The organism is Bradyrhizobium sp. JHI2711 (assembly GCF_056156565.1).
Genome location: NZ_JBPZPT010000007.1, coordinates 1 through 57,671 on the forward strand (window position 1 = coordinate 1; position 57,671 = coordinate 57,671).

Sequence of the window (57,671 nt, forward strand, 5' to 3'; positions counted from 1 at the left end):
TCGGCGCCCCCCCCCCCCCCCCCCCCCCAAAGAACGGCGCAGGGCATCTGATAGAGTCTGCCAAACGAGCCTTATATCCAGTGCGAACAAGTCATCACTACGAACCAATTCGGGCGTTCTGCAGGCCGGTGCGCTCGGAATACTGCTACGAAGACAGGCGGCGCTCGCCGGGAGGTGTCATGAAGATCGCCGTTGCCAAGGAAATCGATCCGTCGGAGCCGCGTGTCGCCGCTTCGCCTGATACGGTGAAGAAGTTTAGGGCGCTGGGCGCCGAAATCGCCGTGGAGGCGGGCGCCGGCATCAAGTCGGGCCTGCCGGATTCCGAATTCACCGCGGCCGGCGCCACCGTCAGCACTGACGCGCTCAAGGACGCCGATATCATCATCAAGGTGAAGCGTCCCGAGGCGTCCGAGCTGGCGCAGTACAAGCGCGGCGCGCTCGTCATCGCCATCATGGACCCTTACGGCAACGAGGCCGCGCTGAAGACGATAGCCGATGCCGGCGTCTCCGCCTTCGCGATGGAACTGATGCCGCGCATCACCCGCGCGCAGGTGATGGACGTGCTGTCCTCGCAGGCCAACCTCGCCGGTTACCGCGCCGTGATCGAGGGCGCCGAGGCGTTCGGCCGCGCCTTTCCGATGATGATGACCGCGGCCGGCACCGTGCCCGCTGCCAAGGTGTTCGTGATGGGCGTCGGCGTTGCGGGCCTCCAGGCGATCGCGACCGCGCGCCGCCTCGGCGCGGTGGTCACCGCGACCGACGTCCGGCCCGCGACGAAGGAGCAGGTGGAATCGCTCGGTGCGAAATTCCTCGCCGTCGAGGACGAGGAGTTCAAGAACGCGCAGACCGCTGGTGGTTACGCCAAGGAAATGTCTAGGGAGTACCAGGCCAAGCAGGCCGCGCTCACCGCCGAACACATCAAGAAGCAGGACATCGTGATCACCACCGCGCTGATCCCGGGCCGGCCGGCGCCGAAGCTCGTCAGCGCCGACATGGTCAAGTCGATGAAGCCGGGGTCGGTACTGGTCGATCTCGCCGTCGAGCGCGGCGGCAATGTCGAGGGTGCCAAGGCCGGTGAGGTCGTCGACCTCGATGGCATCAAGATCGTCGGCTACACCAACGTCGCCGGCCGCGTCGCGGCCTCGGCCTCCAGCCTCTATGCCCGCAACCTGTTCTCCTTCATCGAGACCATGGTCGACAAGAAAGAGAAGAAGCTCGCCGTGAACTGGGACGATGAGCTGGTCAAGGCCACGGCGCTGACGAAAGACGGCGCCGTCATCCACCCGAACTTCCAGCCCAAATCATCTTAAATCGGGTTTAAGGAGAGCCGCCATGGAGCATGCTGCACAGGTCGTCGACCCCTTCATCTTCCGGCTGTCGATCTTCGTTCTCGCCGTCTTCGTCGGCTATTTCGTGGTGTGGTCGGTGACGCCGGCGCTGCACACGCCGCTGATGAGCGTGACCAACGCGATCTCCTCGGTGATCGTGGTCGGCGCGCTGCTTGCCGGCGGCGTCGCGAATGTCTCGAGCGGCTCGGGCTGGGCCCGTGCCTTCGGCTTTGTCGCGCTGATCTTTGCCTGCATCAACATCTTCGGCGGCTTCCTTGTCACCCAGCGCATGCTGGCGATGTACAAGAAGAAGTCGAAGTAAGCGGCCACCTCGGGCTGATGGGATCAATGGGGACCTGAGATGAGCGCCAACCTCTCTGCATTTCTGTATCTCGTGGCGGGAGTGCTGTTCATCCTGTCGCTGCGCGGGTTGTCGAGCCCGGCTTCATCGCGCCAGGGCAATTTGTTCGGCATGATCGGCATGGCGATCGCGGTCGCCACCACGCTTGCCAACCATCCGCCGGCCGACGGGCTCGCCTGGGTGCTGGTGATCGTCGGCATCGCGATCGGCGCCGCGATCGGCGCGGTGATCGCCCGGCGCGTGCCGATGACGTCGATGCCGGAGCTGGTTGCCGCCTTCCACTCGCTGGTCGGCATGGCCGCGGTGCTGGTCGCCGCCGGCGCGTTCTACGCGCCCGAGGCTTTCGACATCGGTACGCCCGGCAATATCCACACCCAGAGCCTGGTCGAAATGTCGCTCGGCGTCGCCATCGGCGCGCTGACCTTCACCGGCTCGGTGATCGCATTCCTCAAGCTCTCGGCGCGCATGAGCGGCGCTCCGATCATCCTGCCGGCCCGCCACGTGATCAACGTCGCCCTCGCGGTGGCGCTGGTCGCCTGCATCGTCGGCCTCGTCGTCACCGGCAGCCTGGTGTTCTTCTGGCTCAACGTCATCCTGGCGCTTCTGCTCGGCGTGCTCATGATCATCCCGATCGGCGGCGCCGACATGCCGGTCGTGATCTCGATGCTGAACTCCTATTCGGGTTGGGCGGCCGCGGGCATCGGCTTCACGCTCGGCAATTCCGCGCTGATCATCACCGGCGCGCTGGTCGGCTCCTCGGGCGCGATCCTGTCCTACATCATGTGCCATGCGATGAACCGGTCCTTCATCTCGGTCATCCTCGGCGGCTTTGGCGGTGAGACCGCTGCGGCCGGCGGCGGTACGGGCGAGCAGAAGCCCGCCAAGCTCGGCTCGGCCGACGATGCCGCCTTCATCATGAAGAACGCCTCCAAGGTCATCATCGTGCCCGGCTACGGCATGGCGGTGGCGCAGGCCCAGCACGCGCTGCGCGAGATGGCCGACATCCTGAAGAAGGAAGGCGTCGAGGTGAAATACGCCATTCACCCGGTCGCGGGCCGCATGCCCGGCCACATGAACGTGCTGCTGGCCGAAGCCAACGTGCCCTATGACGAGGTGTTCGAGCTCGAGGACATCAACTCCGAGTTCGCGCAGGCCGACATCGCCTTCGTGATCGGCGCCAACGACGTGACCAATCCGGCGGCCGAAGAGGACAAGTCCTCGCCGATCTACGGCATGCCGGTGCTGCAGGTCTGGAAGGCCGGAACGGTGATGTTCATCAAGCGCTCGCTGGCTTCGGGTTACGCGGGCATCGACAACCCGTTGTTCTACCGCGACAACACCATGATGCTGCTCGGCGACGCCAAGAAGGTTACCGAGAACATCGTCAAGGCGATGTGAACGCCACGAGCTAAACATGGTTCAGAGCCTCTCTACTCTTGATCAAGATCAGCGCGGCCGCGCCATAGATTTGAACAACTGGCTCGCCTGATGGCCATGAGGCAATTTCATCTTGCTTGCTCGATTCGCTGTAATGCAAGCTTTCGGAGACATTGAGATGCCGCCGCCGCCCCTTTGGATCCCAGACTCGCAAGATACTCCAGACATTTCGCCTGCGACCACTTGGTTGCTGGCGATCGTGGCCGCCCTCGTCAATCTCGCTTTCGTGGCATTGGTCCTCTATTCGGCGTGAGCGCAAGCTGCGCTCTTGCGGTAACGGCGACCATCTCCACGTCCCGAAATCGCATCACCTGTTCAGGGCCCAAAGCGTCCCGACGCATGAGCGTTCAATTTTTCATATCCAGCTTGAGGAGCTAGCGTGACTGCATATCGTGGGCCAGTGTTTGAGATGGCCGTAAAGCAATTCGAGGTGATCGCGAATTACCTGAGCATACCGGATGATGCGAGACCGCGCCTGTTGTTGCCGAAGCGATCTGTCACAGTATCGTGTCCAATTCACCGGGATGATGGCACCACCGCGGTGTTCGAGGGCTACCGGGTACAGCATCATTTGACGCTTGGCCCGACAAAAGGGGGCACCAGGTTCGCGCCCACAGTCGACCTCGGCGAAGTTGCAGCGCTCGCCATTTGGATGAGCTGGAAATGTGCCCTGGTCGGATTGCCGTATGGCGGGGCCAAGGGCGGCATCAATGTCGACCCCTCGACCTTGTCGAAGCGCGAGCTTGAGGCGCTTTCGCGCCGTTATATGCAGGAAATGATCCCCTTCGTTGGGCCACACACCGATGTTATGGCTCCTGACCTCGGTACGAACGAGCAGATCATGGCCTGGTTCATGGATACTTATTCGATGTACCAGGGCCAAACCGTCACCGAGATCGTGACGGGCAAGCCCGTCAGCGCTGGTGGAACGCTCGGCCGTCGTGAAGCGACAGGCCGGGGTGTGGCTCATCTGGTCAGGCGCGCTGCAGACGAGCTCAAAATCCGTCTCAATGGCTCAACGGCGGTTGTTCAAGGATTTGGAAACGTCGGTTCGATCGCCGCGCTTGAGCTGCATAACATGGGAGTGAAAGTGATCGCGGTCAGCGATCACACCGGCGCGCTCTACCGCCCTCGTGGGCTCGACATACCACAACTGGTCCGGCACGCAGCCTCGCAAGGAAGCCTTGATGGCTACTCCAATGAGCTCGCTCTGGATCCTGCAGAGATCCTGACCGTGCCGTGCGACGTGCTTGTTCCGGCTGCCGTCGAACGGGTCATCGACGCTGGAATGGCCGCTAAACTGCGCTGCCGGATCCTTGCCGAAGGCGCCAACGGACCGACCACGCCGGAAGCTGACCGAATTCTGGAAGGACGCCAGGACGAGGTGTTCGTCATTCCCGATATTCTCTGCAATTCGGGAGGTGTTGTCGTCAGTTACTTTGAATGGGTGCAGGACCTTCAGCGATTGTTCTGGGAGGAGGAGGAAGTCATGCGCCGGGAGTATCAACTCCTGGATCGTGCTTTCGAGCGTGTCCTGGCGCGAAGCAAAGGCGAAAATCTGTTCAATCGCACCGCGGCCATGGCAATAGGCGTCGAGCGTGTTCGCGGTGCCAAGGAAACACGCGGCCTGTTCCCGTAAAAACCTAGTTCTTCCCTCGCGTGGAGCCGCCGTAGGCCCCCTATGCTGCCGCTAACGAGCCACTTGAATGATGAGCCCCAACTGACCTGTGCGCTCGTCCTGATGGTCTCCTTGGCGAGCACAAATGCACCCAATCCACTGGCAGATCGGTCTGTCTGCCAGTTCGCCCTAGACTTAGCTGGGCCGTCGCCGACAAACGGCAGCGGCATGTTTAGCGTTGAGTGATAGTCTCACGTCTTACAGTTTTTCATCGGCCGCAGGATTGGCAAGCCATGCGCCATTTAAGGAAAGAAAGCATTGTTCTCAGCTCTCACACTTCGCGCGCTCTCGTTCAAACGCACCCCATTGTGGCGCTTGCTCAAGCTGCAGATTCCGGCCAGCCGAACATTCAGTGCCTCCTTGCGATTAAAGATCGGCCTGCTTGGCATCATCGCGGTCATTGCGACCGGCGCGATCTGCCTGGTCGGGTTGAACCACGCGGCGCAGGTCCAGGGTGATGCGGACGAGGCCGCTCGCGTTCGTGACCGGTTTGCGGCGCTCTCCCAGAGCTTTCTGGAATCGCAACATGTGACGACCGAATTCCTGCGTCGGCGCGACGAGGCAATGATTGAGCGCCATGCCGAGCTGCTCAAGCACGAAATGGCGATGCTCGGCGACATCGAAGGCATTGCGGCGCGATTGCCTGAGGGCGATCCTCTCAAGAGCTCTTCCGGACTGCGGAGCGGGATCGACCTCTACGCCGCTCGCTTTCAGAACATCGTCTCGGCCGAGCGCGCGCTTGGTTTTAACGCCGAGGAGGGGCTCCAGGGCGGGCTGCGCACGGCCGAGCTTCAGCTGGAAGGGCGGCTTGCCGAGCTCGACCAGCCAAGGTTGACCGTTCTCATGGAGAGGATGCGCGGGTATGAAAAGGATTTCATGCTGCACGGCGAAGAAAAATACGGCCAGGATTTTGACAAGTCTGGCGCCGAATTCGCCGGGCTGCTGGCCACCTCAGATCTCTCACCGGGTATTCGCCCCGAACTTGAGAGGCTTCTCAAGTCCTATCAAGCCGCATTTTCTGCCTTCATGTTGGTCCAGCAGTCGCTGAACGAGGAGATGGAGGATATTGCCAAGGTTTATGGCAGCCATCGACCGGCATTGGCACAGGCAATTGCAGAAGCCGATCGCCGAAGCGCCGCGGCTGGCTTGCGCGCGGCAAATGCCCGCGATCTCCTGTTTTGGCTGGTGGTTGGGGCGATGGGCCTGGTCGCGACGTTTGCGCTGCTGTTCGGCCGTCGCATTGGCGGTGCCATTTCACGTATGACGGTGGCGATGCGTCAGCTTGGTGCCGGTCAGTTCGAGATTGTTCTGCCGGGTCTTGATCGTAAAGATGAGATCGGGGACATGGGACGGGCGGTCGAGGACTTCAAGCAGGGCATGCGCCTGAAGGCTGAGCGCGACCTTGCCGAACAGTTGGAACGCGACCGCCTGCAGGGCGAGCGAAGCCGCGCGGAGCTAGAGCGGCTTGCTGATGCGTTCGAGGCGGCCGTCGGTAACGTCATTCAGACGGTGGCTAACGCCTCCCGCCAGCTTGAAAGTGCGGCTCTTGGCCTCACTCAGTCGGCCAAGCACACGACCGGCGTTTCGAGCCACGTCTCGGCAGCATCCGACAGCGCCTCTTCCAATATCCAGCTCATTGCTGCCGCGACGGAACAGATGATGACCTCTGCCTCCGAAATTGGGCGGCAGGTGCAGGAATCCTCGAAGATTGCGCTGGAGGCGGTCCGCCAGGCGGCGCAGACTGACAGGCAGATCTCCGAGCTCACTGATGCGGCCGAACGGATCGGCGACGTCGTTCGGCTCATTGCGCAAGTGGCACGCCAGACCAACTTGCTTGCGCTCAACGCCACGATTGAAGCCGCACGTGCGGGCGAATACGGCACCGGCTTTGCGGTGGTCGCGCAGGAAGTCAAGGCTTTGGCGGATCAGACTTCTGATGCCACCTCGCAGATTGCTGCGCAAATCGGCGCGATGCAGTCGGTCGCCCGCAAATCGGTGATTGAAATCGTTTCCATTAGCGCAACGATCGACCGCATCTCGCAGATTTCGGGTGCTGTGTCGGAGTCTGTTGAACAGCAGCTGTTGGCAACGCGCGAGATTGCGCACAACATCCAGCAGACCGCCGCGCGAACCTCGGAGGTTGCGAGCGGAATGAGCCAGGTCGCCCATGGCGCCGCAACCACGGATACAGCGGCAGGCGGCGTCCTGCAGTCGGCGCAGGCGCTGTCCAAGAGCAGTTCTGAGTTGACCGCTGAATTGAGCCGCTTCATTGCATCCTTGCGACGAGCGTGAGCGGCCCAAGCGGTCGAGCAGCCAAAATGTCCCTTGTGCAGGAACACTCAATGCAACCCGATGACCGGCGAGATGAAATGGCGCGAAAGAGCGGACTTGAGGAGATCGGTCCTACGAAATGCGCCGCTCGGACAATTCTGATGCCGTCCATGGGACGACGCATTGTGTCGGAGGGGCTCGGCACGGCGTTCCTTCTCGCTGCCGTGGTCGGGTCCGGTATCATGGCGCAGCGGCTCGCCGGCGGCAACGTCGCGCTCGCGCTTCTCTGCAACACCATCTCCACTGGTGCGATCCTGGTCGTCCTGATCCTGGTCTTCGGGCCGCTGTCGGGAGCGCACTTCAATCCCGCGCTGAGTCTGGCCTTGACCTTGCGAGGCGAACTGACGTGGCGAGCCCTGTGGGCCTATATTCTCGCGCAGATTGCCGGTTCGCTCACGGGGGTCTTTGCGGCACATTTGATGTTCGATATTCCGCTCTGGCAAGTCTCGCTCACACAACGAACCGGAGCAGGACAGTGGATCGCAGAAGCCGCCGCAACGTTCGGTTTGCTCGTCACGATCTTCGGCTGCGCGAGCCGAACTCCCGCTGTGGTTCCTTACGCCGTTGGCTTGTACGTAACGTCCGCCTACTGGTTCACCGCATCCACTTCGTTCGCCAATCCCGCGGTGACGATCGCACGATCGCTGTCCGACACCTTTGCCGGTATCGCTCCGAGTAGCGTTGTTCCCTTCATCATCGCGCAACTGATTGGGGCCCTTGCGGCCACAACGCTCGCTGCATGGTTATTTAGGAACACCGCCTGAAAGGGCGATGAGATTAGGAAGAAATCGTCATTGCGCTTTAGGTAATTGTTTGAGCATGATCTTTTCGCAAAACACTGCACACGCAGAATGAAGCGAAAGGGTCCGGCGCAGCTGACGTGATCGACAATCTCATTGACGTCAGTCGGCACGTCAATTCTGTCTTCTTGAACTTGCGCTCTGGCTGCTCCTCACACTTACCAACAGGTCGATCGTGCAGCCAATGAATGACGGGGAGGTCGTCGCCGCCCAGATGAGCACGCCACAGCCGCGGCGCCGGCAAGTTCCTGCATTTGGGAAGAAAACCGGAAGATCTTGAGCGCCGTTTGAAAGACGGCGCCCCGATGCCATGAAGCGTTGGTCGTTATGCGGGATGGTCACGCCAAGAAGGGTTGGCGCGATGCTGATTGCGTCACGTAAAGTGCTGAGCGGGGTATCGCCCAAGGCCGGCGTCTTGCAGTTCAGCTTAGGTTCAAAGGGAGAGTCAAGCTGCGGCGCGCTCGACGCAACTTGACCGATGTCACCAACCCGCTCGAAGTACGCCGATATTCTGGTGGTGAGCGTCGGGTCGGCGATAATCAAGGCAACCTATTCGACAATGACCGACTTAGACCTAGCGAGATTGCGTGGCTGGTCAACATCTGTGCCCATCAGCAACCCAGTATGATACGCCAAGAGCTGCATCGGAATGTCATAAACTATCGGAGTAAAGCTTGCCCCCATGTCAGGCAATACGATGGTCGCGAGCGAGTTCACAGAGGCCGCCTCGGCTCCCTTTGGATCGGTTATTAGGATGATGTTGCCACCTCTTGCTGCAACTTCCTGCATGTTTGAGACCGTCTTTTGGAACAGCGAGTCGGAAGGGGCGATCACCACGACAGGCACACCATCGCTTATCAACGCAAGCGGACCGTGTTTAAGCTCGCCCGCAGCATAGCCGTCGGCGTGGATATAGGCGATTTCTTTCAGCTTCAGCGCTCCTTCCAGCGCCAGCGGAAAGGAGCTGCCGCGACCGAGACATAGCACGCCACGCGACTTGGCGACCTCCCGCGCGAGCTTCTCGATTTGCGGTTCGGTTGCAAGTGCAGCTGTCATCAGGCGAGGAACTTCGAGCAACTCCTGTACGAGCGTGGCCTCGGTGGCCCGGGATAATTCACCACGCGCTCTCCCGTTGGCGATCGCAAGAGCCGCGAGCACGATCAACTGGCACGAGAAGGCTTTGGTCGAGGGGACGCCCATTTCGGGGCCGGCCAGCGTCTGCAGCACGGTCTCGCTCTCTCGCGCAATTGTCGAGCTCGGCACGTTGACTACGGAGAGCGTGCGCAGTCCCTGAGATTTGGCAAAACGCAGCGCAGCCAGCGTATCAGCCGTCTCGCCGGATTGCGAAATGAGGATGGCGAGATCGCGCTCGCGCAAGGGCGGTTCCCGGTAGCGTAATTCGGAAGCGACATCGACCTCGACGGGGATGCGGGCCAGCCGCTCGAACCAGTATTTGCCGATGTGGCCGGCATGGCGTGCGGTGCCGCAGCCGGTGATCAATATTCGGCCAATGTCATTGAAGTCGAATGGCAGCGTCTGAGGGAATGCGACGCGATCGGCCGACGCGTCGACATAGCGCGCCAGCGTATGGCCGGCGACTTTCGGTTGCCTGTGGATCTCCTTGAGCATGAAAGGACGATAATTTGCCTTTCGGATGAGAGCCGGCGAGGCTCTGCATTTCAGTACCTCGCGATGGGCAATGACGCCTTGCATGTCGTAGATCGTGAAGGAGTTGCGGGTCAGAACGGCCCAGTCGCCGTCTTCCAAATGGGTAATGCGCTCCGTGAAAGGCGCAAGTGCAATCTCATCCGACGCCAGATACATTTCTCCGTCGCCATGGCCGATAGCAAGCGGCGACCCATTGCAGGCCCCGATCAATAAATCGTCGTAGCCCTTGAACAGAAAAACCAGCGCGAACGGACCACCCAGTTTGGGCAGCGAAGCCTTCACCGCGTCCTGAGGCGAATAGCCCTTGATCAAATGGGATTCGACTATGTGAGCGACTACCTCTGTATCCGTCTCGGAGGCGAATTGTGCACCCTTTCGTTCCAACTCGGCGCGCAGCTCAGGATAATTTTCGATTACGCCGTTATGAACGACCGACACATTGTCAGTCGCATGCAGATGGGCGTTCTTCGCGCTCGCCTTTCTGTGGCTGGTCCAGCGGGTATGCCCGATGCCGGTATGCCCCCACACCGGCGCGGCGCGCAGGCGGTTCTCTAACGCCTTGAGCTTGCCCTCGGCACGCTGTCGGTAGAAATGACCGCCTTCCAGCGTTGCCACGCCTGCAGAGTCATAGCCACAATATTCTAGCTGCTTCAGGGAAACGATTAATTGCTCGGAGACCGGACGGCGTCCCACAATGCCGACAATTCCGCACATGCAGGTCAATATGCTCCGCAACTAGCGTTGAACCACATCGTCTTTCGAGTCAGGCGGCAAGCTAGAGGGGTTGGCAGGTCAATGAATCCCCCCATTTGGCTAGCCACGGAGCTGGCAATTTGCATGCCAGTACCGAACGACTTTACAAGCTATTTGGGCCGGTTCCCGGACACGCTGCTAGACGTATATCATCACGCTGATCAAGCATTCCGGGGGACTTCTGCTGACGATGGCTCGGCGCCTAAATGGAGCCGCGGGGCCCAGAATGTTCGCTCACTCGGCCAGATACTGACATTCCCCATCGACCTCGTTGCCCGATCTAACATCGCTCCGGTGTGGTGAGTAGCCGAGAGGAATTCACATTCATCGTGTGATACATTCGGTCCACCCATTTCGCCTTGTTATTTTATCGGCGTGGTGGAAGCCCGCGAAGAGGGCGCTGCCGCGCAGTCGCCGGCTGATCATATTCAGCCGTGTGTGGATCAAGACGTGCATGTGCGAAATTCGACAAGACCGCAAGTATTCCGCCGTACGGCGTGAAGTGGTTGTTTTGTCCGCCTGCTACGCAAGTGGCATAAGCCGTTTGTGGCACGCACTTTGCTGAGGTCCTGCGCAAACTCGTTTCAATGTGGCCGTCTGGCAGATAGCGCAGCCCGGAGTTCATATGGCCCTTGCTCGGCTAATCACATCAAGGCCATCGACAGGCCGTGAATTGAAAGCCCGCCGGGTGCGGCGCGATTGCCTTTGTCGTTCGTGCTGTACAGCACTTGGCCCTTATTCACGCCCTGAGAGTGGTAGCGATGCTTAGGAGTGCGCCGAGCATCACGGACGGCAATCGGCAATCATCGAACGCGTGCCCACCATCGCTCATGTTCTCGGAGCACCCTCACCGATGTGTTCCCTTAGGGCACGAGGCGCTCTGCGCGTTTGGTGTGAGCATTTTCGCCGAGCGATGTCCATCAGCTAAGGGGCCAGCGCAAGTGCGCCCTGGAATGCACTGAGGCGATCGTTGCCGACTCTCTTGGCTCAGAGCTGGCCACTTGGATTTTGATATGCCGCGACACGAGAAGGATCGAAAATGGCTGTTGTCCGATTTGTATTTGCCGCACTGAAGCCGGGTGTCAGCGCAGCGGAGTATGAACGCTTCGAACGCGAGGTCGACTATGTCGTCGCCAGTAAATTGAAGACTATCGTCAGCTATTCGACGCACCGCATCACGGAAACCGGCGTCGGCATATCAGGCGGGCCGTGGGACTATATCGAGCGCATTGAGGTGACCGATCGCAAAGCCTATCAAGCTGAGCTCGCCGTCGTCGGCAAGAAAATGCTCGAAGAACTCTACGAAAAATATCTCGACAGATCTAAGACAGTTTCGGTCTGGTCAGAACGGATCGAAGCATGAGTCTCGCATCCTCACCGTTCCCAGCCAAAGTTGCGTTGTCCGGCGGTTCTTGCCCGTCACCCGAAGAAAAAACACTGGGTTCGTGCCAACACGGGGACGGCGCCTCGAGAGGCGCGTCCGTGTCCGACAGCGCGGCCCAATTCGATGAATTTGCAAGTCTGCACGAGAATATGACTGAATGGCCCCTTCAAAAATACATCGAAGTGCCGAGCGTACTAGAGGTGATGGGTGACGTTGATGGCTTCTCCATCCTCGATTTTGGGTGCGGCGCGGGGGCATATTCGCGAATACTTAAGCAACGCGGAGCAGCCTCTGTTGTAGGATATGATCCGGCGCCAGGCATGCTAAACTACGCGCGGCGTCGCGCAGAAAAAGAGGGGATCAATCTCTCCTTCGTCACTCATCTCCATGCCAACATGGCAGCCCAATTCGACTTGGTACTTGCATCCTATGTGCTGCCCTATGCCGCCACCAAAAGTGAGCTGGACAGCATGTGCGCCGAAATGGCCGAACTGTTGCGTCCTGGCGGGCGCTTGATATCGTTGTCCACTCATCCAGCTTACAATCCACATCCAAACTGGTACGAACCCTGTGGCTTCAGGCTCGTCGTAGACGATCCTGAGAACCCATATTTAGAAGGTGGGCGTATTAAGGTCGAGTTCTGCAAAAATGGAGAACAAGGCGGCGTATTTGCATGGCATTGGCCCGCTCCCTCTTTGGAGAGTTCATTAGCACAAGCCGGGTTCCGATCATTGAAATGGAGAGAACTGTTTGTGCCCACATGCGCCCGTATAGATCAGCTTCCCACGGAGCTACATGCATATCTCCAAAGCCCGCACGCGATCATCATTGAAGGCGTCCGTGTCCCACGCCATGCGGGGCGACACCCATGACGTTTGTACCATTCAGGAGCAAGTTGTTAGTCCCGTTCTCCTCAGCGGTCGCGGAAGGTCTATGCGGCTTTGACGAGCATGAATGGGATGCCCTCGTCGGTGATAACAATTTTTATAACAGCTACCGGTGGCTGCGAGCGCTCGAACATTCGCTCGGCGCAACGGACGTGCTTGCGGTCCGCGGGGCGGCCGGAGTCGTGGCTGCGTGCACGCTTTGGGAGGGAGACCAATCACCTGGTTTGTTCTTCCTGCCAGATTGCATGGCTGGAATTCCCGGCCCTTGGCAACAAAGTTTTCTCTGGCTGGGTGGTCGGCGCAACACCCACAACGAGATACCCTGCATTCAGGGCAGGCGAAGGTATGAGGCTTTAGGCGAGTTGGGACGCAGCGCTCTAAACTATGCTCAGGAGCGGGGATATGCCGGCGTTGTAGTGCCGTACATGCCCTACCCGGCGGCGGTGGAATTCGCGGAGCACATTGGGGGTACGGTCGTTTTGCATTCTGCCGAAGCGTATCTAGAAGTGCCGGATACAGGGGTAGCCGGGATGATGGCGGCCTCGTGCGCGCATGATCGTAATCAAAGCAAGTCTGAAGTCGCGGCGTTCCGGCGAGCCGGGGGGAAGATCGGATGGGCCTCAGCCGAAGAACTCGATGACTCCATAGTCGCTGATCTCATAACCCAAAACAGGTCTCGACACGGAAGCACCCAGGGTCGCGACTGGATGGAAAGGATACTCGCCGGGCAGAGAAAGGCGGGTGTGTCGCAGTTCGGTGCCGCAGCAATTTCCGAGTGCAACAACGAGATAACCGGGCTTGCTGTTTTCTATCGCTTTGGAACGGCACTTCACTTGCGCTACTTCGGGGCAGACTACAGTCGCGATCTCAAGGATTACAGATATTTCGTCTTATGCTATTACGAGCCCCTCGATTACGCTGCGGCGCGCGGTCTCACAACATTGCGGCTTTCTACCTCCTCGTTACGTGCGAAAGTGAACCGAGGGGCAAAGATCGAGCCGCAGGCGATCGTCATCAAGTGCGTTGGTGAACAGCACATCTGCGGCTCCGACGTCAAGCGGCACAATCTGCGTATGATCAGACAATATCAGAATCAGTTCGCAGGCCATCTTTGCAGGGATTGGGAGTTGGTCGAGCGTTTGCTGGGTGAGTAACTGCGAGATTGAGCAAGATTCGCCGAGGTCTTTGGTCGGGTACGGTGCCCCTCGGCCTAACGCCAGGACTTCGACTGAAGATGCCGCGCTGGTTCTTCAAGCCGGAGCACGACGAAGGCACACTCAAGCAAAAACTGCTGCGCACATTCTGGGATACGGTGCCCGATGACGTCATGACGGCTGACTCCGGGTCTCGAGGGTCGGCAGCGAGCGCTTTTGTGGCACGAAAATTCGCGAGATTTCCGAACGAAACTGGGTAGAGCACGGCAGTCCCGACGACACTCCCGCGTGGCGAGTTGATGGAATCCAGCCTAAGCGAGTTTTCCGGCTTCAAGCAGTGCTTCCTCTCGAGAGGACGTCGGCGCGGCCGGACCTTTTTATGAATTTGGCAAGACGAGAGCCAGACTCGCCGCCAACGATGTCGCCGCCGAGGTCGCCAAACGCAACGAGCCCAAGCTGCGCGCGCGCCTGAAGCCGGATGCGGCCTCGCTCGCGCAGCTGCTCGGCGAGCGGGTCTTCGCCTTCGCCGGAATCGGCGATCCCCAGCACTTCCTCCGCACATTGGAGGCCAGCGGCATCGAAGTCGCGCGCACGCGCCGCTTCGACAATCATCACATGTTCTCGCGCGAGGAACTCGCCGCGCTTGCAGCGGAGGCACAGCGCGAGCAGCTCACGCTGGTGACGACGAAAATGATCTTGCGCGCCTGCATCGCAGCGATGGCGTGCCCTACCGGCATCGTCCCATTCGCTGTCCAGCTCGAATTCGACGACCGGGCCAAGCTGCGGCAACTGATCAGCGACCATCTCTACAAGGCCCGCGAGCGGCGTTTTTCCAGACGCTGATCTCGTCCGGTGGGCAAAGCGAGGCGTGCCGACCAACTTCGTTTCGCACTCGCTAAAGCTACCGCTTCAGCAGACAGTCATGCTCACCACACCCCAACGACCATCATTCCTATGATGGTCAGGCACGAGACGCAGGTCACCGTGAAGGTATAGCATTCGGGTGTGTTCATCGCTGTCTCCCAGACTGTTGAATTGCTTGGCCACTACCACGCGGGAGAGATTGCCGGTCTTGGCTGCTTCAATGCGGCGCGCCGCGATCGGTCTTGCGGTATGCCGCCGCCCTCTCGTCGTCACTCTGATCCGAAATAAGGTAGTCCGCTTCGAGTGCTTCAAAGCGTTCAGCTGCGATCAGAAGCTGCTTGCGCATTTCAGCGAGACGGGCGCGGCAATATTCGCGATAGAGCAAGTCCAGTATGATGGGCATGATCACCCCCATCGATTGACTTTGAATTGACAGATATTCCACCGCGGATTTTCGAGGTGATCGTCGCCCGTCAGATGGCTCTTCGATATGAGCCCGTTCACAGACTGCGCCAATTCCAAAGCTCAATGGCCGTTTGGTTGACTTGATTGTCTGTGCGATAAAAAAGAACAGGGCTAATTACCTAACAGGAAGTTTAGCGGCACTGTGTTTCAGCAAGACTTCGTCAAACAACTTAAGGGCGCCGGACCGCGACGAAAATTCCAACCACAAAGCGAAATGACTTACCTCGGAGTGCAAGCACGATTCGATGCAACGCGGATCGACGCGACTGCCTGAAGCAGGCGATCGATCAGAAGGTCGTTGGGGAGTCCAGGAGGAGTTTCATCAAGAGGTGCGTAGGCGGAGATACCACGGAGCAGTGAACCGGTTCGAAAGGCCGGTCGGGGGGCGGTGCTTGCTCTGCGCAAGCGAGAGATCACACCTTTCGTTGATCAGGCTTAGGCGTGATCGGGTGCTCCCGTGAGACGGCGGCAAGGCTGCCAAGCATCGTTCAGATGATCGGATTATGTCGGGTTAGGATGCGAGCCGGCGGCTCCGAATTCCAGCGGGGCTGCGCGTTTGTCGTTAGGCGCCATTGAGGTCGTTTACTTGGTATCACGTCGATAAGGGCCGTGACTTCCTCTCCCGCTGCATCACCCGGTGGTGTCTCCGCTCCAGCAATGCTTCCGGAGCAATTCCATGATTCCGACCACGCGGATCGAGCATTTTAGGGTCAGCTACCGCCGCCGAGATCCGTGAGGTGAACAAGGTTGTACCTCAAACCAGTCCCCTAGCTGAAATAGCTCAAGGAAGATCACCTGAGGCCTCCGTTGCCGGATTGCTCGAGCTCGATACTTCTTCGTCGCTTAAGGCGCTGCCTAACCGTTCCGGCGCCACTCTCCGCCTTGAGCAGCAGCAAAGGAATTCCCGTGTGGGGCCAGCAGATCGTTGCTGAGAGATCTGCTGATGGCACGAGAATTGTTGCCATAAGCGGAACTGCCGCCTACGATTTAGGTCTGGCCCTGACCGCGAAGATCACCAAGCAGCAGGCGCTTCCTCGTAGCCAACAAGCTTGTCAGCTTTGTCAGCTTCTGGGCAAGCCTTGTCTCCTTCGCGGCCAGCGCCTCCACCGGCTCCTGGCGCTTGGTCGCGTCGAATTGACTCAGCGCGCGACGCTCTCCTCCAACTGAGCACGCCGTCGCTCCATCTTCGTGCACGTGAAGTTCCTGTCCCGGCTGTTCACGGCATTGAACTTGCTGCCATCGGTGGCGGCGCCTCGTCGTTGCCAATAAGTCCATCTCTTGGCAGAGTTCGAGGAGCAAAGTGGGGGCGCGACGCTGCCCGCTGGCTCCGCAACCTCGAAGCGCATCTCAGCCAAACCGAGCGAATCGAGAAATACGTCGATCACCCGAACAGGGCCGCTCTCGTCAATGGCGTCATCGAAGTATTCGGGCTAAGCGTTCGCTTTCCAGGATCTACTTCTTCATGAAGCGCCTCATCAATTACCCCGGAAAATCACAGGAGAACATAACAGCAGCCCAGTGTTGTCACTGCCAGGACTCGTTGCCGACATTCGCGGAAAAGCGCGCCGGTAACGAAGTCTTTGACTGGCGCTACACATTTAGAGGACTCCACATGAGGGGACTACCAACCTCATTGAAAGCGCGTTGGCCAGCGCGTTCCGGCGCACCGTTCAAGGGATGTCTTTCGAACAAGGCTCGCTACGATCCTCAAGCTCGCCGAGGCCGCCGAGAAAAGCTGCGTCGCGTCGATGGCCACAACCAGTTGACGCAACTCTCCCGCGTTAAATTAGCCAACGGGAATCGAAGTCGCAGACCCGACTCAATCCACTGTCGCCTAGCCCGCTCCGGCACCAACATTCGGCGATAGCACTTTAACCCACGATAAGTCGCACCTTGGATCGAAAGACAAGTAATCGCAAGTTAGTTCTTCACCCGGCTGTACGTCTCGGGCTGTGAAAATTCGGCAATGATCGTCTTGGTATGTGTTTGGTTGATTGCTGTGATTCATGAAACGAGCGTTGTCAGCATTGTACTCTAAAACACCATCATCAACGTCGAGGTCTCTTGGATAGGCGTGCTTATCAAGTAAAGCTTGAAATGTTCGAGGTAAAGTTGCGTACTGTTCAGGTGTCACGGCAATGTCAACGATTGGGTTATGAATCCAAATCAATGCACCTTTAGGCAAAAGAGTAGCGGAGAAAAGTCCAATACCGCCAAACTGGTCTGGCTTCAAAATAGTTTCAACGATCAACACTGACATATCTCCCCAAAGTCGCTAGCACCCTGCAAGCTAACTAACCTGAGCCGTGCAATCTCCTGCATAAATTGGTGGGGTCGTTTAATCGCGTCTCGGTCACAACCTCGATTTTTTTTCAATCTGTGCATCCCTTTCGGTAGCGGCTGCTACCGATGAGGATCTCGGCTGTCGCTCCACGAGGAGATGCTGCAGGACTGGCGCCACGGTTCACCTTCCGCGGCAGCGACGTCGTGGCGATCCTGGAAAGCGCCTGCAAGGAATTGGGGTTCCCGGCAACGATCCGCGTCGATGAAGGCAGCGAGTTCGTGTCGCGCGATCTGGACCTCTGGACCTACCAACGCGGTGTCACGCTGGACTTCTCCAGCCCGGTAAGCCAACCGACAACGCGTTCATCGAAGACTGCGCCTTCCGGGTCGAATGCCTCAACACGCACCGGTTCCTCAGCCTTGCGGACGCCCAAGAAAAAGTGGAGACTACAACGAAGAACGGCCCCATGGCGCCATCGGCAGCAGATCGCCGATTTTGCTGCAAAACCACGTCGGCGCATCCAGCCCGGATGGTCCAAAGGTCGGCCTCGCTGCATCAACCCGAGACTGTAAGCGCTGCTGGATGAAAGTTGAGTGGCAGGTGCGGGACGATTCCACGGCGTATCCAAAAACGCCGACGCGTGACCGATCTGTCGCTGGCGCCGCGTTCGTAGAGCTCGTGGTGATCATCGAACGCTTCCGCTGCGACGCCGTCGTGCGGACGCCAGATCTTCACTGAGCGTTTCGCCGACGGGATATTGGCGTCATCCGCGCGACGCACGGCGCGGCTGGACTCCATGGTCCAGCATCTCGGTCTGGTGCTTAGCGGGTGACGGACAGGCCTTTGCAAAACGGCTGATGCTGCCAGAAAGCAAGGACAAGCCTGTGGGTTTGTCCGACGCCCCAGCTGTTCGCAGGCCGATTTTCTCAAGATCATCGCCAAACTCACCAGGCCCGGCTGGGGGGCATGAACGAATGGCTATGTTCTCCGCGTGGAGACCCCAGAGCGGAGCTGAACGCAGGATAGACTTTCATTTTCCTAAATAAGGCTCACCTCAAGGGATCACGGCCAGCAGTTAATCGAACCATCGACCAGTGCCTGCCTTATTTGTTCGGCCCGTTCCTTGGACAGCTTCTCGGCCAAGCTGTGGTCCTTTAACAGCGCCGGCCCCTTGCGTTCTCGATCATAAACCATCCAGCCGGTGGTCCCCCTTCGAACGAGGAACCTGGACTGTTGCGGAGGTAATTCGTGGATCAACAGTTCCTCCTACATTGACCTGTTACGAAATCGCGTCGGGTGTCCCAAGGAAAGACGACACTCGTGTCACGAAAATACGCCGCGCCCTTTATGCCTGAGCCGGGACACTGAAATTTCCCACGCAACAAACGCACTGCACGCCCTGTGCCACTGGCCGAGGCATCTTTCGATGCGGCGTTCATCTATCCTCACCGCCGCAGACGGGGACAAGCAAACGCCTCGTGAAATTGATCCCTCGCCCGAGGCCAGACGGGCCTATGACCCCGGCCGGGTGGCCGGATCGGCCGTGAAGGCTTGGATCAGCTAAGGCATAGATTTGGTGCTGCGATCGTCAATTTAGGCCGGCAGGAAGTCCGAAACGCCTCGCCGGCTTGCGTAAACGAGCTTTGGTCTACGACTTGTCTCGGATCAAGTGCGACGTGAAGGCGTTCACACATGATGAACGATATGACTTAGATGGAGGTAGCAGTTTCGGTCGAGATCGCCGAAAGTTGGTGACGGCGGGAATCGAAAAGGCGGCATATCGTGGGTGCTTGACGCCTCCACTTCTTCACCGAAGGACCGATATGCCCTATCCAAAGACAACATTATCAAGTTGATTCCGCCAGGAACCGTCGCCGATCAACTCACAAAAGTCTTGCGCAACTGGGCACGTCCATCTCGCTCAGGCGATCGAAGCCGAGGTCGCGGACTATCTCGGCAAGCATCCCGATTTGAAGGACCGCGGCCGGCCACCAGCGCATCGCCCGGCACGGTCACCTGCCAGAGGGGGAGGTGACGACCAGTATCGGTCCGGTCGCTATCCGCCAGCCGCGCGTGCGCGATCGCCAGGGGGTCGCCTCCGATTCCCGACCGCATCCGGTTCTCACCGTCGATGATCCTTCCACCCTACATACGCCGTTCGAAGTTGATCGAGACGCTGCTGCCTATCCTTTACCTGAAGGGGATCTCGACTGGCGACGCCTCGGAAGCGCTGGCTGCGCTGCTCGGCAAGGATGCTGCCGGATTGTCGGCCTCGGCGATCGGTCGCCTAGGGATGGCTAGCTCGACGAGCACACCGCGTGCCAGAAGCGCGTCGGCGAAACGCTACGTCTACATCCGCGCTGATGGCCTCCATCTCGAGGCCCGGCTCGAGGACGAAAAGCAGTCACGCGTGTTCAACAGGGCGCCGGAAGCAGCCTCTTTACTCCGAGGATTTCCCCTGTCTCGGGACTTGAGGAGGCCCTGATTAATGGCAATGCTGTAAAACGCAACGGCAATAACACCGTAGGTGTTCTTCGCAGCTTGGTCCCGGCTCTCGGCAAAGATCAAAGGGCGATGGCTATGCGGCTCGCCGAGGAGCCGCACAGCGATGATGGCGCAAGTTAATCGGGCCGAGTAGCGCTCTCCCGCACAGCCGGTCCCGAGCCAAGCACGCAATCGTCGCTGGAGCAAGCTATGGCCCATTAACAAGCCCAATACCGGACCTATGTGGACGGGCTGCTAGCGTCGGGAGTGTGCGCGGCGTCTACTCTCGTGGGTGATGGATGAGCCGAACGTCATTGGGCCCCCCCGGCCCCAGGAGGGCGGTGTAGAGCTCGCCGCGAATGTTGTATTGCTTTTCCGGCTGCGCCGCGTCCGGCAAGAGGCCCCAGCGGCCGAGCTTCGAACGCATCGTGTCCGAGGCGGGTTGGGTGCCGTGCGAAAAATTCTCGGGAACAGCGAATGATGCAGCATAAATTTCGCGGGCCGCCGGGGATGTCCTGTCAGCCCTGGAGGACGCCGGGGCGGCTTGCTGCATCGAACGTCCAAGCAGCGCTGGTGAGACTCGATTCGCTGGCTGTGCGCTGGGCTGCGGAACGTATTCCTGTCGAGATCCGAGAGGAATGGCAGGGCCTGGCGCATTGAGTGGGGTGCTTGGCCTCATCGCCGCCGCGGGCACGAATAGCGCCGTGTAGCGGTCATTGTGAACGATAAAGCTGTTTGGTCGGCTGTCCTGACTCGGCGGGATGCCGCTACCGTCAAGCGCAGCCGACGCGTGCTGGTTGCCCTGCCTGAAGTTGAAGGGATGGACAACCGCTCCTAAATTCAGGGTCTGCTCATGGCGCGCGGTTGGCTCGAGAGACGATGATGGGCCGGCGTCTTGCACCATCGCCCACAGCTGATCCTGATCGTAACCTTCCTCAGGAAGGATCAATGGTGAACCGACCGCTGGCCCGAAAGGCGACGGTGCGCCGGCGTTTTCCATCAGCACACGAGCCATTGAATTGCCCGGCTCGCTCAGCTGGCGCTCAATGGCATCCAGTTCCGCATGGCTTAGCGTCCTCTGCCTCTTCGCAGGCCTCAACTGCCCGCTGTAATCCTCACCCATGAGGGGCGCGTGACTTGAAAGGGGGGCGCTCCCGGTCAGCTCGTTCGGAGCCGGCTGGTAGCCGTCGCTCCAGTTGAAGTGACGAACGGCTTCTCCGAGATCCGGTGCTTGGTGATCGTGCGCGGTTGGCTTGAGAGACGATGCTAGGACGGATTCGCCGATCATCCCTCGCAGCGAATCCTGATCGTGACCTTCCGCAGTCAGCTCGCTCGGCCAACTCGAAGCCTCCCGCGCGTTGTGCTGCGCAGCGACGTGCCCGACGCCTCTGGTGACTGCGTCTTCGGGATGAGGACCGCTGGCCCCAAGTTCCAACGCCTCGGTAAGTCTACGGTCTTCGTCAGGCAGATGAGGATAGTAGCGATCTGGAGAAACAGGAACCCCTGCGACGGCAGTGGTATCAAGCTGCGGGACTTCATCCAAGTACGGCTCAAACTCCGCTTGCTGCTGTTGCGGTTGTGTCACCGCGTCGTTGTAAGCAGCCCGGTCGAATGGGTTGATGCTGTTAAATGGGTCCATATCCCCTCCCTTTGGGTCGGTTCGCAATCCTGAGCAGATCCGCTCTCTGTTCTCCCTCTATTAGGATCAGCTGTCGACAAGCTGACGCGCTTGGAGACTTGAGTGAGCCAAAATGGCCAATCCGACTGCCACACTCACCCGAGGCACGCGCCAAGGATCGCCGGATTGCATTTTTCCGAAACACTGGCTGGGTGAGTCGGAGCTGGCACCAACAGATTCTATTTCGTGGAGTAGCATCATAGGGCCTACTAAAGTGTGTACTGAGCTGCGAAGTGTTCTGGACGATGCGTCTGGATGGTGCCCGAACCGAGGCGGACCCCTCCGATGAAGGCATGCCTTGCCAAGAAGGTCTTAATTCTGGCGGCAGAGGGTGAATCGGATCCCGGCCATCTTGGCGCGTGTCGCGGTGGGACAGTGCAGGAATCCTTTGCGGCTGCGACCGATCTGAAGGAGGACGCGACGTGCGACATGTGCGGTCGCCAGGAGGGGCTTGAATTGATGCACTCGCAAGGCATCATCCATCGAAACCCCGGTCATGGTTGGTTCGTCGCGCGGCGAAGTGAATATGTCAGCGCCACGGTTGCGCCGGGCGCTCTCGGCAAATCGTCGCTCATCATTACCGAAATGCTCTCGATGGTCTCAGGCCAGGCGTTACTCGGCACGGCTTCAGAGCAGCTTCGCGTCTGGCACTTCAACCTCGAAGACCCTGCCATGGAAACGACGCGCCGCATACAAACCACCGCTAAGCAGTTTGAACTCTCTGAACATCATCTTGGTGATCGGCTGTTTGTCGATCACGGCCGCGAACGCCCCCTCGTCATCGCCAAAACGGAAGGCCGCGACACCGTGATCTGCACGCCAGTCGTGGACGCGCTGATTGCAGAGATCGAAGAGCGCGGCATCGACGTGGTGATCGTCGATCCGTTCATTTCGTCGCATAAGGTTCCGGAGAACGACAATAACGCCATCGACATGGTGGTGAAGGAATGGGACAAAGTCGCCGACAAGGGCAATTGCGCCGTTGAGTTGGTCCACCACGTTCGGAAGGGCGAGCAGGAGGTTACGGTGCAGAGCGCGCGCGGCGGCGTCGCGCTGACGGACGGTTGCCGCTCCGCCCGCGTGCTCAATAGCATGACCGAAGCTGAAGCTAAGAACGCAGGCGTCGATCATCATGGATTGTATTTCTCAGCCTATGCCGACAAGGCCAACCTAACCGAGCCAGCCGACAAGCGGGATTGGTTTGAGCTGGTTTCGGTCGATCTCGACAACAACCCGTTGAGCCGGGTCAGCGGCAATCCGTTCGATCATCTGAAGGGCGACGATATCGGCGTTGCGACGCGCTGGGAGCGGCCTGACCTGCTGGCCGGGGTTACGGCGTCGGATTTTGAGCGGTGCGCGCTGGCGATCAAGCAGGGCCAGTGGCGGGCCGACCAACGGGCGGACGGCTGGGTTGGCATCGCAGTCGCGAAAACGCTGGGTCTCAGCCTTACCGACAAGCAGGACCGGGCTAAAGTCGTGGCGCTGCTCAAGACATGGCGCGAGACGGGCGCCTTGGTCGAGGTCGAGCGGCCTGATGAGCGCCGCAAGCCGAAGAAGTTCATTGAGGTGGCCGACGACGACTAGGGGCGCTGGCTGCTCCAGTTGACCGGAGCAGAACCGGAGCGACTGGCGCACCTGATCTGCTCCGCTCCAGTTAAATCCCTTTAGGGATTAACTGGAAGTGGAGCAACAGATCGGGGGCTGGATGACTGGAGCAGATTGGGCGTCGGAACGAGAAATCAATATAGGGGCGCGCGCCGCACCTTGGCTGGCCGAGACAGGATGCCGTTTCTCGCCCCCTGAAGTGCCAAAATTGATCCAAAAATCGCTTGAAGGCATTCATCGTTTGATATTCAGTTGGCCTACCAAGAACTGGAGGGCCATCATGGAACTGGTAACGGTACATTTTGACGATCCCGCCTTAGCGAGTTCGATCTGCATTGCTGTCGAGAGCGCCGCTCCAAACGCGTCGATCCATCATTTTACCGGCGGACTGAAGCCTGAAGCGCCCCCGGCGGCGGCAGGCGACTTCGATCCGCAGTTGATTGAGCGGCTGGTAAAGATCGTTCAAACCGTGCCTAAGCACATCCGACTTGGCCTGCTGTACGGAGACGACTCATGCAGCATGTCTCACGGCGACGCGCGGTACAGCATTCGGCCAGAGACCATCGCCCTTTCGCGCAGGCTCAAACCCCTCTTCCCACATCTCGCCTCGCCCATTGACGCGCTGGTTGTGCGACGGCGCGAGTACTTTTTTGAAGGAAGCTACAAGGGCATCCGATACATTCCGACCCCGCTCGGAGTGGCGGTGCGCGAGGCCTTGAAGGCTCAAGAGGTCGCGTAATCACATTCGCCGAATGCAAGTCAAAAGAAACGGGGCCGGTCTCCCGGCCCCGTATACCTTATCGAAGGTGAACCCTGACTGCCGAAAGCAGCAGCAGGAAAATCACCGGGTCAACTTCAACATGAAGCCAGATCATCGGATTGCTTTCCATGTCAGGCTCATAGCCACGAGCAGTTAAGACCGTGGTGGTGCACTCACCCTCGCTGACGTCCATCTGCGCAAACGGACGGTTTTGTCTTTCGCTGGCGCTGCTCTTGGCGTGGTTGGCGTGCGGGCTGTTCGAGCTTATCCACTCACTGCTGGACGAAGGGGCCTAGCTGGCAGGACCCGTACCGCGATCGGTCCCTCTCGCCGCGAAGGACATGAATGCGGCACGTACGATCCAAGATGCGACCAGCACTCCAATCGAGATAGCAACGGCAAAGTACCAAGGTTGGTAGAAAAGGGCACGACCATCAGAATAAGCGTTGCCAGCGTCAGGAGCTGGCTCTCTGCCATGTAGCTTGCAAAGTTGTGCATAATCGTTTCCCCCAGTTAGCGACTATGAGCTTCGCTGAACGCCAGAAGCGAGGCAACTGGTAGTCTGCGCGTCCGGTCGTCTTTGCCTTGTCAGGACACTTCATGACCCTTGAATTGATGCCTCGACTGGCTCAACTGACGAAGGTCCACGGCGCAATTTTGGACGCCGAAGACCTTGTGATCCAGTGCGCCACGAATGCCGTACAGCGCGCCGATCTGAAGATGCCTGTCTTGGATGCGCTGAAGCTCTTTGAATGGCTTTCGCGACTTCCTTATTCGATCACGTTGGACCCGAACGAATGTTTCGTAACGTACGATTACATGCCGCTATTGGCTCAACTCACCAAAGCCCACGGCATGGTCCTTCACGGCAGTGAGGTAATAGTTCAATGCGCGACCGCGACGGCGGGGTGGGCCGATGTAATGATGCCGGTGGAGGAGGCGCTCAAACTGCGTGGAGTACTTGCGACGATGCTGGATGCGTTCGCAACTCCAAAGAAGGCAAGCGTCGGACGGCACGAGCACGTTCTACGTTTCCCTCGACCAATCAGTTTGGTTGCTATTCTGGAGATTAAGAGATTTCATTATCGTGCCAATCGATACATGCAGGCTCTCAGCCGAGAGGAATTGGAGCAACGACTGCATGATGTAATAGCAAACGTTATCACGCTCGGTGATGACGGGAAATACACCTTGATAAAGCCAAGGCGGGATGGAATGCATTCGCCGACCCGCAATATTGATTTCCTGTCTCTCTATACTGAATTGGCCGAGGAATTTCTCATTCGCGGATTACTTGACGGTGAGAAATCAGCTAACCCGCCGGAAAAAATCAGGCGCTTAGCCGACGAAAGCTGGTGTCGTAGGGCGGATTGGGTGGATGCTTCCCAGTATTCTCGCGAAAGCTATTTTAATGCGCCAAAGATGCTCTTCAAATTTGGAAAGGCCGAGCACATGCGCGCCCTGTATGAAAGAGGCGAACTGCTTGTCCGGCCTGCCTCATATTTCGCAGGCGCCGAGGGCTTAGCACGTCAGGACAATGAACTGACGATGAGTTGGTATCGTGACGGGCGAAAGCTAGAGTTTTCTACTAGCGATTATTATTGTTGGTGCTGCGCTTCCGTTTACGACTATCGCTTGTTTATGGATTTCCAGAGCGACGCTTGTGTGGCAATAAATGACCTCGACAGCTTCATCGAGAGATTTGCGAAAGCAGTGGCGGCACAGGTGTCAGGCGTGGAACGCGTGCGTCTCATACCGGCGTACTACTACGACCCGCTTTCAGTTTCAGATGACCCGGTCGAATTCGCTGCCGTTCAAGATGAAGCAATCCAGTGCGCGAAGCACTTTCGGTTTGCATATCAGTGGGAATTCCGAGTTGTCATCACGCGGTCCACTCCCGCTCCCATGCAAGCATTCAAGCTTGATATGGGGTCGCTGCGGGACATCGCGGAGTTGGTCGTTGCGCCGGGTTCATGAGCGCCGAAACGGCAAGGAGTAATTGTGAAGCCAGAATATTTCCTGAGCGTGGTTGTCGGCCGAAATATTGATTTGCTCAGGGAGAAACCCGGTCGGCTGGCCTCGGCCGTGAACATCTTGCTTACGCTCGATGCATTTGTCGGAATTCTTCATGCAGCCTTGGTGGCCGCTGGCGTGTCCGTACCGGATAAAGACGATGAGTTTCGGGACGTTCTTGCAGCGCAAAATGAGGATTATCGCATCGTTCGCGATGCCGTGTTCGCAATTAAGCATGGTCAGTTAACTGGCAGAAAATCGCGGATTGTCACAAACTCCAAACAGATGGCGATTTACGGAGCTGTTTTTGAAGAAGCCGTTTTTCAGGACGGGGTTTTCGAAATGGGCGCAGCTCGCATTGAAGTTGACAGCACGAGCGTTGACGTGGTGGAAGTCGCCGAGCGTGTGATCACATTCCTGTATGAAATTCTAGAGCAGACAAGCGGCGGACAGCGCCAATAGTCGCTTTTGAAATGATTTAATCGAAGGGGAGAGTTGGTCCTATGCAGCAATTGGACACGAAAGCGAAACGTAGCGAGTTTCAGCAAAAGGCAGATAAACGCGCTCGTCACCATGCACCTCAAATCGAAGAGATCGTGCCGATCGTGATCGAGGCTGTCTACGAATTTGCTGATCCGGGGAGTGGAAGGCTAGCCGGACGTAGCGGCTGGGCGGCGTTTGGGGGCCGTCGCGTGTGGGGCGGCTACAAAAATAAGAAAATCGAGTTTCGCGAGGAAAATCGCCTCGGCCGCGCCGTTGCGCGGTTTGATAATGGTTCCTCAAAGAGCGAGGTGGAGCGACAAGTTCGCGGTTTTCGACGCCGAAAGTGAGGGCGGTGTTCGGACGAGGAGAGAAAACCTCATGCGTCCAATGGTGTAGGTCGGCTACAAATGTCCGAATAGCCATTGTAATGTTGCGCGGCCGACACCCTTCCAAGCTAAAGGCCCGTCGCTTGAATTGGGCCACCGGGACCGTCGCAAAAATCGTCGATAGCGCGTCGTCGAGGCCATGACGGATATCTCAGCGCCTCGTTATCCTGGAAGCCACGCAGAAGGGCGATCTCGACATAACGGAATGGCTAGAGTGGTTTCTCGATTGCCTTGATCGCGCCTTCGATCGCGCCGACGTCATTCTTGGATCGGTTCTCAGGAAGGCCCGCTTCTGGAAGAAGCATGCCGATCAAAGCTTCAATGACCGCCAGCGCACCATGATCGAGCGTCTGTTTGAGGGCTTCGAGGGCAAGCTCAACTCATCAAAGTGGGCCAAGCTGACCAAGTCCTCATAGGACACTGCCCTACGCGACATCGAAGACCTCGTTGCCAAGGGGATACTCGTGAAAGACCCTGCTGGCGGCCGTAGCACGACCTATTCGCTCTTGGATGGAGATGCGTGATAGACGGACGGAACTGGCCTCCGGCGATACAGCTATTTGTGCCCGTGAACTAAGGGCGCAAAGAGATTTGCCAGATCAGTATCACTAAACTTGTCGGGCTCTTGCGTGCTTTGGAATTCGAAAGGCACTATGACCTTCAAGCGTGTTCGAAACGGATACGTATTGGGTGCCAAGGAGACACTTGAAGTGTCCGTGACATGTTCGAGCGCGTCATCAAACGGTTTCAGGCGGCTCTCAGCAGGTAACGAGCTTTTCCACCACAACTCTCGCCGTCCCGATTGTTGGTGCAAGCCCTGGTTTCCAGTCGGGGGAGGCTTGGGGGGCTCTGCCGTTGCTCAAGCTGCTTCCGGAGGTGGACGGAAAATCCAAGTCCGATGACCCCTTTACAATCGGTGGGCTTCCAAAAGCTCCTCAAACGACAGCGTGTTGGGCTGGGGCGGGGGGTGGTTCCAGGGGCGGCAGCACAGCCACGCCGTGGCGTTTGGCGGGGCTGGTTGCAGGCCTGGATGAGCAGGATGGGGAATGCCAAGAAATGCTGGGGGCGCCGCCGAGGTATCGGCCATTAGCCGTTGTGGAACAGGCTGCATAATGAATAACATATTGATTTCGCTTGCTATTTTCTACAAAACCTTGGAGGGGTGCTTGCGGGTCGGTCCGTTAATCTTGGCTCTCGTTCGAGCTGTCCGCCCCGTTGCCCGGGCTTATGGGAACTGCTAACTTGAACGGATAGGGAACATACCCCGTCCAAGGGGATTGGTGAGTAGCTGGATTTTTAAGGGTAGATGCCCTATTTTCCGTCCTGAGAAGTAGGTACTGGTCGAGAGCCATGAGCGTCCGGATCAACCGGGAATACGTGAACGACACCGCGAAGCTGATCATGCATCGGCTTATCGCGCGGCAGATCGGTCGCGACCCGTCGCTGGTCGAAAGGGCCAAGGATTCTTTGGCCCATAACTCGCAACGTTTCGAAGGCTACACTTTCGTTCGCGAGTGGTCGGACATGCTCGGCTTTCCTCCATCTACGGTACGCCGCCGTCTGACGAGCCGCGACGAAGAGATGACGCGTTTGCGTCTGTCCTCACCTTTCGTTTTGGCGGAAGGTATCAATTTTGAGGACGACACTCTGCGCCGTCGTATCTGGAAGGCGGCGAAGCGGATTGCAGAGAGATCTGCGATCCATCAGACCGCGGCACTTCCGCGGATGGCGGCGTGACACAAAACTCGTTTGTTCGAACTATTGAAGATCTTGTCGAGACAGTCAGGGTGATCGCCCGGCTGTTTAAAACCGACAAGGTCTTCATCATTGGCAGCCAGAGCATCTTGCTTTCATGGCCTGATGCGCCCGTCGTCCTGCGCACTTCTGGTGAGATCGACGCCTATCCGGAAAACGCGAAAATATGGGAAATCCAGCAGAAGGAGCTGGATCCCGAAGATGATCCCGAGGCCTCAGAAGAGATCAATGCTCTCTACGGCGAGGGCTCTACATTCCATCGGGAGCACGGCTTCTATATCGACGGTGTCGACGAGAATACCGCACGGCTTCCTGGGGATTGGAATAAACGCGCGATTACCAAAACTGTCGATGTTGACGACAGGAAGGTTCTTGCCGTCGCACCATGTCCTGAAGACATTATTGTATCCAAGCTCGCTCGCTTGTCGGAAAAGGACAAGGAGTTCGTGGAGGGTTACCATAAGGCGCGGCCATTCAATCGCGATCTCGTCGTTGAGCGTATCAAGGCGACAAAGCTGGAGGCCGAACTTCAGGAACGAGCCATAAGCTTCGTACGCGGCCTTCCGGACGAGCCCAAAGCAGACGCTGCAGCAAGCAATTCGCCGGGATCCTAGCGGCCGTGGCTGCGATCCTACATGTTGCGGCAAACCTCTCGGCTGCGTCTAACGATCCTCGCGCAAGGGCTGAGGAGCTCCTCGCCGGGCACTCGCTGAAGCGGCCCGGCGGCAAGCCGCCGCCGCTATCACTGCCGCGTCAGACGGGTGCCACAAGAGTCCGGTCTTGTCGCTGCACTCGGCCCGCGTGTCCCTCCGCTTTCGCCGAGGGTCGCTATGCTCACGCGGCCCGGGTGCCATTTCGCTGCGGCGATGCGCTGCGCGCACGACGACCAGTTATGGGATGTCAGGTGTTGACCCGCTTGCGGTTCATCTTTGCGGCGCGCTCTTCTTCTGGGTAATTCTCGCGAAAATGCGATCGCGCTCGATGCGCCGGAAGGGAAGAGGCAGGAAATCGTCCTGCTGGAAAAAGAGAGATCTAATAAATTTGTGTCAGAAGTTCTCTTATATTTCTGACACCGGAGCGTGAGCCATGACCCACCTGAGCACCCGGATTTTGGAAGCCACCAAAGAATTGCCCGAAGGCGCGCCGATCGCTGCCAAGGCGCTTTTGCATCTTGGAAAGCGTGCCGCCGTCGATCAAGCTCTGTCGCGTCTTCGAGCGAGGAAGACTTCTGCGCGCGAGACGAGGGATATATTTGCGTCCAGTTGAAAGCCGTTTCGGAATTAGAGCCCCGTCAGTCGAGAAAGTCGTCGAGGAAATCAAGGTTCGCAGCGGCGAAATCATCGTTTCCAGCGGCGCGGTGGCGGCCAATCATCTTGGTTTGACGACGCAAGTACCTGTCCGTCAGGTTTATCTGACCTCTGGTCCTTCCCGCAGGCTCCGCCTTGGTAAGCAAGTCGTGGAGCTCAGGCATGCACCGCGTTGGCAGCTTGCCCTGGCGAACCGACGTGCAGGTGATGTAGTGCGTGCGCTTGCCTGGGTGGGACCACAGACGGCAGAACGAGCGTTGAGATCCGTCAGTCAGAAATTGACCCTGACCGAACTGAAGGAGCTGAAGTCCGCTGCTTCTTCCTTTCCGACTTGGCTTGCCAAGCCGGTAAGCGAACTCCGTGTCGGATAGAGTTCTAAACCTGGCTGGCGCCGAGCGCCAAGAGGCGCTCGGCGTTGCCGCGTCCAACTCAGGTCGTCCGGCACATCTTACTCGAAAAGGATGTCTGGGTTGTCTGGTGCCTGAACGCACTCTTTTCTCGCCTTTGGGCGAACATCTTGTCTTCAAAGGCGAAACTTCGCTATCAAAGGCTTACGGTGCGATCCGCCGTTTTTCGACATTCGGACGATAACCTTTCGAGGCAAGCGCCTGAGCGGGAGGTCAGCCTAGGCCGTCGAGACGCCGGCGCGCCGGAGCTACAGGCTATCCACGTGCCAATCGATCGCACGGGCTGTTTCATAGGCGTGCCCCTGACCCCGATCTCCCATCTTCACCGTCGACGGGTCGAGGTTGCGAAAGAAGAACACGACCTTGCCGGCTGTGTCGTTTGCATACACGCCCTTGTCGGGGATTGGCTTGGATAGCCACTTGCCCTGTTTCGTCGTCGATACGTTGGTCGCATTCCCAGGTTCGCCGGACTGCCAGGTGCTATCTGCGGCGAATAAATTAATCCAGTACCTATCTGGATCGCCATCAATGGCTTTCCCGCTCAGGCTTATGTTTGGCATTGTTGCTGCTTCTCCTCTAGGTAAATCGTTCTAGGCAATGACGGGAGTGGAGGGCGTGTACGGCGTGCCGTGTTCAGACGTTCTCTTTCGAGGTCGTTTTGCGGGGAAGGAATCCATCTCTTCCGACGGGGCCGGCGCGACCGTAGCGCGCGAAAAGGCGAACGACAGAATTGAACTCATAGGCTCGAATGTACTCCCAAAGCGCGGCACGCCCCTCATTGGAGAGATGATTGATCCTGTCACCGGGTTGCGGGATTTCGCCGAGCAGGACCAGCCAATACGAGAAGAGCTCGCCGAAGCCGATGGTCCCGATAACGTCGTAGCGAATGAGATGTTCGATCCGCTCCAGCCAGAGTAAAAAGTTATCGAAAGCGGAGCGGACGGCCAGATTTTGGTCCGTGAATGTTTTCTTTTCGATTTCTTCAGTTGGCTTCCAGTGGACGGCGAGCGCGGTGGGCAGGTCACGGACGTCGAAGGTCTGGCCCTTCAGCGTGTCTTCCTTCCAAAACTGGGCGTTGCCGTAGTCCAAAAGGCGCATGACGAAACGCACGTCCCCATCTTCGAAGAATTCCTTTGTTTGGTCGGATGCCGCCAGCGCGCGATCGCGCTGCCGGGTCAAGTTCGCCTGCTCACTATTCATCCGATACTGATAGAGGCCGAAGGCAAAACCGGCCGCGGTCAAAGCCAGACCTATCAGTGCTGCTGCATTCGAGTCGGGCATAGCAGGGTCCTCAATGGTGAACGCTAGTGAGCTGTGTCGCCTTTCCCGCTCCCCTTGTAGGCTTTCGTCCCTAGGTAAGTCGCGTGACTGATCAGCAGCACCGACGTGAAGGCACCTCCGGGGTCGGGCAGGCTCTGGATTCCAGTCAGCAGCACGTCTGGTGCGATTCCGCGGAGTTGCTCGACGAGCATCGCGAAATAGCCCAGGACCAGGGTGACGGTGAGCACGACATTCTGCAGCCGGGAAATATCGACGTCGCCCGAGTCGGCCACGTGTTCACCCACGAAGACGTCGGCAAGAGACGCCATCGTCGGGTCCGAACGGACTTCGACGGCCGAAGAGTCACTCGACCCCGTCAGCAGGCCACGATCGGACTGGTCGTTACTGTTCTTTGGCCTCCCACCGATCGTCGTGATCTGATCCGACGGCGAGCCGGCCATTCCGAATGCCTTCGTATTCAGGATTAACGCGGAGATCATCGGTGAGGCAAAGGCGATCCCGAGTGCGGCGGCGATGGATGCCGGGACCTGTGGGAACGTACCTGGTCCGCCAAGGCCAACATTGAAAAGCGCCGCGGTGGCGAAGCCGCCAAGTGCAACGATGGTCCAGAGCGTCACCTGCGCCCGCGCCAGGGATACGCGGTTACGCTCGTCGACCCAGATGCCGACCATGCGCCCCTTGGTCCCCAGGCCGAGCGCGATGGCGAGTCCGGCAATACCGAGGGTCATCGCCAGAAATTGCACGATGATCGACCGCGTGCCGGGAGTGTCTCGCAGTCCGAGAAGCGCATTCGCGATGCCGGACCAAATGGACGTATTCGGCGTGACCGCGATAATGCCGGCATCGACTGCGCTACGCACCACAAGTTCGCACGACAACGTCGCGTCCGTTGCGGCCGCGCCATCTGTTTCTGGCGGCTTCTTCGACGGTGAAGCAGCATTTGTGTCCGGCGCGGAAGGCCCATGGTCGAGGCAGCTCCGGATCGTAGCGAGAGCCATTCCGACCTTCGGTCCGTACGGAACGATCGGCTGGGCGGGAGCGGCCGGCGCAGGCGATGGGGCGGCCGGCGGCACTTGAGCGGCCGGTGGGGCGGCCGGCGGAGGCGCGGCAGGGGCAACTGCGGCTGGCTTCACGTACTTGCCGCCGGCATCAAGGAAGCTGCAAACGCTCCGCTTCCAGTTGGGAAGCAGAGCTGCATCCGAGATGCAATTGTCGGCCAGCTTGTCGAGCACACGGTACTGGATGTCGAGATTTCGGAGTTGGCTCCCTGCATTGCCGTCGCTCTGTCCCGACCATATGGCCGAGATGCCACCGAAAACGAAGATCAAGGCCGCGATCGAACCGAGCCACCATGCGGCTATCCTCACCGGCTTGGGAACGCTCCATGATCGCGGCGCCAGGCCAGTTAGGCTATACGACGAGGTGAGGCCAAGTTTGCCGGGAGCCTCTTCGCTCGTTCCATAGAGGCGGTACGTCAGGCCTGATTTGTCCTCGAATTCGAGGCCCTCGGTTGTGCCGGTCTTGTAGATCCAGTCGGGCGGCGTGCCGACGTCCTTCGATGGCGCGCCATTTCGGTCGATCTGCCAGAGCGTTGCTTGCTTGGGCAATGCGACGGCACCGTCGTAGCGGTTCTGCGAGATCTTTTCGGCAACGGCCTTCATGATCGTGTAGTTCGCCGCTTCGTCGGCAGACAGCATGTTGCCGGCGATTTTCATTTGATCCTGAAGCCCGTTCCAGCGCGCAGTTACTGCAATGCCGGCGACGACCGACCAGAGGCGTTCCAACGATTTTGCTGAGTCCGTTCCCTTTGCGGTCAATCCGCTCGTTTCTCCCAAAATAATTTTGGCGAGCCTTTCCACGTCCCCCTCAACCATTTGGTCCCCCGATGATGAGCATTCTGCCACTAGTCTCGTAAGTCACGATTGACGAATGCCTGGACGCGTCACACGTGCTTCCACGGAATCGGCATCGACATTCCGAGCACCATTCCTTTGGCGTCCGGAGGATTCATGTCGAGGTCTCCTTCGATCGTTTCGTACTGAAAGAAATCCAACGGAAACGACGGCGCGGTCTCGAGATAGCCGCCCATCGCGCGCGTCTTTGGACGCAGAATGCGCAGGAAGCGGATCTGCCCGCCATCGCCGAGCTTTGGCCCCTCGTTCGGATCCTCGAATGTTGGCCAGTCTGGTTTGACGAGGTTCAGCGATGTGGACGTCCCGTCCCAGAGCTTGACCGCGACCGGGCGCTCCCGAACGCGATCGAGCGCATCGTGGATGTTGCGTGTCAGCACCAGCACGAGGACTTCCTCGAGCTCTCCCGCCTGCTGATCCGCCGCTGGCGCGAGCGATTGCAGTTTCTGCAACGGTCCTTGCGCCGTGGGCTTGCGCTCGATTGAGACTATGGTCCCCGTCACCGAGGCGATGAGATCATCCGTCGACACCGTCGACGCAACTCCGTCGATGACGGCGTCGAACAGAGACATGGGCTCGGCAAACTGCCACCACAGCGATGGTGTAAACGTAGAAAGCCTTGCCGGCGAAACGGCCGCCTGAGCTCCCGTCGCCTTCATGACCATCGTGAGGGGCTGATTGATGGGAACCTCGATTGCACTGGTCAGCGGCAGGCACGCCACCGATAGCCAGCGATTTTCGCTCGGTGACAGAATCTCATCCGTCGTATCGCGTGCGATTCGGGCGCGCACCGCGATGTCACCGGCCGGCTTGTACGTTTCGCCTTTCTCCGGTTTGTCCCGGGCCGACACGATCAGACGTAACCGCACGTCGCCGCCGGCCGGGACGTCCAGCGTCCAGGTGCCGGCATCGCCTAACTGCGTGAAGAATTGGAAAGCAATGCTCCGTTTTGCGCCGTCGTCCTTCACGCTGAATGTGATACGAACGAACTCGCTGTCGCTGTCGTCAGTGAATTGAAACCGGATCGCCGAGCCGTCCAGGTCTTCCGTGCTGGCAATGTCGATCGCGAGCCCTTCGTGCTCGGCGGGGAAGATGCCCTTGCCGACGACGTCCTTGAGGTCTTTGAAGTCTTCCGGCGCAAAGTCCCGCATAATCTTGCGGCTGTTGGACAGCCGGAAGCGGTTGGACCCATCGTTCATCGCCAGAAGGCGCGGTTCGCAATAGAATTTATTGTACGATGCTGGAGCCAGGCCCTGGCCGGTGAGGGCGGTCGCAGGGTCGATGCTCTCCGGAGCCTCGAAACGACGAAACTTCAGTTTCACGAACGACCAGGGAACAATGTCGGGTTTGACGGGTGTAATCATTAAACCGGCGTGATCGAAACGCCCGGCCTCTGTTGCGAGGTCGAAAGTGTAGCCGATGGGGCCGTCGATACGCAGCGGTATGATCGCGCCGCCGGAGCCGGTTGCGCTCCGGATCGAGTCCGGGCCGTGCTCCTGCCAGTATTTGAGGGCATCTGTCGGCCCGTCGGTGCCGGCGTCGATATTGCGTTGGAGGGCGGCTCGTTCCGCAACCAATCTGTCGAGCGCTTCTCCGGTCGGCGGAGGGGTGCCGTCCGATGGATTCAAAAGCTTATCGATCGTCGCGACACGCGTTTTTCGTTCGGCTCGTGTCATCGGATGCCGGGCCATTTCGACCATGGCGTCGATGCCATCTCCGACATGGAAATTCGGATAGAGCGGTTCGTTAAACAAGGCCAGGAGCGGAGGAACGGTTCCCCACGCCATGGCGCGTTCGGTCAGTGGCAGAACGATCGCCAGACCCGGACGTTTGGGACGACGGTCGTTGGAACGATCGGCCAGCACCTTGTTCTGCCAGATCGCGCTGCCGTTGGGCCCCCGATGACTGGAGCGCATGAATTCCGGCCGTCCAGGCCGCATAGCCTTGTAGCGGCTTACGATGCGAAGACCGAAGCGCCACAAATTCATGCCGCCACGCCAGTCGAGGCTCTTGTCGAACAGGCGCGGAATGGGGTTGCTTGGGGCAGGATCGCTGCGCCGCCTCAATCCGCCATAGACATGGGCACGCTCGATGCGACGTTCGAAGATTTCGCCAACGTCATCGTTGCGACGGTCCGAGAACGATGTGTCGAACAGCTCCCGATACCGGGGTTGGTCGATTGCCTCAGCTCCGGTCGTGGCCAACCGGTACCATTGGTCGTCCTGCGGCCTGCCGCGCCAGCTCCAGCGTTGCGATTCGAGCGCAGCGAGATGGCAATAGCGCAAAGCCGGATACGTCGACGTTCTTCCTGTGAACGCCGCCGTCAATGAAATCCATGCCTGCTCGGCATATTCGGGGGCGCGGCGCAGGTCGATGTTCAGCGGCTGTGTTCCCAAGATCTCGGGCACGGCTTCGGTCGCAACTTCGAGCGTCAGCACCAGGGGGCCCGCCAGCCGCATCTTCGCGTCGATCGGACAGTGTCTGAGCGTGGCCTTAACGGCGGCCGAAAGCCGCTGGTCGCGCGTGAAAGGGCAAAGCTTGTCTTGCTTGTCCGGCAATCCTGCATAGACGCGCAACTCGTAGATACGACCCGGCAAGAGTGTGGCAGTATCGCCGGTCAGACCTTCCCGCCCGTTTGGATCGACCTTGATGGTCATGGACGGCATCGGCGCGACATGGCGACGGCCAGAGCCATCGAAGCCGAGCACGTCCTCGAGGGAGGTCCAGGCAGCTCCGACTGCTGCCATCTTGAACTTCCGAAAAGTTGGAAAGATGCATACCAGTTCACCGTACAACTGTGTCACGGCCGGATCATCGAGGGACCGATCGTCCTTGGTCTTGTTTGGGCTCGTTGCTACGCCGAGCGCGGCGTCGAGCGCCTTGGCAACGACCGGTCGGTTGGCCACAACTCGATCGTCGAACAGGGGAGGGTTGACCCATCGCCCGTAAGTACCAAATTCCACCGTCGGTCGTTGCAATCGGATCGTCATCTGGCGAGCGCCCGTCGCGGCGCCGACCTGGATGCCGTCGAGCACGTAGGTCGCGCGCATCTGATGGCCCGATTCCGGCGCAATTCGCGGCTTACCGACAGCGACGCTTGCGAAGTTTCCCGTACTGTCGAGCTGACTGACGATCGGTGTGACGATCGGGGGTTCGATGTCGACGTCCTTGTCCGTCGCGATAATGATCAGGACGTCTCGCCATTGCGCGATGTCGCTGGCGGGCAGCTGCAAGTCTTGCGTTGCCGCCGCAAAATCAAACTCATCCTCGGCCCATTCGGGCTCGTCAACTCCCGCGGCGATCGTCGTTACGGTCGTGAACGCTTCGACCCGGATCGCTCCGCTTCTGCCAACGTCGTGCGTCAATGTCAGCAGGTCGGTGATGGCTTCGCTCGGCCCCGAGCGGCCCCGGAACGTGATGGACAGCTTACGCGCTTCGTTTGTTTCAGGCCACTCCATGCGGCCGATGTCGATCCGCAAACCCGGGTCGGGACCGGCGCGGACTTCGAGGACGCCGGCACGTCCTTGCCGATCGAGGAAGAAACGTCCTTGCACATCGCCTCCGATGGTCACGGGGGCTGGCCGTATCGGTAGTTCACCGGCGAGCGGCACGACGCCGTCGGGAATCGCTTTGGATCGGTCGCCCGCAAGCCTTGGCGCGCCGATTGGACGTGTTCGTCGGTAGAGCGCTGACCGACGCACCGCATCCGTGTTTGTTGCGATCTTGACCTGTCCCTTGAGCGGCACGATCGTTTCAATCGGCCGGATCGTCAATGGATCATTGGGATCATTCCGCAAGATCGGAGGTAGGGTCCCGCCGTGACCGATGACGTATGGGACGACGTGGAAGGCATAGCCGAATGATAGCGCGAACAGGCGATAGTCGGTGGCGCCATCGCCCGTGGTCGGCGGAAAGCGATAGGCTTCGATGCGGCGCGCGTACGAGGATGGAACGTTGTCTAGCGCGGCATCGGTGGCCATCTCGGCCACCGGCGAGCGATTGTCGTATGAAAGCAAGGCAGCGCGTATGCCGCCGATCTCTCCGACCTGCAGCGGGACCGGATCGACGATAGCTCCGCCGGCCCAGGCAAGATTACGGACCATCACCGCATTGGCTTCACTGAGCGCAGCTCGCGCCGAACCTTGCGACGAAGTGTCGGGGGCATGCAGCGTGGCAACGTTGAGGCTACGCCACGCTTGGATCGGATCGCTCAAGGTGTCGGTACGGGCCATCAGGGCTCCCACACCAGACAGCCGGGTCCAAAGGTCGGCGGCACCGGCAATGCTCTGGAGCTGGTCGAAGCGGAAAACCAGTGGAGGCGAATCGACGGTGAGGCGGCGGCTGGAATCATCGCCGCCTCCTGACTCGTCTGTGGCTGATGGCACGAGGCGGCCGGCGAGACGAACGGCATCGCGGCGAGCGGCCTCGACGACGGCTTTCAGCAAATTGGCAAGTTTCTCCTCATCACTCCCGGGATTGGCAGCCGCGAGTCCCGCGTCGGTGAGTGCTGCACCGATGATCAGATCATACAATGACGCGGCGGGACGGCTGCCGTCGGCACGCTCGGCGCCGACGAGGGCGGCAACGCTGGCTATCAGCCGCTCGTCGAGTGGAAGCTCCGCAGCCGCATCTTGCTCGTTCTGGGGCTGGGGCGCGTCCCATGTCAATCGTCCGGCCGTCAGTCCAGGAATGTACGGCCCGATCACGGCCAATGCGAGATCGGCGCGAAGGCCGGGTCCGGTCGTGATGCGGTCCAACGCGGTACGTAGCGGCGTTGCAGTCGCGTCGGGCATGACGATGGCAACGTCCGGAATGTCTGAAACCTCTGCCTTCATCGACAGATAGAAGGCTGCCCCGAGCAGACGGTCGGCCGGCACAGGCGTGGAACCGCCGGCCGATAGCGTGACGGTGACCGCCGCATTTGCGTCAGGTCGGATGATCGCGATCTCGACGCGGATCGTCGCTCCACGCGCGAGCGTCGTTGCGATGACGGAGGCGCCATCCTGAAAAATGGCAACGTCCAACGTGGCAGACGCCGCCGTCCCGGCGATACGAATTTCGGGTGGGATCGGGCGACCTGGTGCCGTCAGGAACGCGACGACTAGCTTGAAATCGCCTGCAGGTGGCGTGAGAGCGAGATCGAACGCCACTTTCGTCGGTGCCGCCGGCGCGATGGGGGCCGCGGAAGCGGCTGGCCCGAGATCCAGCACGGCGCCCGAAACTGGTTGGGTGGCTCCAGGGCCGAACGCTTGAGCGTCGGGGGGAAAAGTCAATGTCCGTGCGCCGATCACGCGAGGCGCAGCGATCAGCAGCGGATGAGGACCGTCGGACGAAAGATCCGGTCCGCCGAGCCAATTGCGTGCCACGAACTTCCGCAGGCCATCGTCTGACTCGATGCTCTCGATTTCGGGGGCGATGGCCGAGCCGGGCGGATCGAGCGGCAAGCCGAGCAGCCCCTTCAACCTGCGTGAATTGATGGAAGCAAAGCGGGCGCGGCGCGGATTGTTGCTGACGCTTCCGGGGTCACGTTCGGCGGCGCCCAGGATCAGGGCCGCTGTGAGATTCCAGAAGTCGGCTTGGCGGAGGGAGAGGCCTTCCAGTATCGAGAAGCCGGGTGGCAGCGCAATCGCGGAAGCGGCGCTGCGCCTGCCCACGACCCACCATGAAATCGAATCAAGCGCCACGAGAAACTTTGGCGTCGGTTGTGAGGCGAGATCCCGGGCAAGCGCGCGTCGCAGCTCGTCGCCGCCCGCCACCTTCGTGATTTCGCTCGTCACGGTGGCATCCAGCACGCCGAACACACGGGCCCACGGATCAACGACTTCGGCGATCCGTCGTGAGAGGGAGGCGGCCCAGTCCTCATCGGTCAAGCCGTGCCCGACGGCTGGCCTCTTGATCAGCATGGTCTCCATGTCGATGAGCCGCTGGGGATCGCCGGACGGACTGAGATCATCCCATGACAAGCTCGGTCGCATGTCGACGGACCCGTCCGCGAACATGGGCGCGGAACCAGGACCAGGCGTAGGTACAAGGTCGACGCGACAGAAGTCGCCGTTTTGATCCGACATCACGGTGGGACCGGCCGGATCGAGCGTGTAGGTACCGCCGCCGGTCGGACCGAACAACGGTGCCGCGATGAAAGTGGTGCTCTTGTCAGGCGCGGGGTCGATCGTGAATACGGTGAACACCTTGTTGGCAACCGGAACCGGGTTCGGCAATCCCGTCAAGCTTTCGACAAGCCCAAACACCGTGCGCCCAGTCACCTCTGCCGTACCCGCCGGCATGCACAGGGCAGCTTCGAGGCCACTCGTGTTGACGATCGAGGTGATTTCCTCCTCGAGCCGGCGGTGAAAGCGCCTGCTTCCGTCGGCGCCGGGAAGATCGAAATCCGCCGGCGCGTTGGCGGCCGCCGTGACGATGGTTCCGGCATCCAGATCCTGGATGGTAGGAACTCCGGTCACGTCGACGATGCGCCAGAATCGCCAGGCGGTGACGTCGTGCGGATTCCAGGTCCCGCTGCCATCCGCCAGGCGCCACTTCCAGGGCAGGATCTCACCGATCGCGTCCGTCAGAAGCGCTCCGTCGGATCCATCGATGACGGCGCTTACCCGTAGCGAGATCTGAGCCTTGTTGCTCACGTCTGGCAGACGATCCGCCTGGACCTTTATTCTGAGATTGCGCGGATCGGAAGCCATCGACGAACGGTCCTTGGTACGACAAAATCAAGCGTAAGAATCGGAATAGCCTTCAGACTGCTTCTTCTCGCCGGCGAATTGATATTCGACGTGCTGGGAGACACGCAGCGTGTAGAAGACGCTGATCTTGAAACTGAGCCGGAGCGTTCCGGACCCGATCATCAGCGCGCCGTCGTAGGTGACCTCCAGCAACAACGAAATGGCCGCCGTGATCAGGCCTGCGACGTCGACGTTGCCGCGCGCGAGTATGAAGACTGAAATTGCAGTGGTGTTGCCACCGGCGCCGGTCGACCACGTCATCGTTATTGAGCAGCCGACCTGAAGCCAGACGCCACCCGAGACGACGCCAAAGTTGAAGCCTAGTCCAACGCCGGCGACGATACCTACCTCGAGCGAATAGGTCAGGATCGGGTGAGGTTTGGCGACCGGGAGGAACGATAGCCGCTGCGTCAGGAATCCGCCGCCGTTCAGGATCCAGACGCTCAGCGTGAATGGCATTGTCTTGGTGGCGACCGACAGTTCGCACATCAACTCGAACTGAGGAACCGCGGCGATGCCGAACAGAATGTGCAACGAAAGGTTCGAGATTCCGAACACGCCGAGCTGCAGGTCCGGCAGGTCGATGTCGAGCGTGGCGGCGATGCCGGCGGGCACTCCGCCGCGCATCAGCGGTTCAATGACCAGCCCGTCCCCCTCGCCGGAAGCGGCGAGAAAATCAGTCAGGAACGCGAGCGCGTCGGCGAGTTCTACCCGTTCCGGGTCGATCTTGAAATCGATCTTGCCGGAGTCGTCGAAATACAAGCCAGTCTGACGGAAGGTGAGGATGTCCTGTCCGCCGGTCACGACTCTCCAGTCGCCGAAGATGCGGCCATTGAATGTCTTTTGGGTCCCGTCGCGGCCCACTGACATCCGCGCCTTGGCATTGAACTTGGCTTCGTCGACGACGATCTCAACGGGGCCGAACGACAGGAGGGGCGCGGGCTCGGTGAAGGGGACGTCGATGTCGGTCTGAAGCCAGGCGCGCATCTGGACGTTGTCGAAACCGTGCTGAACCTTGATGGCCTTGGAGTCGTCAAGATCCGGGAAGGCAAATCTTTGAAGCAGGCCGCGGAAATCGATACCGCCCATATTCGGTATGAGATCCGCGACGGACAATTGCTTCAGTTTGTCGGGAATGAACTGCTCGGCAACGCCGCTCGAGGGCAGCCGCACGCCGAACGACTGAAGCATGTCACCGACCGCCTTGCCGGCCTTATCGGCCGCCGCAAGCGTATCCGAAACCCGGTTGACCAGCGCAATCGCCGGGGTCATGTCGACGACCTTGTTGGCCTCGGCGAGCACGTAGGCGACTTCTGGTCGATTGAAGCCGAGCCGATCCGTTTGTGGAGGGTCGCCGACGGCACGAAGGAGCCGTAAGGTATCGCTGCCTTCCTGATAGAGCCGATTGGCCTGATCGGCTAATTTTACTGGATCTGTTCCCAGCGCATCGCGCAAAGTCTCCTGGACCGCGCCGGAAATCTGTCGTGCACGATTTTCGACCTCGCGCGTGACGCGTTCGGCTTCTTCCGCGGCACGCCGCTTCAGGTCTTCGATGGACCCCTGGGCATCGTTGATGGCTTGCTTTACCGCATCGTCCAACCGTTTCTTGTAACCGTCCACGTCGAGGGCGTTCTGCAGCCAATCGGCGACCTTCTGCGCGTCCTTCCGTATCTCTCCTATAAAATTGTCGAATACCGCGCAGGCATCCTTGAGTTCCTTCCCCACGTCAACGATCGCGGCGGTGATGCCGGCAGCGAGCGCGTCGAGTGTCTTCCGTAGAACGGTTGCGACAATTTCGCCCTGCGCAACCACGGCCTTCTCGATCAACCCGCTGGTGTCAGCTATCGCCGTCAGCGCCCGATGGATAGCGCCGGTGGAATCGGCATCGTCGTCGGGATCTTCGGGAGCCGAGAGGGCAATGATCGCATCGGCTATCCGATCGAAGATGCTGGTTGCCTCGGCAAGGCCCGCGTCGATCGTGTCTTCGAGAAACACGACGAGGCCGCGCGCGGCATTCTGCGCCTCGGCGATGATTTGATCGAGTTTGGTGGCGAGCGCTTGGAGTGATCCGCCGGCGGTGCCGAGACGGGCTTTCAATGCGTCCTCAAACTGCTTGAGCGACGCCTCGTAGGAGGCGAGAGCCGTCCTCACGTCGTCACTGATCGCAGCACCGACGTGAGTAAGACCGTCGGCGAGCGTGATTGCCTGCCCCAACGTGTCGTGGATGGCCGGCAGGATGCGGCGCGCTGCCATGAGCGCTGCCGTATCGTCGATATGCGAAAGTTCAGTGTCGATTTGCTGCGCTTGCTTGCGAAGCTCGTCAAGCGTCGCGCGTGCGGACGCCGCGATCAAATCGTTGACCACCGTTGCCGCGCCGACGTCGTCCTTCAGCGTCTTGAACGTATCGTGGATCTTGCCGAGTGCGGCCGGAATTGCCACGTCTTGCGCTTCACCGAGTGAGGCGCCGGCTACTGCCTTAATGGCCTCGAGATCCGCCGTCACCCGCTTTGACAGCAGCTCGATGTCCGCTCTCCTTTCGTCCGCGATGGTGGCGATCCGGTTCTGCAGTCCTGACAGCTTGTCGATCAGGTCGGCGCGTTCATCCGGCGATAGCCATGCATCCTCGCTGTCGAGGAACACGCTCACGTCGCGAACGATGCCAGCGATGTTGCGGATCGGCCTCAGGCCCCCATCAAGTGTGGAATCGATCGCCTCGCCGGCGATCTTACGCAGACGTTCGACCTGTCCTTGGGCAGCATCGTTCAGGCGGTCTGCGAGCGAGGCGCAGGGCGATTTTGGGTCGATCTTGCTCAGATCGATTGACTTGAGCGAGTTCTTGACATCGGAAGTCGCGGCCCTGAGATCGCCGACGAAACTCGGATGGCTGAGTGCGGCGCCGATGGCTGCGACGGCGTCGTTTTTGACAGCGGTGAGAGGCTTCTCGGGGTCCAGTTTCTCGAGGACGCCGAGCGCTTGGCCGACTTTGGCATCGATGGCCGCCCGCAGGTCGGAACTGTGTTGCGTCAGTGACTGCCCGAAAGTCGTCAGTGGGCTTGGGGCGCCGACGGCGGCCCGTGGTGCGGCGCGGGCGATTGTTATGTTCTTGAGTATCGTGCCGGGGCCGCTCGGAGCCCGGCCGTGGGTGAGGACAGCCGGCTCCTTCGCACGGACCAGGCCGATGGTCATCCGCTCGAAACCAGGTGCGTGCGCCGGCTCTGACGGCATCATGGCGTCGGTGAGATTGGCGCTGTTGGGCTTCATGCGGCCCGCGGCCGGCGGCGGTAGATCGATGAAATCGATATCGCGCACCGATCGCCATGCATCGGTGTCGTCGCCGCTTTCGCCGTCGACCACGGAAGTGTAGAAGACGAGCTTTTCCGGCTCGTCGACCTCGACGGAAATTTCGCCGCCGCCTTCTCCCGCCAGCAGGAAACGAATCTGCGGCTTTGGATAGATCAGCGAGGGATCGTCCGGATTGATCGGGCGATCGCCTAGCCTGGTGGGGGCCAACACCGGCGGGAGGCTCGCGAAGGCCTTGTTCCACAGAGGCACTTGCCAGCCTTCGCGGCGCACATCGCCGCCCCAGCGGCTATCGACACGGATTTTGCCCGACTTGAACTCCACGCCCACGAGAAATCCGGCGGCCGCGATCGATTTGCCGTCCTCGGGATAGCGGCGCACCGGCTGCAGCAGCTCGACGTACTCCTCGACCTTGCGAAGGATCGGGCGTCCGGCGTGTTCGTCCTGCAACAGGCCGATCGGGTCGAAATTGAAGAATTGCGCGGAAGGTACGACGGACCGCTCATAGATGATGACGTGTTTGGCTCGATTCCAGAGGCCGCCGATGCGTCCGATGCGCTCGAGCTTGTAACGGTGGACGCGGCCCTGGCCGGTCTCGGTCTCGACAACGGTCTTCTTCTCGTCGAACAGCGCCCGCTGGCCGCCATAGCCGCCGTGCGCGGAGAGGTGGACGCCTTTCGTCGAACCCCCGTCCGCGTCCGGTCGGCTGTAGACCTTCATCAGGATATTGGCGCTCTCGAAAGCCCAGGCGACCCCGCCGGGAAAACTCTCCCGGTCGTCCTGGCTGGTCGAAAACGTCTGCGCGAGCTTCTTGGATTCGATCAGACCACCGGTATCTGCCGGGATTTCGCCTTGTACAGGCCAGCGAAGAGGGGTCGCGGGTCCATGTGCCGGGTCCGATCCTCCGGTGCGTAGCCTGAAACTTACGCCGTCCTCGATCTTCAGCTCGGCATCGGGGCGACCGCTCCAGAGCTTGTCGACGGCAAGTCGCCTGCGCTGGGCCCGCAACACGAGGCTCGCGAGTTGAAGATGGCTCTTCAGTGTCGCGCGAGACGCGCTCGCCGTATCGGACACGGGAGATACAGGCGCTCCGATCGTTGCGCCGATCTCGGTGACGAAGGCGTCGGTGCTCTTGTCGGTGGTGCTGATCCGGGTCGTCAAACCGTAGAGCAGCTCGAGCCGAAGCTCCTTCAAGCGGGAGCCCGGCGTCCGCATGGTCGGATAGCCCATGTTACGACGGAGGTTCCAGCCTGGCTCGCGGAAGTTGGTGTCCGCAAAGGTGGGGTCGACCTCGAGGCGTCCGTGCGCACCAAACCGCGCGGCCGCCGGGCGGCCTGGTTCGACATCTTTCGGTGCGCCGGCGATTGCGGTTGCGTTCTTCTCCATCGCCTCGCCGATGACCTGAGGCGGCAGTACCATCCGTACCGCCTCGGAAGGATCAAGCACGCGCCAGGACACGTCACCTTCGTCGCTCCATATCGCGACTTCGTTGCTCTGATCGGTGGCGGCCCGAGCAGGCTCGACATACTCCACGGCGGCGACCCGGAACGGGGTCGGGTCGATCACCAAGGCGAGCCGCTTTGGAGCTGCGCTGGTCGTCGTCGTCGATCTGATCGCGCGCAGCGAAAGGGAGACCGACTGATTTTCACCGGGCGCGAGTGATTCCGTGGCGACCAAGGCCTGAATGAGCTTTTCGTCATCGGGTTGCTCGGAGCCGCTGCGGTAGTCCAGTTCGAGCAGGAGCGGCTCGTCAGGGTCATCCGAAATGGGCGTCGGGCGACCGAGCAACTGCCTGCGGATCTGAGGAGGCAGGTCGTCCTGGCCGATTGGCTTAACGCACTCGATCGGGAATTTAACGACCGCCTGCAATTGCGCATCTGGCAGCTCGTCACCACCGGATCGGGCAAGAAGCCCGGTCAGATCGGCCTTGGTGACCATCGTGAGGTCCGGGGCTTTCAGAAGCGAGAAGCCCAGCGCGCCGAGCGCTATCTCGGAGCCATCGGTGCTTTCGAGCGAGAAGCCAAACTTGATCGTCGGCACCGTGCCGAGATCGTCGGTCTGCGTGATAGCGGGCTGCCATGCCGGTCCGTCCGTGCACGCGCCGGGTTGGACATCGGTGCTCGCGGCGACGAACGGCGCGGAGATGCGCGCCTTGCAGACCGGCGCCGTGCCCTCCGTTGCGATCATACGAGCGAACGTCGCCGTACAGGGCGAGGCGAAGCGCGGATCCTCGTCCGACTTGCCTTTCTCGACGAGCTCGAATGCGGTGACCCCCTGCCACATATCGGGGATGAACCGCGGCTCGAAGGACAGGAAAGCCGTTTGACGCCGCTTATCGGCCGCATCCTTGACGGTGCCGGTGGTCGGCACGATGACACGGCGCCAGGCGGAATTCTCGCGCAGCAACCCGACTGCGTGCCACGGCATTCCGCGTTCCGACTTGCGTTTGGCCAGCGCGGGCATGACGCTTAGTGGCGTCCCGTCACGGACCTTACGCAGACTGTCATGCTCATCGTCGATGACGACATCGAACGCGTCGATGACGAAATCGGTTATCTGATCGGGTCGCTGAAGCTTTGGGTCCGCTTTAGGGTCGACGTTGAGCGGATCGAGGCGGGCGGCGACGATCCATTGCACCGGTAAGAACGGCTTGAGGCCGCGGGCGCCGATGTCACCGACGCGTTGCTCTTGGGAGAAGCGGACCCGGCCTTTGACCGGCAGGAGCTCGGGTTTGGAAAAGAACCGCTTGAGGATACTGCCGATCTTGCCGCTATAGTTCCAAAGGGTTAGCTCGAAGCGCAAAGCGACACGGATGATGTCATGGGAGCCCGTGTCCTTGTTGAATTGGTGCTCGACCGCACGAAGCCCGAATTCGCGGCGCGGACGGTTGGGCGGTTGACTGGGAATGCCCTGATCGACGAACAGGGGTATTACGTCGACCTGATCGGTGGAGAGATTGCCGTCATCGGGTTTGACGATCGCGTCGATGAAATCGCTATTTGCATAGCGTAGTGGAATGATGCTGAGCGCGGGTTCTCCACGATCCCATGGCCCGATCGTGAGCGCGATCTGGATAAGCCGGCAAAGCGCGCCTCTCGGCGCGGCGGCGATTTTCCACAAGGATTGTGTCGTTGTCGCCTGGACCAAATCGAGGCCCACGTGAAAGCGGCTGTCATAGCGGTCGCCTGAGGTGGCGACTTTCGGCCTGATCCAGTGGCCGTTCAACGCGAGGCGAACTTGAAGCCTGATCGCGAGCGCTTTGAAGCTGCCGGGTTTTCCGGTCGCCGGCGTAATGACGAGCTTCGAAACCTGCCATCGCGGCGCCGGATTGTCGGCCAGCGTGCGGGCCAGGGCGATCGTATCGAAGCGGGCGAGCGGACCTTCGTCGAAGACGTCCCAGGCTTTCTGCTGCCGCTTGACCGGATCCTTCTCCGCCGCATAGTTGGTCGGCGCGCGATATGCCGTGAACAGAGCGATGCCGCGAAGTTCGATCGCAGATGTTGGCGGGGTTGGGTCTTGATCGTCATCGACGGCGACGTGACCTAGATGCGCGTCGTTCGCGTCGCTGCCGTCGTGATAACGGGCATTCGCCGCGTAGAGCGGGTTCTTCGGGGCGAACGGGTTGTCACGATCCCTGAGAAGGTTTTTGAAGACCGCAAGATCGTAGCAAACGTAGCGCCAGTCGGTTCCGTCCAGATCGTTGGTGCCGATGACGACGGCCTCAAGCGGGCCATCCGACCTGTCTTCCATCGCGCGAATGGCGATAAAGGAAATTCTAGCCGGCCCAGCGACGCCCGCCATGGTCCAATCCCCTAAGCAAAAACGTCGTGCCCGAAAATAGGAAGTCTAGAAATGCGGTCGGACGAAATGGTCCGTGACCCTCTTGCAACTTGCCGTAGAACGCTTGATCGGTCAATATCGAACGTGTCTTACCCTCCACCGATTGCGAGAAGCGACATGACGATCATCGATCCGCATCTGCAATGGATGTACGACGACACGCCCGCACACGAGCGGGCGACGACACGGGTGCCGGTCACGTTCGAATGGCATGGCGATCTTGATGAACTTGTGGCCTTGGGAATGCGGCTGCACGCGACGGCCGGCGGCATCATCTCTGCCGAGATGCCCCTGTCGAGCCTGCCCGAGGTCCACCGCCTGGGCATCGAATACATAGAGCTCGCGCGCACGCTATACTCGCCATTCGACGTTAGCCGATCCGACATCAAGGCCGACGTGCTGCAGCCCGTGATCGGAAGCGAAGTGGGGAAGGGGGTGATCATCGGCATCGTCGACACTGGCATCGATTACACGCATGCGAGCTTTCGCAAACCCGATGGCAAGACCCGAATCCTTTCGATCTGGGACCAGCGCCTCGAACCCGTGCCGGCACGACCGGGTCGTCCGCCCCGCTTTCCCTCGGAAGGTTCCCCCGGAAACAACGTTGACGGTACGGCTCGCAGTGGCGTGGAATTCACCGAAACCGCCATAAATGACGCGTTGAGAACGGGTGGACGGCGGCTGCGCACCAAGGACGTGCCCGACGATCCACACGGAAGCCATGTCATGGGAATTGCCGCTGGCAACGGCGCCGTTTCGCCCGGCAGCCCGGCGGCAGCTTTCGTCGGAATGGCTCCGGCCGCGGATCTGATCGTTGTCGCCACCAAGTTCAACTTTGCGCTGATACGGCAGGGGATCGAATACATCCAGGAACGAGCGAGAGCGCGCAATTGTCCCTCCGTTATCAATCTCAGTTTGGGCCAACCGCTGGGCGCGCGCGACGGTCGTAGCCTGGATGAAAGGGCGATTGATGCTGCGCTCGGGGCCGAGGGGCGCGCCATCGTCATCTCGGCCGGCAACGATGGAAACAAGAACAAGCACGTTCGGGGCAGGATCGCGCGCGGCGCCACGGATCGGATCACTTTCCGCATCTATGACAGGCAGATGGCCAAGGAGCTGGACATCGAAATCTGGTACGGTCTGAAGTCGACTGCGGAAAGGTTCGATGTCGTTCTCACCGATCCTTCGGGCGTTTCAATGTCGCTCGCGGCCGGCGGGGGCTCGGTGCGGCGCACGCTCGGCCGCTCGACCGTTAGTCTCGCATCCGCCATTGCCGTTCCTGCCCACAACAAGAACCGGATCAGCATCGCCATTCGTCGGGACGGTCTGCGGATTGCTCCTGGGACATGGTCGATTACCTTGTCGGGTGTCACCGTGGGGACCGGTGCCGACGCTGGCGTTTATCATGGTTATCTGCGTGCCCCGAAAGGACGCAAGGGGACTCCGGCAACCGCGTTCACCTCGTCGCAAACGAGCGCCGCGAGTACCGGTACGATTCCGGCGACCGCGCTCAAGGCCATCTCGGTTGGAGCATACGTTACGAGACCGTCCGCAGATCTGCACAAGCCCGCGGCGTTCTCGAGCCAGGGACCGACGTTGGACGACCGTCAATTTCCCACCCTGTGCGCGCCCGGTCAGTTGATCATTTCGGCGAAGGCCATCAACGCCGAGCCGCACCCGGAGTTCGATGTTGCTGGCAAGCCATTTACGGCCAAGCAGGGTACCAGTATGGCGGCTCCGCATGTTGCCGGCGTGGTTGCGGCGATGCTGCAGGTGAAGCCCACGCTCAAGCAAGATCAGGTCGCCAAGCTGCTCGGTGACCACGCCGACGCCCCGCCTGCGCCATTGCCGAACATTTGGGGGCGCGGACGCGTCAATGCGCTGAATTCCGTGACCGCAGCGAAAGCACCGGTAGGAAGTTGATCGCAACACGAATTTGGCGCGACGGAGCGAATTCGACCTTGCGGCACGCTCGAGCGTGCGGCGCCGAACACAGCCAAAAAGCTATAGACGACCGCCATAGTTGGCCTTCTCCCATTTGAGCTCGATATCGTCAGCGACCAAGTCTCGGCGGTGCGGCCTGATCTGATCGAAGTAATGCTTGAAGTCGACGTGTACGCTCATGTTGTCGGGCGATAGTTTCCCGTCCAGTCGTACAGCAGGACCGACCCTGCCGCCAAGCGTGCATTGACGGGTGTGCATTGGCGGTGGACTCGCCCGTGTTCGGATCCACGGGGAGGCGACGCATGCCGGCCTTGAGCAATCCACCGGCCTGGTTGTTGGGCTGGGGGCCGGCCGGGTCCGGCGAAAGCTGCAGGACGCTTTTGTCATGCTTGAGCCCGTCCGGGATAAGCGATGCGCCGGCAACCATCCAGTTCAGGGCCACATCCGACACGCGGCTTCGTTTTCCAAATAGCCGCCGCCGATATCGGCGTGCACGCCCGGGAAACATACCTGCTCGAAATACAGGTTGCCGTGGACGTCGCGTTCGCCCGCTTTTTCCGCCGTCGGGGACCACGGGAAACTTCTGAAATCCGCACGGTTCTCGTCGATCGAAATCGCATGCTTGGCGTAGATCGCGAGTTCAGTTTGGTGATGTTGGCGAGCCGGATTACGATGTGGTCCTCTCGCCAAAGTCCTGGCCATCAAACGCCGGGTGCAACTCGCCGCTCCGGCTAGCTATCTAATGTCTCGCCGTCCCGATGCGTCGCAACCCAGACGTCCTGAATCACTTTGGGGCGTTCGATCCCGTGCTTGTTCAACTCCGCCTCCGGAACGCTTTGCATGAAGGTGAGGGAATAGACCCGGTGGTTGTCGTCGAGAATGCTCAGACCGCCCTCGATCGGCATTGTGCGGTCCTTATCCGATAGGCCCACCAGCGATTGGTTCAAGGGGTTCGCGCGGGATTTCAGCTGGGTGGCGTTGAGTTCGCCGCAGTTCCGACCTGGTGATAGTACTGCTTGAAGGCGTTGTGGTTTGCGAGTGCATCGGGACGATAGGCGCCGACCCGCGTGCATTGAAGGACGCTGGGCAGGTCGAAGCGCGCCCCGACGGTGGGATGGACCTTGGCCGCCGGGTCGATATTGCGGATCTTGGTCTCCCAGTTTTGGCGTGCGACGTACTTCTGCAGCCACGACCATTTCGGAAGTTTGGCGGCGTAGCCGTCAATCGTGTCGCGCATGCCGGCGACCTCGCAATGCTGCACGCCGTCGGCCGCAGGGTAGACGTTCAATGCGGGGCCAAAGTCGCCGGTGTTCGGCATCTTGACGCCACCCACGAAAATGGGCCCGGTCAGGAGTCCGTTCGGAACCGAAACGGCCTCGTGGCACATCCATTCGAGCGCGACGTCAGATAGCCGAGATTCCGGCTCCGGATAGGAGCCCCCGACGTCCGAATGGTTACCGGCGAACCACCATTGGCGGAGCCGCTCATGCCCCGGAAAGTGGGGAGAGCCTTCATCGCCTCCGCCCCATGCGACGCGGTCGAAGTCCTTCCGGGTTTCGTCGATCGCGTTCGCCGAGCGAGCGAAAGCGACGTGTTTGCTCAGCAGACGATCGAAGTTTTCTCCCTTCCATACGGCCTTGTGGGATCGGAACTCCCCAGGCTTTGGATAATCGCTGATCGTCTTGGTATCGGCCTTGGTTTGCCAGTACCAGAACGCGCCAAGGGCTGCGCCAACAATGGCGACTTGCGCAACAAAGCCGACCAGCATGAAGTTCGTGCCGAACAAGGCGCTGTACAGCACAGCGAACAGCATGGACGGAAGGAAGCCGGCAGCGAAGGCGACGGCGGAGACGCCGGCCGCGAGGCCGGCCTGAATAACCAGGTAGCGCATGCCACTGGCCCCCAAGGCGGCGACGGTGTCGAACACACCGATGAAGTATGGAGCCACGTTGGAATCAGTGCCATCGCCGGACCGGTACTTGAGCTGAAACCGTCGCGCCAGTTCGAGCCGCTCGTACTCAAATTCAGCTCTTGGATGGCCCGCGCCGTGCTCCAGCACGGTATCGACGGCCTCCCAGGCGATGTCCTTGGCGGCCTTGCGGTGCCGCATGAGCGGACCACCAGGGGTCTCGGTGGGCACTCCGCACAGCATCAGCAAGTTTGCCAAACTACGTACCGTGTAGGCGCCACGGCTGAAGCCGAATAGAAAGATCCGGTCGCCCTCTTCGTAGTGATTGATGATGAATTCGTAGCAGTCGGCGATGTTGCGCTTGATGCCAGCGCCCGTCACAGAGCCGAGCAGTTTCTGGACGAAGCGGACAGGAGCAGTGAGGGCGGTGGCGCCGATATCGGTGCCCAGCCCAGCATCGTAGAACACCACTTGTTTCGACGGATCGATGGCTGTGTCGGCGTGGTCGCGCGAGATCCGGTACATCTTGTAGATGTTGCTGATGCGCTGCTCTGGACGAGCACCCCCGTCCTGACCGGTACCATCCGAAAATACGACGACGTTCTTGCCCACTATATCCTCCCCACTCTACTCCCTGGTGCCGCGCGGGTGGCATCCGGCTCAACCGGTGGGGCCGCGCTGGTCAGGCGTCTTAGGTTCTCCATCAATCGATCCCGAACGTCGTCCTCGCTGACGCCCCAGATAGCGGCGAGCGTTCCCTCCGCCATTGCCGCATCCCAGGGCGACAGTGGACGACCGTCGACTTGTGCGAAGGGTCCATCCGTTTCCGTGAGCACCTGGCTCGGTGGCATCGCCGCCGTTATCGCGCGACCTTTCTCGCTCGCCAGCATCGCCGGTCCCACGCTGAACCAGCATCCCTGGTCGATGGCGCGCGCAAGCTCGTTCTTGGACCCCGAGAACCAGTGCAGCACGGCCACGCCGGCATTGGCGTTGGAGGCGAGCGCCTCCAACACGGGTGTGGCCGCACGTCGGCTGTGGATTGTCAGAATGCGCCCGCCAGCGGCATCGCACATGCGCAGGATCTGCGTGAACACGCGATGCTGGACCGTCCAGGTGCTTTTGAGTTCAGGACCTCCATCCAAGCCGATCTCGCCGACGTACCTCGACCTAGGAAGAAGGTCCTCGAATAGTGCCAATTCTCCCTGACGGTCGTTTGCGAGCTGCGGATGCAAGCCGAGTGCGGTGCGGATGCGCGCTGCGTCTTTCGCGAGGGCAGCCGTGCCCGACCAGGCCGATGGGGTCGTCGTCACGGACAGGACAAAAAGTCTGCGATCGATGCATTCCTTTGTAGTTGCGACCGCATCCGGATAGAGATCGAGATGAGCGTGGAAATCGATCACTTGACACCGTGTTTCGCATGCAGGGCCCCGAGCTCTGCCAGTCCTCGTCGTAGCATATCCTTGAGCGCCTCGCGCTCGTCAAGGCCGCGCCATGAAAGGGCGCTTCCCAGCCAAGCGTCGAAACCACCATCTTTCGCGGCGGCCAGCGCCATTCCGACCGATCGCACGTCATCGAACCCGGCGTGATCCGGGTCGTCTCGTCCCAGTTCTTCAAACACGTATTCGGTCGAATCGGCGCGCCCCCATGCCAGGAACGCCGCTCGCCGCACCTGGCATGGGACGCAGCGGCCGCAATGATGGTAGTTGTAGCGCTGAAATCGTCCGCAACTCGTCGAGCTCGCCGCCAGCCTGCGCAGCAGCGGCTGATCTTCGCATTCCTTCAGCATCTCCCCCTTGGTTTTGGCGGCGTAGGGAGTGCGGATTCTCACACCAAGGTTTGCTGCGTTCAAGATGCTTTGAAATTGCGCCAGAAAGTAGGGGTGGGCGGTACGCGTGCTCAAGCTGCCGATGCGGCTTCCCGTCAGCGGCGGGTTAACGGCGATGAAGCCATTCTCGCAAATGTAGAGCGGCAGGTCGCCGCCGGGTCGATATGGCTTCAGGGCGGTGGCGACCAGGACGCCGAAGGCCAGAAATATGATCGATCGGGCCCTCTGCGACGTATCCTCGACCCCCGGCACCACCGCGTTGTCATTCAACTGAAAATGTTTCAATCCGCCACCGATCAAGGACGCGAAGTGAAGCTGCTTTTCCGCGTCTCCGCGGACTATCTTGCTGATCGCGACAAGCCGATCCCCATCGGCGCCAAGATCGATCGCACCGCTCAGGCTGTCGAGACCGCCCGAAAGAAGCACGACGGCGTTTTCCGGGGGCCTAACGATCCGTTCGGGCGGAACCGGTGTGCGACCGCCGGCGATGAAGTGAAATTGCCAGCGGTCCGTCGTTAGAAAGGCCAACGCGTCCGCAAGCAGGCCGGCCAGTCCATTCCAGAACGCGGGCTCGGCGACTGCAATCTCCAACTCGAACTCGCGAGTCCACCCATCCGGACTTTCGGTCCGCAAGCCGGCGGCGTCTGCCGCCATGATCGACATGGCGATCGATAGCAGATCCCAGGCTCTCCGAGCCGGGGCAAGCCGCTCCCTCCGGATCTCGTTACGAACAGCGGCACCGGCGCTGCCACGGTCGTCAGCGCCGGCCTGGCCGAAGAGAATGACCCTAAGAGCTCCTTGTTCGTTCAGCCGGCCGACGTCGGCCGGTGCGCACAGCAGCTTCATTCTTCGTACCCTTCGAAGACTTCGAACGTATCTCGAAGCGCGTCCTGAACAATGCGGGCGACTCGTCCGGCGGTCAGCGTCCGTCCGTGGTCCTTCAGCTTGCGAAAGGATGCGGCAACGGCCTCGACGATATAAGTACGCATTTGCTTCAACCGCGCCATCGCGACTGTGGCGGTCGCCGCCTTCTCGAGCAAATGCTTGCCGACATCGAGTTCGAAGCGGCGCGCTACATCTATTGCAGAGAACCTTTCGATGACGAAGTCGCGCTCGATGTTCGACAGATTGAGCAGGTCGGCGTCCGGATATTGGGCAAGCAGGTCGGACATGGCGTCGTGTATCGCCGCCCGTTCGGCTTCCGCGTCCTGTGTTCCGTCGACGGGCCTGACCGCTTCTATGATTGCGGTCGCGATGTCCTCGGCGGAACGCCCGGCCAGAGCGGTCGCGTCGACCGGCGCATCCGCGGCGCCGTTGGCGGTTGAGTACAGCGCATGGCTGAGCGCTCCTGCCGTCTGCGCCGTGCCACCGAATCGACTGGTCGTAACATTGGAGCCGCCGTAGCCGCTACGGACGTAGTGCCCAAGTCCCCGCCTTAGATCGCGATCGTCTCCGGATCGCGCAAAATTGCCAAGGCTCATGCGGACGCCACCGAAGCGCTTTTCGGGCGCAAGTCGCGGCGGCGTGAGGACAGCCGGCGGAGCTAACGGCGGGGGCGACGAAGTACCTTCCGCCGGCGGCGCGTCGGGGTCGTCGGAAGGAGGCGGTGGAGCGAGAGGTGGTACCGGATCCTGTGGCGCGGCGGGCGTCCAGGGCGGTACCATCGGTACGCCCGGACCGGGCCCATCGCTAGACTGCGACGTTCCCATTGTCCCTCGTCTTCTTGATCGCGTTCTTAACCGTCCTCGAGATCGCGGGCGACGAACTCCATGCATCGAGAATTGTCGCTGACCACGCGCGATCGGCAATCTTGGGAACGATGCTTGGCTGAATTTGCTGGGCAGGGCGATCAGCCAAGAACGCCGCCAGCCTTGAACCCTGGACTGGATCCGCTTCAACCAAGGCAATACATGCGTTCAATATCGGCGGTGCTCCCCATTCCTGCTCTTTTCTAGCGCGTTCAAGCAAGCGGTCCATCATCACCGTGGTTTCGATGCGTGCGACCCGCGCGAGCCCATCCTTGAGAGTGGTCGCCATTTCCGGATGTTCGAGCAATGCGGCGAGCAGCTCCGCCGCGTCGGACGACAAGCGATCCTCGGGCGTAATCAACGGTGCATATTCGCGGCTGACGTAGAGTGCACCACGAAGATCGGTATCGTGCAGGGGCGGCGAGAGCGCCAACCATTCTTTCACGAACTCGCCCGTCCACGGCGCCTTCAAATCCAGATCGCGGCCGGCAACCGCGCCTTCTTCCCATTCCTTGAGAAAGGTGGGCTTGCCCTCGGTATCGATGCTGACGTTTTTGACCAGCTCGGCGTAAGCAGCAGTGTCGCCGATACGCTCGAACAAAAGCAGTTTGGCCAGCACGGCCTCATCAACGCCGACGCCCTGCGCTTTCGAGATCGTCAAGCGGATCGAGAGAGCGTTCAGGAACCGCTTGATCAGTCGCGGATTACCGAGAATGCCGGAGGCGGTCGTCATCAGCGAAGCGAGTCGTTCGGCCGTGTCGAACTGACCGACGAGAGATTCCGGGAACGCAATTCCGAGACTCTGAAGGAAGGCTCGATCGACCTTTTTCCCCTGCCAAGTCCGCCTGAGCTGCCCAATCACAGCAACCCGGACCTTCTCCTTATGGTCGTCAGAGAGCTCGCTGTTGTCGACAAACAGGAGCATCATGTAAGCGCGGACCTCCTGGGTGCCGAGCTGCGGCACCCTGATCGGAACCTGGATGAGCTTGTCGAAATAGTTGGTGATTAGGAGGTCGTCGTTGACGCCGACAAAATGCTTCTTCACCGCGTGCTTGATCATGTCGTTGTCGGCCGCGATGACGAAGGCGGTGTTTTTGAGGAACAGGAAGAGGCGGATCGCCTCCAGCGTCGAAATCGTCGTTTCGGGCAGACAGCGATCAAGATCGTCGATCAACACAACTAGCGTGATCCCGAGCTCCTCCAGCGTTTGTTCGAAGGCATCGCGTAGCGCCTGAATTTCCTTCGGTGGAGACGTTTCGTCCTGCGGCTTCAGGAGCTCGCTACCCTCTTTTGCCACATCCGCTGCAGCTTTTTTGGCGTCGGCGGCGGTGTCCTTCCCAAGGCCCTCGGCCAAAACCTTCTTGCCGAGCTCGAAAATCTCGCCGGCGGCTCCGACAGGAGGTACTCCGAAGTAAAGCGAGGTGGCGAGGAGCTTGGCAGCCCGCAACCACTTGATCCGCTTGGCGAGCGACTTCACCTTGTCGAGCGCGGTTGCACGGGTCTTGGCCTCTTCCTCAAGCCTATCGGCGATGACGTCCATAAGAGCCGCACGTGCATCATCGTAGCCTTGGTATAGCCATGCGTTGAACTCGACGAACACGTATTTGCTCGCGCCACTCTTCTTTTCGCGGGCCGTGACCGCGGAGCGGGTGAGCTTGATCATCGACGACTTGCCGATACCCCAAGCCCCCGAGACACCGATGGAAATTGGTCTGCTCTTGGCCTGGACGATGATCTCGGCGACCGTGTCAGCCACGCCGGAGAAGTTCAGGAAGTCGCGTTCGGTTTCGTTATCGGGCCACATCAGCAATCTCGCGCGTTGTCATGGCAGCTCTCACCTTGCGATCCGGCCTCACAAAAAGCGGACGTGCCTCAGGGAGAGCCTGGCGGAGCCGCCAAATGCAGCACATCGTACCGCAGGGTTGCCGAAAAACGCGACCACGACCCTTCTTCTTACGCGTCAAGGTTGAGGGAATCATATCGTGCAGACAAGAAAATCGTCACATATCCCAAAGTAAGACGGATGTCCAAGTGGTAGCCAATCCATTGACTCCAGCTCCAATGCTCCCAGCTGAGGCCGCCTTTGGCTGCCAGGGCAAGCTTGTCGAGCTCAGTGAAGGGGCGGCTGATGAGCGTTCTCCCCAGCACAAAGGCCGAGTATGCCCCCGCGACTACGTCCTGAGAGCTTTTCAAGACGGATCAGCTTCGGCAGGGCGACCGAAACTGATATTGTAGTGGGCGATTACCGTGGTTGAAAAGCCGCCGCTCCTCATTGCCTCGACACTGGTTCTGGCGAGCCCCTAGTCGTCGGGCTTCAGAAGGGCAAATTCCACACGAAATAGAGAAGCGCAGCAATGGCCCCCCAGAAAAGTATGCCGCGGAAGATGAAAGCGAGCGCCATGTTAATCGCCGTCTCGCCCAAGCCGCTGCGCCATCGCAATTCCATCGATCGCGTCTGCCAGTCCTCCTAAGAAAACCCGATACCATGCATCATCATCGGGAAGTTCCCACTCTCGTAGGCTGCCGACGTAACGGGTCAGAGCAATAACGCCCGCGATCGAGGTTGGCGTTGAACGGATGAGCACATTCGCATGCTCCGCGAGAGCATGGGTCCTTTGACTGCTGATTTCGTCGGCGGCATCAAACTCGGGCCCATCGAGCTTCGCCGATACGGACAAGGCCGCATCGTAATGCGCCGACAGCTCGCGATGACGCTCAATCACTACGAAGGTTAGATCCCGATCGGCTGCAGCAGTCGACTGGGTGGAAATTTCCTGTGACGACAATGTTGGCCCCGAGCAAGTAGCAGGCCTGCGTTAGCATGGCGGCCATGATGATAATCAGCGTAGAGGGTCGTTCATCTGCGGTATTTCTGCGCGATCGGATTGGGCATTCAGACGAGGTCACC

Annotated in this window: 37 protein-coding genes and 4 pseudogenes; 23 read left to right on the plus strand and 18 right to left on the minus strand. The window is 60.1% G+C overall.

The genetic code is table 11. From position 1 onward, the window contains the following. Nucleotides 1-179 precede the first annotated feature (179 nt). The 6 genes from ACTEK7_RS33880 to ACTEK7_RS33905 all read left to right on the plus strand — a co-directional run bounded on the left by ACTEK7_RS33880 (nt 180) and on the right by ACTEK7_RS33905 (nt 7,899). Nucleotides 180-1,310, plus strand: coding sequence for a Re/Si-specific NAD(P)(+) transhydrogenase subunit alpha (locus tag ACTEK7_RS33880; protein WP_225130122.1), 1,131 nt, complete (start codon nt 180-182; stop codon nt 1,308-1,310). A 22-nt stretch (nt 1,311-1,332) separates the two neighbouring features. Further along, the gene (locus ACTEK7_RS33885; protein ID WP_014492434.1) at nt 1,333-1,650 is read left to right on the plus strand and encodes a proton-translocating transhydrogenase family protein; all 318 of its coding nucleotides are present in this window, start codon (nt 1,333-1,335) and stop codon (nt 1,648-1,650) included. Nucleotides 1,651-1,689: 39 nt separating this feature from the next. Then, nucleotides 1,690-3,087 carry an NAD(P)(+) transhydrogenase (Re/Si-specific) subunit beta gene (locus tag ACTEK7_RS33890; protein WP_225130120.1) on the plus strand — a complete coding sequence of 466 codons (1,398 nt, stop codon included), beginning with the start codon at nt 1,690-1,692 and terminating at the stop codon, nt 3,085-3,087. 418 nt (nt 3,088-3,505) lie between these two features. After that, on the plus strand, nt 3,506-4,765 hold the full coding sequence (locus ACTEK7_RS33895; RefSeq protein ID WP_225130118.1) for a Glu/Leu/Phe/Val family dehydrogenase: 1,260 nt from the start codon (nt 3,506-3,508) through the stop codon (nt 4,763-4,765). A 297-nt stretch (nt 4,766-5,062) separates the two neighbouring features. Then, a complete protein-coding gene (locus tag ACTEK7_RS33900) occupies nt 5,063-7,096 on the plus strand; it encodes a methyl-accepting chemotaxis protein (RefSeq protein ID WP_225130117.1) in 2,034 nt (677 codons plus the stop codon). A gap of 140 nt (nt 7,097-7,236) precedes the next feature. Next, nucleotides 7,237-7,899 (plus strand): aquaporin, encoded by a 663-nt coding sequence (locus tag ACTEK7_RS33905; RefSeq protein ID WP_225130131.1) that lies wholly within the window; start codon nt 7,237-7,239, stop codon nt 7,897-7,899. A gap of 150 nt (nt 7,900-8,049) precedes the next feature. On the opposite strand, the gene ACTEK7_RS33910 is transcribed toward ACTEK7_RS33905, so the two are convergent. After that, nucleotides 8,050-8,478: a hypothetical protein gene (locus ACTEK7_RS33910; protein ID WP_225130115.1), complete on the minus strand. Its 429-nt coding sequence runs from the start codon at nt 8,476-8,478 to the stop codon at nt 8,050-8,052. 6 nt (nt 8,479-8,484) lie between these two features. Next, on the minus strand, nt 8,485-10,317 hold the full coding sequence (glmS, locus tag ACTEK7_RS33915) for a glutamine--fructose-6-phosphate transaminase (isomerizing) (RefSeq protein ID WP_225130113.1): 1,833 nt from the start codon (nt 10,315-10,317) through the stop codon (nt 8,485-8,487). A gap of 1,078 nt (nt 10,318-11,395) precedes the next feature. On the opposite strand from glmS, the gene ACTEK7_RS33920 reads away from it, so the two are divergent. The 4 genes from ACTEK7_RS33920 (at nt 11,396) to ACTEK7_RS33935 (ending at nt 14,624) form a co-directional block, all read left to right on the plus strand. Further along, the gene (locus ACTEK7_RS33920; RefSeq protein WP_225130111.1) at nt 11,396-11,719 is read left to right on the plus strand and encodes a hypothetical protein; all 324 of its coding nucleotides are present in this window, start codon (nt 11,396-11,398) and stop codon (nt 11,717-11,719) included. Between the two features lie 119 nt (nt 11,720-11,838). Then, nucleotides 11,839-12,612, plus strand: a complete 774-nt coding sequence (locus tag ACTEK7_RS33925; protein ID WP_225130109.1) for a class I SAM-dependent methyltransferase — start codon at nt 11,839-11,841, stop codon at nt 12,610-12,612. After that, nucleotides 12,609-13,781, plus strand: a complete 1,173-nt coding sequence (locus ACTEK7_RS33930; protein ID WP_225130107.1) for a peptidogalycan biosysnthesis protein — start codon at nt 12,609-12,611, stop codon at nt 13,779-13,781. The genes ACTEK7_RS33925 and ACTEK7_RS33930 overlap by 4 nt, the downstream gene beginning before the upstream one ends. Nucleotides 13,782-14,249: 468 nt before the next feature. Then, entirely contained in the window at nt 14,250-14,624 is a 375-nt protein-coding gene (locus ACTEK7_RS33935) for a tetraacyldisaccharide 4'-kinase (protein WP_249782217.1), read from the plus strand. A 238-nt stretch (nt 14,625-14,862) separates the two neighbouring features. Here the strand turns inward: ACTEK7_RS33935 and ACTEK7_RS33940 are convergent, their stop codons facing one another. Beyond that, entirely contained in the window at nt 14,863-15,090 is a 228-nt protein-coding gene (locus ACTEK7_RS33940) for a hypothetical protein (RefSeq protein WP_225130106.1), read from the minus strand. A gap of 926 nt (nt 15,091-16,016) precedes the next feature. On the opposite strand from ACTEK7_RS33940, the gene ACTEK7_RS33945 reads away from it, so the two are divergent. Beyond that, nucleotides 16,017-16,277, plus strand: a complete 261-nt coding sequence (locus tag ACTEK7_RS33945; protein WP_225130135.1) for a hypothetical protein — start codon at nt 16,017-16,019, stop codon at nt 16,275-16,277. A gap of 667 nt (nt 16,278-16,944) precedes the next feature. Here the strand turns inward: ACTEK7_RS33945 and ACTEK7_RS33950 are convergent. After that, on the minus strand, nt 16,945-17,370 hold the full coding sequence (locus ACTEK7_RS33950; RefSeq protein WP_225130104.1) for an SET domain-containing protein: 426 nt from the start codon (nt 17,368-17,370) through the stop codon (nt 16,945-16,947). A gap of 191 nt (nt 17,371-17,561) precedes the next feature. On the opposite strand from ACTEK7_RS33950, the pseudogene ACTEK7_RS33955 reads away from it, so the two are divergent. Continuing rightward, nucleotides 17,562-17,922, plus strand: a pseudogene (locus ACTEK7_RS33955) (integrase core domain-containing protein); the annotation flags it as partial. Nucleotides 17,923-19,180: 1,258 nt separating this feature from the next. Continuing rightward, nucleotides 19,181-19,849 (plus strand): annotated as a pseudogene (locus ACTEK7_RS33960) (transposase); the annotation flags it as partial. 309 nt (nt 19,850-20,158) lie between these two features. Here the strand turns inward: ACTEK7_RS33960 and ACTEK7_RS33965 are convergent. Beyond that, nucleotides 20,159-21,517, minus strand: a complete 1,359-nt coding sequence (locus ACTEK7_RS33965) for a hypothetical protein (RefSeq protein ID WP_225130101.1) — start codon at nt 21,515-21,517, stop codon at nt 20,159-20,161. 324 nt (nt 21,518-21,841) lie between these two features. Between ACTEK7_RS33965 and ACTEK7_RS33970 the strand changes: the two genes are divergently transcribed. The 9 genes and pseudogenes from ACTEK7_RS33970 to ACTEK7_RS34010 all read left to right on the plus strand — a co-directional run. Next, nucleotides 21,842-23,140 carry an AAA family ATPase gene (locus ACTEK7_RS33970; RefSeq protein ID WP_225130099.1) on the plus strand — a complete coding sequence of 433 codons (1,299 nt, stop codon included), beginning with the start codon at nt 21,842-21,844 and terminating at the stop codon, nt 23,138-23,140. Nucleotides 23,141-23,237: 97 nt separating this feature from the next. After that, nucleotides 23,238-23,900, plus strand: a complete 663-nt coding sequence (locus tag ACTEK7_RS33975; protein WP_225130098.1) for a hypothetical protein — start codon at nt 23,238-23,240, stop codon at nt 23,898-23,900. A 621-nt stretch (nt 23,901-24,521) separates the two neighbouring features. Then, nucleotides 24,522-25,898, plus strand: coding sequence for a hypothetical protein (locus tag ACTEK7_RS33980; RefSeq protein WP_225130096.1), 1,377 nt, complete (start codon nt 24,522-24,524; stop codon nt 25,896-25,898). Nucleotides 25,899-25,922: 24 nt separating this feature from the next. Beyond that, on the plus strand, nt 25,923-26,396 hold the full coding sequence (locus ACTEK7_RS33985) for a hypothetical protein (RefSeq protein ID WP_225130094.1): 474 nt from the start codon (nt 25,923-25,925) through the stop codon (nt 26,394-26,396). A 41-nt stretch (nt 26,397-26,437) separates the two neighbouring features. Further along, nucleotides 26,438-26,764, plus strand: a complete 327-nt coding sequence (locus tag ACTEK7_RS33990; RefSeq protein ID WP_225130092.1) for a hypothetical protein — start codon at nt 26,438-26,440, stop codon at nt 26,762-26,764. A 1,389-nt stretch (nt 26,765-28,153) separates the two neighbouring features. After that, nucleotides 28,154-28,540: a hypothetical protein gene (locus ACTEK7_RS33995; RefSeq protein WP_225130090.1), complete on the plus strand. Its 387-nt coding sequence runs from the start codon at nt 28,154-28,156 to the stop codon at nt 28,538-28,540. Next, a complete protein-coding gene (locus tag ACTEK7_RS34000) occupies nt 28,537-29,172 on the plus strand; it encodes a DUF6036 family nucleotidyltransferase (protein WP_225130089.1) in 636 nt (211 codons plus the stop codon). The genes ACTEK7_RS33995 and ACTEK7_RS34000 overlap by 4 nt, the downstream gene beginning before the upstream one ends. A 472-nt stretch (nt 29,173-29,644) precedes the next feature. Further along, nucleotides 29,645-30,236: pseudogene (locus ACTEK7_RS34005) on the plus strand (DUF6088 family protein). Then, nucleotides 30,226-30,441: pseudogene (locus ACTEK7_RS34010) on the plus strand (nucleotidyl transferase AbiEii/AbiGii toxin family protein); the annotation flags it as partial. The pseudogenes ACTEK7_RS34005 and ACTEK7_RS34010, both read left to right, overlap by 11 nt. A 79-nt stretch (nt 30,442-30,520) precedes the next feature. On the opposite strand, the gene ACTEK7_RS34015 reads toward ACTEK7_RS34010, so the two are convergent. From ACTEK7_RS34015 to ACTEK7_RS34035, 5 genes are all read right to left on the minus strand, one after another. Further along, nucleotides 30,521-30,832 (minus strand): hypothetical protein, encoded by a 312-nt coding sequence (locus tag ACTEK7_RS34015; RefSeq protein WP_225130087.1) that lies wholly within the window; start codon nt 30,830-30,832, stop codon nt 30,521-30,523. Nucleotides 30,833-30,905: 73 nt separating this feature from the next. Then, entirely contained in the window at nt 30,906-31,553 is a 648-nt protein-coding gene (locus tag ACTEK7_RS34020; protein WP_225130085.1) for a hypothetical protein, read from the minus strand. Between the two features lie 23 nt (nt 31,554-31,576). Further along, nucleotides 31,577-33,412 (minus strand): hypothetical protein, encoded by a 1,836-nt coding sequence (locus tag ACTEK7_RS34025; RefSeq protein ID WP_225130083.1) that lies wholly within the window; start codon nt 33,410-33,412, stop codon nt 31,577-31,579. Nucleotides 33,413-33,495: 83 nt separating this feature from the next. Beyond that, nucleotides 33,496-40,158, minus strand: coding sequence for a hypothetical protein (locus ACTEK7_RS34030; RefSeq protein WP_225130081.1), 6,663 nt, complete (start codon nt 40,156-40,158; stop codon nt 33,496-33,498). Between the two features lie 27 nt (nt 40,159-40,185). Next, entirely contained in the window at nt 40,186-47,298 is a 7,113-nt protein-coding gene (locus ACTEK7_RS34035; protein WP_225130080.1) for a methyl-accepting chemotaxis protein, read from the minus strand. A 156-nt stretch (nt 47,299-47,454) separates the two neighbouring features. Here ACTEK7_RS34035 and ACTEK7_RS34040 point away from each other — a divergent pair, with 156 nt between their 5' ends. After that, complete coding sequence (locus ACTEK7_RS34040; RefSeq protein ID WP_225130077.1) at nt 47,455-49,260, plus strand: S8 family serine peptidase; 1,806 nt, start codon at nt 47,455-47,457, stop codon at nt 49,258-49,260. A gap of 453 nt (nt 49,261-49,713) precedes the next feature. Here the strand turns inward: ACTEK7_RS34040 and ACTEK7_RS34045 are convergent, their stop codons facing one another. The 8 genes from ACTEK7_RS34045 to ACTEK7_RS34080 all read right to left on the minus strand — a co-directional run bounded on the left by ACTEK7_RS34045 (nt 49,714) and on the right by ACTEK7_RS34080 (nt 57,549). Then, the gene (locus ACTEK7_RS34045) at nt 49,714-49,983 is read right to left on the minus strand and encodes a T6SS phospholipase effector Tle1-like catalytic domain-containing protein (RefSeq protein ID WP_225130076.1); all 270 of its coding nucleotides are present in this window, start codon (nt 49,981-49,983) and stop codon (nt 49,714-49,716) included. Between the two features lie 29 nt (nt 49,984-50,012). Next, nucleotides 50,013-50,186, minus strand: a complete 174-nt coding sequence (locus ACTEK7_RS34050) for a hypothetical protein (protein ID WP_225130074.1) — start codon at nt 50,184-50,186, stop codon at nt 50,013-50,015. A gap of 59 nt (nt 50,187-50,245) precedes the next feature. Further along, a complete protein-coding gene (locus tag ACTEK7_RS34055) occupies nt 50,246-51,802 on the minus strand; it encodes a phospholipase effector Tle1 domain-containing protein (protein ID WP_225130072.1) in 1,557 nt (518 codons plus the stop codon). After that, nucleotides 51,802-52,590, minus strand: coding sequence for a Qat anti-phage system TatD family nuclease QatD (gene qatD, locus ACTEK7_RS34060; protein WP_225130070.1), 789 nt, complete (start codon nt 52,588-52,590; stop codon nt 51,802-51,804). The genes ACTEK7_RS34055 and qatD overlap by 1 nt, the downstream gene beginning before the upstream one ends. Then, on the minus strand, nt 52,587-53,861 hold the full coding sequence (qatC, locus tag ACTEK7_RS34065; protein ID WP_225130068.1) for a Qat anti-phage system QueC-like protein QatC: 1,275 nt from the start codon (nt 53,859-53,861) through the stop codon (nt 52,587-52,589). The genes qatD and qatC overlap by 4 nt, the downstream gene beginning before the upstream one ends. Further along, a complete protein-coding gene (gene qatB / locus ACTEK7_RS34070) occupies nt 53,858-54,496 on the minus strand; it encodes a Qat anti-phage system associated protein QatB (RefSeq protein ID WP_225130066.1) in 639 nt (212 codons plus the stop codon). Before qatB ends, qatC begins: the two co-directional genes overlap by 4 nt. Before the next feature lie 208 nt (nt 54,497-54,704). Further along, entirely contained in the window at nt 54,705-56,567 is a 1,863-nt protein-coding gene (locus ACTEK7_RS34075; RefSeq protein WP_225130064.1) for a KAP family P-loop NTPase fold protein, read from the minus strand. A 598-nt stretch (nt 56,568-57,165) separates the two neighbouring features. Next, the gene (locus tag ACTEK7_RS34080) at nt 57,166-57,549 is read right to left on the minus strand and encodes a hypothetical protein (protein WP_225130062.1); all 384 of its coding nucleotides are present in this window, start codon (nt 57,547-57,549) and stop codon (nt 57,166-57,168) included. Between the last annotated feature and the right edge of the window lie 122 nt (nt 57,550-57,671).

Bases quoted from the DNA above. Each gene is read 5' to 3' on its own strand.
- ACTEK7_RS33880 (WP_225130122.1), top strand. From the start codon at position 180: ATGAAGATCGCCGTTGCCAAGGAAATCGATCCGTCGGAGCCGCGTGTC.
- ACTEK7_RS33885 (WP_014492434.1), top strand. From the start codon at position 1,333: ATGGAGCATGCTGCACAGGTCGTCGACCCCTTCATCTTCCGGCTGTCG.
- ACTEK7_RS33890 (WP_225130120.1), top strand. From the start codon at position 1,690: ATGAGCGCCAACCTCTCTGCATTTCTGTATCTCGTGGCGGGAGTGCTG.
- ACTEK7_RS33905 (WP_225130131.1), top strand. From the start codon at position 7,237: ATGCCGTCCATGGGACGACGCATTGTGTCGGAGGGGCTCGGCACGGCG.
- glmS (WP_225130113.1), bottom strand. From the start codon at position 10,317: ATGTGCGGAATTGTCGGCATTGTGGGACGCCGTCCGGTCTCCGAGCAA.
- ACTEK7_RS33920 (WP_225130111.1), top strand. From the start codon at position 11,396: ATGGCTGTTGTCCGATTTGTATTTGCCGCACTGAAGCCGGGTGTCAGC.
- ACTEK7_RS33930 (WP_225130107.1), top strand. From the start codon at position 12,609: ATGACGTTTGTACCATTCAGGAGCAAGTTGTTAGTCCCGTTCTCCTCA.
- ACTEK7_RS33950 (WP_225130104.1), bottom strand. From the start codon at position 17,370: ATGTCAGTGTTGATCGTTGAAACTATTTTGAAGCCAGACCAGTTTGGC.
- ACTEK7_RS33965 (WP_225130101.1), bottom strand. From the start codon at position 21,517: ATGGACCCATTTAACAGCATCAACCCATTCGACCGGGCTGCTTACAAC.
- ACTEK7_RS33970 (WP_225130099.1), top strand. From the start codon at position 21,842: ATGAAGGCATGCCTTGCCAAGAAGGTCTTAATTCTGGCGGCAGAGGGT.
- ACTEK7_RS33980 (WP_225130096.1), top strand. From the start codon at position 24,522: ATGACCCTTGAATTGATGCCTCGACTGGCTCAACTGACGAAGGTCCAC.
- ACTEK7_RS33990 (WP_225130092.1), top strand. From the start codon at position 26,438: ATGCAGCAATTGGACACGAAAGCGAAACGTAGCGAGTTTCAGCAAAAG.
- ACTEK7_RS33995 (WP_225130090.1), top strand. From the start codon at position 28,154: ATGAGCGTCCGGATCAACCGGGAATACGTGAACGACACCGCGAAGCTG.
- ACTEK7_RS34015 (WP_225130087.1), bottom strand. From the start codon at position 30,832: ATGCCAAACATAAGCCTGAGCGGGAAAGCCATTGATGGCGATCCAGAT.
- ACTEK7_RS34020 (WP_225130085.1), bottom strand. From the start codon at position 31,553: ATGCCCGACTCGAATGCAGCAGCACTGATAGGTCTGGCTTTGACCGCG.
- ACTEK7_RS34030 (WP_225130081.1), bottom strand. From the start codon at position 40,158: ATGGCTTCCGATCCGCGCAATCTCAGAATAAAGGTCCAGGCGGATCGT.
- ACTEK7_RS34035 (WP_225130080.1), bottom strand. From the start codon at position 47,298: ATGGCGGGCGTCGCTGGGCCGGCTAGAATTTCCTTTATCGCCATTCGC.
- ACTEK7_RS34040 (WP_225130077.1), top strand. From the start codon at position 47,455: ATGACGATCATCGATCCGCATCTGCAATGGATGTACGACGACACGCCC.
- ACTEK7_RS34045 (WP_225130076.1), bottom strand. From the start codon at position 49,983: ATGGCCAGGACTTTGGCGAGAGGACCACATCGTAATCCGGCTCGCCAA.
- ACTEK7_RS34050 (WP_225130074.1), bottom strand. From the start codon at position 50,186: ATGCCGATCGAGGGCGGTCTGAGCATTCTCGACGACAACCACCGGGTC.
- qatC (WP_225130068.1), bottom strand. From the start codon at position 53,861: ATGAAGCTGCTGTGCGCACCGGCCGACGTCGGCCGGCTGAACGAACAA.
- qatB (WP_225130066.1), bottom strand. From the start codon at position 54,496: ATGAGCCTTGGCAATTTTGCGCGATCCGGAGACGATCGCGATCTAAGG.
- ACTEK7_RS34075 (WP_225130064.1), bottom strand. From the start codon at position 56,567: ATGTGGCCCGATAACGAAACCGAACGCGACTTCCTGAACTTCTCCGGC.